Source organism: Acinetobacter sp. WU_MDCI_Abxc222 (assembly GCF_025514755.1).
Lineage (GTDB): Bacteria > Pseudomonadota > Gammaproteobacteria > Pseudomonadales > Moraxellaceae > Acinetobacter > Acinetobacter geminorum.
This window is the reverse complement of record NZ_JAHPVG010000012.1, coordinates 1-57,671: the sequence shown is the minus strand read 5'-3', so window position 1 is coordinate 57,671 and position 57,671 is coordinate 1. Positions and strand designations below refer to the sequence as shown.

Genomic DNA, 57,671 nt, shown 5'->3' with positions numbered 1-57,671 from the left:
TCCTTAATTGAGACCTTAAATGAAGCTCTTAATAAAAGAACAGCGGACTCATAATCCGCTGTTTTATTTTTAAGAGTGATTACCTCGATAAGAGAGTGCTTCTGTAAGATGAGGACTTTGGATCACCTCACTTTGAGCCAAATCGGCAATGGTACGAGCAACTCTTAAAACACGATGATAAGCACGAGCCGACAGATTCAAACGTTGCTGAGCCATTTCAATCATTCGTTGAGAAGTACTATCAAGTACAGCATATTGCTCAAGTTGTTTCGGTGAAAGTGCTTGATTTAAACAATCTTGTCTTTGCATTTGTTGCTCATAAGCATAAATCACACGTTGCCGTACAGTTGTAGAGTCTTCAGCAGGCGTTGGATCTTGCAGTTCCTGAGCTTTTAAAGGAGGTACATCAATATGTAAATCGATACGGTCAAGTAATGGCCCTGATATACGGTTTTGATAGCGCTTAATACTCTCTGGTGAACATTGGCAACGGCTATCTTGATTAAACGCATAACCACATGGGCAAGGGTTCATTGCTGCAATGAGCTGAAAGTTTGCAGGATAGGTAATTTGCCGAGCTGCACGTGAAATAATGATTTCTTTTGATTCAAGTGGCTGACGTAAGACTTCTAGCACTTTTCTGTCAAACTCGGGGAGTTCATCTAAAAACAAAACCCCTAAATGAGATAAGGTAATTTCACCAGGTTTAGGATGTGAACCGCCCCCAACTAGTGCAATGGCTGATGCTGTATGGTGGGGCGCGCGAAATGGACGCTGACCAAAGGTATGCGGTGTATTTGAAATAGAATAAATACTCGCGACTTCAAGCGTTTCCTGATTAGAAAGCGGTGGCAAAATTGAAGGAAGACGTGACGCGAGTAAAGTCTTACCTGTACCTGGTGGCCCTTTAAAGAGCAGCGAGTGCCCGCCTGCAGCGGCTATTTCTAGTGCGCGACGTGGGCGTAGCTGACCCTTTACATCTGCCAGATCAAATTTATAAGGCAGTTGATTCAATGTAGTTGAAGGTTCAATCGAAGATAGTGATTTTATGCCCAAGAAATGATCACAAACTTCTTTTAAATGGCTCACTGGATAACATTCAAGATTCGGTAAATGGCTAATATCCTGACTATTATCGAGAGGTAAAAGCATTTTATGCTTGGCCTGTTGACACGCCATTGCCAAAGTTAACGTGCCTGACACTGGTCTTACATGGCCATCTAAAGCTAATTCACCAATTAATTCAAAATCTTCGGCACAGTTTTCTGGGAGCTGGCCAGATGCAATTAAAATACCTATAGCAATAGGTAAATCTAGACGTGATCCATCTTTGGGCAAATCTGCTGGTGCAAGATTAATGGTCAGCCGTTTTGTTGGAAATTGAAATCCACTATTAATAATGGCTGAGCGAACCCGGTCTTTACTTTCTCTTACCGCCGCCTCTGCTAGGCCGACAATAGTAAGAGAAGGTAAGCCTTGACTCACATGTACCTCAACTTCAATCAGAGGCGCATGTAAACCTAAAAGTCCCCGTGTATAAATTTTAGAAAAAGACATCTTATTGTTCCATTATGGTGCTTCATTTTTAATCGTTGTAAAGTATAAATGCGCTACGTTGGTGCTTATTTTTTATTCTTTAAAGTTTCTTCTAACAAACTTACTTGTCTTTGTAGCTCTTCTAAACGTTGATTGGCTGATTGAAGTGCAGTCTTTTGACGGTCGATCTCTTGTTTGGAAACAAGATCCAACTTTTCGACTGCTTCATTTAATAATGCACGTAAATTTTTTTCCAAATCTTTTTTAGGCTCATCAATTTGTTCCAGAATGGCCTGTAGCAAAGTTTCTAGCATGAAATATCCAAAGTGTTGTATTACCTTATGGTTTACAGTTTAACACTGCTTAAGCGCTGGATATAGGTTTCAATTCTTTTAGTGCAAATAGATCATTAAATCAGCATATAACACTACTGAAAATTCATTTTATTTTTGATAGCTCATCTACATCTTGCTCACTAAATAGGTTATAAAGAAAGTTCATGCAAAAGATTCATTTCCCTCAACCTTTGAAATATTGGCATGAAAATTGAACATAAAACCTTACTGGTGAAAAGAAGCCGAAGGAAACAAACATGAAGCTTGTAACTGCAATTGTAAAACCGTTTAAATTGGATGACGTGCGTGAAGCACTCTCTGACATTGGTGTACAAGGGATTACCGTAACTGAAGTTAAAGGTTTTGGTCGTCAAAAAGGGCATACAGAACTCTACCGTGGTGCAGAGTATGTGGTTGATTTCTTACCTAAAGTAAAAATCGAGATTGCGATTAGTGATGAAATGGTCGACGCAGTAATTGAATCAATTACGCGTGTAGCAAGCACTGGAAAAATCGGCGATGGTAAGATTTTTGTGACTAACCTGGAACAAGTTATCCGTATCCGTACGGGTGAAACTGGACCAGATGCTGTCTAATTGGCACAAAGCTTGCTGAGTAGAAAATAACTCGCAAATGAGGTTGGGGGACACGAATGAAAAAAATGCTTATGGCGCTGAGTCTATCAGGCGCTCTTTTGGGTGGTACTGCCGTTTGGGCAGAAGAAGCTGTAACAACGCCAACATCGGAAGTTGCGGCTGTATCAACATCTTCAGCTACTGCAACTACTGCAGAAGCACCAGTTGCTGAAACTCCAGCAGCTCCAGCACCGACACCTACTCTTGATACGGGTGATACCTCTTGGATTTTAGTTTCAACCGCATTGGTTCTATTAATGACCATTCCGGGATTGGCATTATTCTACGGCGGTATGGTACGTAAAAAAAATGTACTCAGTACGATGATGTTCAGCCTTTCAGCTGCAATCTTGGTAAGTTTGCTGTGGGTGATTGCTGGTTACTCAATCGCGTTCTCTGGCACAGGTGCATTTTTTGGTGATTTGTCTAAAGCAATGCTAAACGGGGTAGCGTTTGATGCATTAAGTGGGACAATTCCTGAAAGTCTCTTTGTTATTTTCCAAATGACTTTTGCCATTATTACAGTTGCGATCCTTAGCGGTTCTATTGCAGACCGTATGAAGTATTCAGCTTTCATGGTGTTTATTGCAGTTTGGGTGCTCGTTGTTTACGCACCAATTACCCACTGGGTGTGGGCCGCAGATGGCTGGTTATTTAAAGCAGGCGCATTAGATTTTGCTGGTGGTACAGTTGTACATATCAACTCAGGTGTTGCAGGTCTAGTTGCTGCTTACATGCTTGGAAAACGTATTGGCCTTGGCCGCGAATCTATGGCTCCGCATAACCTGACTTTAACTGTAGTTGGCGCAAGCTTACTTTGGGTGGGTTGGTTTGGCTTTAACGGTGGTAGTGCTCTAGGCGCTGGTGCTCGTGCAAGTATGGCAATTTTAGTGACTCAAGTTGCTGCTGCCGCTGCTGCATTCTCTTGGTTAGTTGTTGAACGTATGATTCGTGGCAAAGCATCTGTATTAGGCGGTGCTTCTGGTGCGGTAGCTGGTTTAGTTGTGATTACACCAGCAGCAGGTTTTGTTGGGGTAGGCGGTGCTTTAGTGATGGGCCTTATTGGTGGCGTCGTGTGCTTCTGGGGTATTACAGCACTTAAACGCTTACTTAAAGCCGATGATGCTTTGGATGCGTTTGGTTTGCATGCGGTAGGTGGTATTGTCGGTGCGATTTTAACAGGCGTATTCTACAGTGACGAAATTATTAAAGCAGCCAACGTTGCATTAGCGCCAACATTCGCTGGCCAATTATGGGTACAAGTTGAAGGCGTATTGGCAACCATGGTTTACAGTGGTATCGCGACTTTCATTATTCTTAAAGTGATTGATCTTGTGATTGGTATCCGTGTTAACTCTGATGATGAGCGCATGGGTCTGGATTTAAGCCAACATGGCGAACGTATTGAATAATCATTAATATATCTGTCTTAAAAAAACAGTCTTGCGCTGTGATCAAAGCGATGCTTTGATCTTGCTCAGGACTGTTTTTTTGTCTCACAGAATGCTGGTTCTGTAAGTGTGGAAATTTTGCTACACTAGGTCAAAGTAATCGACCCTATAAATCCGCTATGCATTGTCCATTTTGCAACGCCGCAGATAGTAAAGTCATCGATTCACGTTTAGCCGCCGAAGGCTGTCAGATTCGTCGACGTCGTGAGTGTGTAATTTGCGGTGAACGTTTTACCACTTTTGAAAGCTATGAAGTGGTAATGCCCCGTGTGATCAAATCGAATGGAAAAAATGAACCTTTCGATGAGGCCAAATTACGCCGTTCGTTAATGCATGCTTTGCAAAAACGTCCAGTTACACAAGAGCAGATCGAAACAGTTTTAAGTGATATTCAACTGCAGATTCGCCGTTTAGGTGAGCGTGACGTGAAATCTAGAACAATTGGCGAAATCGTCATGCAATCTTTATTTGCCCTTGACCATGTTGCTTACGTCCGATTTGCTTCTGTCTATCAAGATTTTCAGGATGTTGAAGCGTTTCGCCGTCAAATTGAGCAAATGCAACAACGTGAACACTAATCATTTGAGATATTTATGTCTGAGTTGAAACAAGATCAGTATTGGATGCAGCAAGCTATTGAACTTGCCAAACGAGGACTATATTCGACCAAGCCTAATCCAAATGTTGGTTGTGTGATTGTCAAAGATGATCAGTTAATTGGCCAAGGTTTTCATCCTAAAGCAGGTCAGCCACACGCAGAGGTCTTTGCCTTACGCGAGGCAGGTGAACATGCACAAGGTGCAACGGCTTATGTCACGCTTGAACCATGTGCGCATTATGGCCGGACTCCTCCTTGTGCCGAAGCATTGGTGAAAGCCCAAGTTAAAAAAGTAGTGGTTGCTTGTCCTGATCCAAATCCATTGGTTGCGGGCAAAGGTGTTCAGATTCTGGAAAATGCCGGAATTGAAGTAGAAGTTGGCATTTGCGAAGATTTAGCATCAAAACTTAATCAAGGTTTTTTAAAGGCAATGTCTACAGGCATACCTTATGTACGTTTAAAGGTAGCCTCAAGTTTAGATGGACGTACTGCAATGGCATCAGGTGAGTCAAAGTGGATTACAGGCTCTGCTGCTCGTCAAGATGTACAACATTGGCGTGCGATTTCAGGAGCAGTGATTACAGGTATTGAAACTGTGATTGCAGATGACTGTCAACTGAATGTGCGTTCACTCAATAATTTTGATATCGAGACAGTTGCTCAGCCAAAACGTGTTGTTCTAGATCGTCAAGGGCGTTTGCCACTTACAGCTAAAATTTTAGAAAATCCTGAAACCGTGATGGTTATGGGGCCGTATCGCCAAGAACTTGCTGATTTAGGCGTGATACAATTAGAAATTCAGCCTTTAAAAATGCTGTTACAGACCCTATCTAAGCAACATCAAATTTATGATGTATTGGTTGAAGCTGGCGCAACATTGTCTACAGCCTTTTTGCAAGAAGGTTTGGTGGATGAATTGATCAGTTATATTGCCCCGACTTTATTGGGGAAAAGTGCAAGGGCCATGTTCAATGCTGAGTTTGAATATATGGCACAACAACTTCGTTTTACACTTCTTGATGTGACACAAATTGATCAAGATATACGCTTAAGGTTAATCCCTACGCAAGAGAAAGTATGAATTCAGAGCCTTCGGTTTATCACAAACGTCGTCATGCAGCCCGTACGACAGACGAATATCTTTTCCATCAGCTTGTGCCGTACTTGGGTAACAAGCGCCGATTGCTCCATCTAATTTTAGAAGCCCTTGAAATTACAGGGACACTGAATAGCAAGAAAAAGAATCCACCGATTTTTGCCGATTTCTTTGCCGGCAGTGGCGTAGTATCTCGTTTGGCGCGTCAAAATGGTTACCGTGTGATTGCGAATGACTGGGAACCTTATAGTCATGCTTTAAATCATGCGATTTTAGCCTGTGTAGATGCACCTGCTTTTAAAGAACTAGGTGGCTATCAAAAGGCGATCGATTATTTAAATCGCTTACCTGAAGTTAAAGGTTGGGTAACACATAACCTTTGTCCACGTAACGATGATGTATACGATCCAACTCGTGACCGTTTATTCTTTAAACGCCGTAACGGTATGCGTATCGATGCAATTCGTCAGCAGATTGCAACATGGCAGGCACAAGGTGCAATTAATGATGTAGAGATGAGTGCTTTGCTTGCACCATTGCTCTATTCAGCCAGTTTTGTCAGTAATACGAGTGGCGTATTTAAAAGTTTCCACCAAGGGTGGGGCGGACGTACTCAAACTGCATTAGAACGAATTGAGTCATTACTTTGGTTAACACCGAGCCGTTTTTGTGAGATTGGTGATCGCAAACGTCCGGCTGCTGAAATGTGGTGTGTAGATTCACAACATCTAGCAAATCAAATGAGTGGTTTTGAAGTTGATGTTGCCTATCTCGATCCACCATATAACCAACACGCATATAGTAGTAATTACCATGTTTTAAATGCATTAACTTTATGGGATCAGGTGGATTTACCTTCACCGGATACCAAAGGTTATAAGAGTGGTATTGATAGAGCATGGCGTAAAGAACGTCCAAGTCCATATAACTCTTCTAAACATGCAAAAGATGCGTATGAGAAATTACTTTCAACGATCAATGCACGCTATATTCTGACCAGCTATTCAACTGATGGTAATATCGAGCCGAAAGATTTGCTTATGGCTAATCTGGAACGAGGCAAAGTGACCTTGTTAACACAAGATGTTCCGCGTTATCGAGTGAGTAAACAACGACAGTCTGAACGTGCACGCGTGCTTGAGTTTATTGTGATTACTGATACTCATGCTAAGTCAGGACCACCATTACGTCAGTTATTAGGCCAGCTTTACCACTTCGCCGAGCTAGGTGGTGTAGATACCTCAGGTAATAGTACACAGCTCGCACTTTGGTAAGCGCTGCAATTTAAGCAGTGTAAAAAGATTTGGAGATTGAGCCATGTTTACAGGCATTATTGAAAGTTTAGGTAAAGTAGAAAGCCTGCAAAGTGTAGGTGGTGATGTGCGTCTACGTATTCAGACTGATCTGGATATGTCAGACGTACATTTGGGTGACTCAATTGCAACCAATGGTATTTGTCTCACAGTGATTGAATGGGGTGATAACTGGTACGCAGCAGATGTTTCTCGTGAAAGTTTAAATCGAACGACTTTGGGTAACTGGAAAGTTGGACAACGTGTCAATGTTGAAAAGGCAATGTTACCGACAACGCGCTTTGGTGGGCATATTGTAAGTGGTCACGTTGATGGGGTAGGTGAAATTACCGTAGTGCGTGAAGATGCTCGTTCAATCTATTATGAAGTTACAGCACCGGCAGAACTTGCTAAATATTTGGCGGAAAAAGGTTCTGTAACCGTTGACGGAATTAGCTTAACGATTAACCACTTACGTGGAAATATTTTAAGTTTAAATTTGATTCCGCATACCGCAGAACGTACCAATATTGGAACATGGCAAGTAGGCAGTAAGGTCAACCTTGAAGTCGACGTGTTGGCGCGTTATATCGAGCGTTTATTGCTAGGTGATAAAGCAGCTGAGCAAAAAACTGAGTCAAATATTAGTATGGCTTTTTTAGCTGAGAATGGTTTTTTAAAATAAAAGCCAGATCATCAAAAATAAAAAACCGGACATATGTTCCGGTTTTTTATTTTTAAAAATTAATGCTTGGTGAGAGTAACCGAATGTGTGCCGACCCATGGTTTAGTATGCTGAGTGCGTGTAATTGAAAATTTACCTTTTTCCGATGCCCGTGTCAGCAAGATTGAAAGTGAATTGAAGTCGTTATGACTCATATAAAGTTCTTGTGCTGAAAATGTCCATTGTTCACCCTGATTAAGCTGCTCAAGTTGCATTGAAATCTGATGCGGAATGTCCATTTCTTACCCTCATTAATTATCTTAAATCACTACTTTCTATTCTCATAATCAATTGATCTACAAGAATAATATTTATGTCTATTTTGTGACATATAGGTGTCAGTTTTATGACAGAAGAAGTTTTTAAAACTTTACTTTTCTATTTTTTCATCAGAAAACTTAGAATTCTTTAAAATGTATTCAATTTCTTCTTGAGCTGCCGCATGTAGTTTTGCTCGGAAAGCCGTTACAGACTCTTCAATTAAGTTCTCAGCTTCAAGTTCTAAACGAATGCGTAAACTTTCAAGCTCAGATAAGATTTGATCATCGGTAATACTAAGTTTTACGTCAGCAGAATAATTGACTGCTGGTGTTTCTGGATTTTTCTGATAACGTGCAGTTTGTTCTGCAACTTCTTGTTCTAAATGGCTACGTAATGTCTGTAATGTTTCAGTCTGTTCATTAAACTTGCGAATTTCGTCTGCTTGCAATGCCGCAGCATAAGCGGCTTCTGATGCACGTTTATCAGCAAGTGCTTTTTCTAAAGCGAGCTGACGACGGATACGTGCTTGCTCAATAAGCTCTGCTTTAAGGTCCGCGTAAGCTTGTTCAATTTTTTGCTGCGATTCTAACTGCGCTTTTTCGTCATTTAAAACCCAAAGCTGAATAGGGGTTTGGGGTTCTAATAAGTCACAAATACGTGCCAGATCCTGTTGATAGGCATGACGGACAGCTTCAGGCGCATTTAACCATCTTTTTTTAAAATCTTGCCCGACATTTAATGCCACCATGCTTCTCCTTTGTTCAACAGTATTTACATTTTAGCGCGTTATAATTTAAAGGTTCGCGGCTCTATACCCAAACGGCGATACATTTTAAATTTTTCTCGACCAATTTGCTTGGCTGTTTCATTATTTTCAACAATTTCTATAATGTGGCTAAAATGATCAACTTGTTCAAGTGCATGATTGTTAAAATTAAATACTAACAGGCCTTGTTCAAGCGGTTGTTTAGCCGAAATACATACAGCAGCCTCAGCTTGATCAACTCCATGTGCAATGAAACTGACAGGGTCGAAATCCCATAATCTTTCATCAAGAGTTTGTTGTAGCTGCACATCTGGGCAATACCACCAGATTTTAGGATGCTTCTGTAAAATCTTTCGGCATAAACGGCAAGCACTATCGACTTGCCGTTCTTCACTAGTTTCAAACAGATAAAAACTAACTTTAGCCATTCGTATTTACACGATTCGCTAAAAATTGCATGAGTAATGGCACTGGACGACCTGTTGCACCTTTGGCTGGACCAGATAACCACGCTGTTCCTGCTACATCTAAATGAGCCCAACGGTACTCACGTGTAAAGCGCTCAAGGAAACAAGCTGCCGTAATTGCACCGCCGTATGGACCTCCGATGTTCGCAATATCCGCAAATGGTGAATCAAGTAATTCTTGATAATCCTCAATGACTGGCATACGCCATACACGGTCAAATGATTGCTCACCCGCTTGTTGAAGTTCAGCTGCTAAAGCATCATCTGGTGAGAACAAACCACTCAGTACTTTACCTAAAGCGACTACACATGCACCTGTTAATGTTGCGATATCAACCACGACTGCTGGATTGAAGCGTTTGATATAGGTCAATGTGTCACACAGTACCAAACGACCTTCCGCATCGGTATTTAAAATTTCAACAGTTTGTCCGCTCATGGTTGTCACAATATCACCTGGGCGAGTTGCTTTACCTGAAGGCATGTTTTCTGCAGCTGCAATTGCTCCAACGACATGAATAGGGAGTTTCGCTTCACATAGCGCACGAATAGTACCTAGTACAGAGGCTGCACCGCACATATCGAACTTCATTTCATCCATGCCTAGGCCTGGTTTTAAAGAAATACCGCCTGTATCAAAAGTAACGCCTTTCCCGACAAGTACAACAGGTGCTTGGTCAATTCCAGCTTGGTATTCGAGTGTTACGATACGACCCGGGCGCTCAGATCCTTTGCTGACTGCAAGAAAAGCATACATGCCTAAATCAGCCATTTGCTGTTCATTTAAGACAGTCACTTTGAGTAAATCAGGGAATTCTGCGGCTAAAGCTAATGCTTGTTCTGCTAAATATTCAGGGAAGCAAATGTTACCCGGACGATTTCCAAGGTCACGTGCATACGACTGACCAGACTGTACGGCATGCACTAAAGCCAGTTGTTTTTCATCAAGGCTCGTCGTTGAACTAATTAAATCAACCTGTTGTAACACAAATTCATTTTTTTTCGATTTAAACTCATCATAACCATAAGCTGCTTGAGTTAAGCTTAAAGCGAATAAATAATGGTATTCGACAGGTAACGCAGCAATATCAATTGCGATATGCTTAAATTTATTTTGTGTCGATTTGATAATGGTTTGGGCAAGTTTAGCGAGCTTAACCGCCTGAAGTTCGGCTGTTTTTCCTAAGCCAAGTAATTGGCTATGAGGTTGATTTGAAACCTGACCGAATAAAGGCAGAGTTTCATTGAAGTTGCCTTTGAATTGGGTGGCAGTAAGAACGCTTTCTAGGTTATTGATTTGATATGTGTTGATGTTGCTTTGTAGCTGTTCTGAATCAACTAAAACCCACAAAGATTCATTAGATGTCTCTTCGGGAAAAGTTGTATAAGTTGTAAATTTCATGGCTGCCGTGATTGCCTATAGAAAGTTATGATGGATTAAAACATTGAAACACTTTCAAGCATAGCGTTGCAATGTGCGGTTTTATATTTTTAACATTCGGGTAAACTAGCACACGTCCCGATTAGCCTTTTGGAAGTATTACTTTGATTATTCGGCGTTATCTCGTCAAGCAAGTTGTCTCTACCTCATTGGTGGTCATTTCTTTACTGACCCTCATCATGATGGGTGGTCGTCTGATCAAATACTTTGGTGTGGCGGCGCAGGGGCGTTTAGATGCCAGTATCTTGTTTAGCATCATTGGATATCGTTTACCTGAATTTCTAACACTCATTTTACCATTGGGTTTTTTCATTGGTTTAATGTTGGTGTTTGGTCGTTTATATGTTGACCATGAAATGGCTGTATTGAATGGTAGTGGTGTAAGCCGTCATCAATTAGCACGATTACTCATTCCAATGACGCTGGTTTATATTGTGTTTCAGTCGGTACTTATGCTGTGGATGACGCCGTGGGGACTACGTGAGTTTGAAAAACTGACAACCACACAAGCCGTAAGGACAGGTTTCGATTTGGTTCGACCAAGAGAGTTTATTTCTTCTGGGCCATATACGATCTATGCGGGATCATTGTCAGAAGACCGAAAGAATTTGAAGGATATTTTCTTTTATCAGCGCGCTGCTAAAGAAGATAAGCCAGATGTTATGATTTTGGCAAAAGAAGCGACTCGTGTAGAAGTTGCAAATGACACTGCCAATGTCGTTGATCTGGTACAAGGTCGTCGTTATGAAATATTCCCGGGACAACCAAAATATACACAAGCAGAGTTCCAGTCTTATCGTCTACGTTTAGAAAATGACAAAGATGTTAAATTTGAGAGTGGCGATGTAGAAGCGCTATCAACAACAAAACTCTTTTCAAAAACGAATGATCCAGTTATTAGAAGTGAGTTGGGATGGCGTTTATTTGGGCCATTCACCATTGTTATTGCGTTAATGCTATCAGTGGCATTGTCTGAGGTGAGCCCACGACAAGGCCGTTATTACCGTCTTATTCCGGCGATTTTTATTTTTTCCAGTCTGATCGTATTAATGATTGCAATCAAGACTCGTATTAGTAAAGAAGAACTCGATATTTGGGCTTATCCTGCCGTGTTAGTTGTGTATGGTGTTGCTGCAGCCTTATTCTCACGTAAGCAGAAGTTGGGGCCAAAAATCAAGAAACAGATCAAGCGAGTGAAATTATAATGTTAGCACGTCGAATAGTCGCCAAATATGTGACGAAAACCACTGCGCTTGCGATGTTTGGCACCACAGTTGTTTTGTCCATTCTTCAGGTCTTATTTACATATCTTGGCGAGTTGGGTGAGCTCAAGCCAGACTATAACGCATGGCAAGCTCTCGTCTATGTCTTGTGGGGAGCTCCTCGCTATCTCTATGAAATTTTACCTATCTCTGCCTTGATTGGTGCTGTGATTGGACTGGGCTCATTGGCAACGAGTAGTGAACTCATTGTTATGCGTTCAGTCGGTGTTAGCTTATGGCGTATTGTTGGTTGGGTTATGCGCTCAGCTTTACTGCTTATTATTTTGTCGTTTGCTTTAAGTGAATGGGTTATTCCTTATACCAATGAAAAAGCACAAAGTGTTAAAAGCCATCGTTCAGTAGCTGCTTTAGGTGAAGTTAAAGGCTATTGGTCACGTGAAGGGCAGCGATTTATCTATATCGACTACGCTAACTCTCAAGGCAATTTAAGAGACATTCAAGTGGTTGACTTTGACCAGAACTATTACTTGCAATCATTAATTAATGCTCAGCAAGGACAGTTTATTAAAAATGGTCAATGGGCTTTGAAAAAGGCTGAACAAATGGACATTTTGGCGGCAGGAAATGCCATCAAAACTGACCATGAAGAACAATCGCTTGCTTTAGCATTACAGCCTAAATATGTGCACATGGTGACTTTAGATCCTGAAGATTTATCACCAAGCCAACTGATTAGCTTTATGCGTTATATGGATGAATATAGTCAGGTACCAAAGACGTATCAATTGGCTTTCTGGCAAAAAGTTGCTTCGCCATTTTCACTCATTGCATTAGTTCTCGTGGCATGTTCTTTTATTTTTGGACCGTTACGCCAACAATCGATGGGCTTCCGTTTGGTGATCGCATTGTTTATTGGTTTGAGTTTCTATTATTTGCAGGATTTCTTGGGCTATGCGAGCTTGGTTTATTCTCCATCTCCAGCATGGTTCGTACTTGTGCCTATCTTGCTAATGTTTGGTGCCGGAAGTTATTTGCTTTACCGCGCTCGCTAGAAATAAGTGATATTTATGGTTTTCATCAATCGCGGATATTGGTGAAAGCCATAGGAATAAATAGAGTCTTGACCGAAAATTCGGTAAGATATTGTGACGAAATTGTAGACAAAAGAGAAATTGATTATGACGGATGCAACTGCTGGCAAGATCCCTCACGTTCTGGTCATTATGGATGGTGTTGGACACCGTGAAGCGATTGAAGATAATGCTTTTCTTGCAGCAAAAACACCAAATTTGGCGGCAATGAAAGCCAAGCATCCAAATAGTCTAATTTCTGGTTCAGGTGAAGATGTTGGATTGCCTGATGGGCAAATGGGGAACTCTGAAGTTGGCCATATGAATCTTGGCGCTGGCCGTGTGTTATATCAAGACTTTACCCGTATTACTAAAGATATCCGTACTGGTGACTTTTTCAAACACGAAGTGTTGATCGACGCTGTTGAAAAAGCCAAAGCTGCTGGCGGTGCTGTCCATATTATGGGGCTACTTTCAGAAGGTGGCGTTCATTCACATGAAGATCATATTGTGGCGATGTGTGAGCTTGCATTAAAACGCGGTGCAAAAGTTTATTTACACGCTTTCCTTGATGGTCGTGATACACCTCCACGCAGTGCTCAACCATCTTTAGAAAAATTAGATGCATTATTTGCTCAATATCCGGGTCAAGGCCGTATCGCAACCATGATTGGTCGCTACTTTGCAATGGACCGAGACAACCGTTGGGATCGCGTTGAGCAAGCTTATCGCTTGTTAACTGAAGGCGAGGCACTTCGTACTGCGCAAACAGCAATTGAAGGGTTGGAGTTAGCTTATGCAGCCAATGAAAATGATGAGTTTGTAAAAGCGACTCGTATTGGTGATATCGCTAAAGTTCAAGATGGTGATAGCGTTGTATTTATGAATTTCCGTGCTGACCGAGCTCGTGAAATTACTCGCGCATTTGTAGAGAAAGACTTTGCTGGTTTTGAACGTAAAGTTGTACCGAATCTTTCTAAGTTTGTGATGTTAACGCGTTATCAGGCAAGCATTGATGCACCAGTTGCATATATGCCAGAAGCCCTCAAAAACTCATTGGGTGAGTATTTATCTTCTTTAGGTAAAACCCAGTTACGTATTGCCGAAACTGAAAAGTATGCGCATGTAACATTCTTCTTTAGTGGTGGCCGTGAAGATGAATATCCGGGTGAAAAACGTATTTTAATTCCATCTCCAAACGTTGCGACATATGACCTCAAGCCAGAAATGAGTGCTTATGAAGTCACTGATGAGTTGGTTAAAGCAATTAATTCAGGTGAATACGACTTATTGGTTGTGAACTACGCAAATGGTGATATGGTCGGTCATACGGGTGTGTTTGATGCTGCGGTTAAAGCAGTTGAAGCGGTTGATACTTGTTTAGGTCGTGTCTATGAAGCAGTTATGGCGAAAAAAGGCCATATGCTCATTACTGCTGACCATGGTAACGTTGAACAAATGCAAGACTACGAAAGTGGGCAAGTGCATACTCAACATACAACCGAGCTTGTGCCGTTTATCTATGTTGGCCCAACACAAGCAACAATTGCAGAAGGTGGTGTGCTTGCAGATGTAGCACCGACAATTCTCAATTTAATGCAGATTCCTGTTCCTGCCGAAATGCAAGGGCGTAATCTGATTACACTATCTGCATAAGTTAAAGGTGATTGGATGCTGCAACACATTAAATATAAAAAACTTATTGTAAGTATGTTGCTGTGTTGCAGCCAATTTGCTTTTGCAGCGCCAGTTGTAAAAGAAAAATTGTCACCTTTGCACTCTGATTCTGAAGAACCAGAGCATAGTTATGCAGAGGTGCCGATTGAGTCTATTCAACAGTTTGTGCAAATCTATGGAATTGTTCGAGATAACTATGTAGATGTGAAGTCGGACGATGCTTTGTTTCAACAAGCTATAAAAGGTTTGGTGAGTGGGCTAGATCGTTATTCACGTTATTTATCGGCAGAAGAATATCGCCAACTGATTCAATATACTGAAGGTGACCTTGCGTCAGTTGATTTCGGATTAAGCACTGAAGCACATACCCATAAGTGGATGATTCGTGATCTTAAAACGGGTTCAGACTCCTATAAATTAGGTTTGAGAAATGGTCAGACGATTCTAAAGATTGATAATCAAGATTTAAAAAATTTAAACCAAGATCAGGTACTCGGGCTACTTTACGGTTCTATCGGAAGTACACTTCAAGTACAAGCGGAAGAGCTAAACGGAAACATTAACTTAGTCCGTAATAAAAAAATAGAAACCGATATAGAACCTGTAATGCTGCATAATCAGGTGCTTGTACTCAAAATTAGAGTGTTCCAACAAGACACTGCTAATGAAATTAAAAGATTAATTGAAGAAAATAGTTCCCCACGTTTAAAGGCTGTTTTAATCGATTTGCGAAATAATCCGGGTGGATTGTTATCGGCAGCGGTAGAGTCAGCAGATTTGTTTTTAAATAACGGAATTATTGTTTCAACCAAAAGCCGTTCGGAAGGTAACCAGCAGTTTCAGGCACTGCCTGGTAATGAATTTCAGAATATAAAATTAGGTATATTAATTAATCACCGTTCTGCTTCTGCGGCAGAAGTTTTTACTGCGGCCATGAAAGAACACCAGCGTGCTTGGGTGATGGGTGAAAAAAGCTATGGGAAAGGCGTAGTGCAAAAGCTATTTCCTTTGCCAAGTGGTGCGGCTCTACAGATGACGGTCTCACATTACTACACGCCAAATGGCAATATGATTGAAGGGCAGGGTATTCAACCTAATCAGGCTTATCCATTGCCAGCAGAAATGAAAGAAGACGTATATTTAGACCGCGTTGCAGATTTACTCCTAAAGAGGAAGTAACTTTTATACTTCCTCTCCCATTTCGGTATCTAAACCAAATTTTTTAAGTCGATAGCGCAAAGAACGAAATGTCATTCCTAGCTTTTTAGCTGCCAAAGTTCGATTCCAATGCGTCATGTTTAGTGCATTTAGTAAAATGTCTTTTTCGATATTTTCTAAGTAGCGTTCTAAACCTTCTATTGGAAATTTTGGATGAGTTTGAGCAGTTAGCGTTTGATTTACCTGTTTAGTTGCGATTTGCGGACTAACACTATTGCATCTAACAGGAGGTGCCAAGTGTTTCAAATCAATACATTCATCATCACTTAAAGTAATAGCTCGTTCAATCATATTTCTTAATTCACGAACATTACCCGGAAAATCTTGCTGTAATAAGTAAGTTTCAGCGCTCGCCGTTAATTGTTTGCTTGAAATTCCCCATTCCGTACAAACCTTTTGAATAAAATGATTGGCTAAGAGCAAAATATCTCCACCACGTTCACGCAGTGGTGGCAACATGATATCCATAACATGGATACGGAAGAATAAGTCCTGACGGAATTTACCTTGTTGGACTAACAAATCTAAATCTTGGTGGCTGGCGCTAATCACCCGAAAATCTACATCAATTTCCTGATCTGAACCTACAGGACGAATCTTTTTCTCTTGTACTGCCCGAAGCAATTTAACCTGCATACTTAAAGGCAATTCGGCAATTTCATCTAAAAATAAACTGCCGCCATGAGCTGATAAAATCAGGCCTTGTTTGTCTTGGGTTGCTCCAGTAAAGCTCCCTTTTTTATGTCCGAAAAGTTCACTTTCCATGAGCTCAGTTGGGATTGCTCCGCAGTTAATTGCAATAAATGGTCCTTCACTGCGGTTACTTAAGCGGTGCATAAGATTAGCAACAACTTCTTTACCGGTACCAGACTCACCTGTAACAAACACAGGTGCTTGGGAGCGGGCTATTTTTTTAATAGCTGTCCGTAAGTTTTGTATAGGTGGCGAACGCCCAATTAATAAGTCATTCTCTAGAGTTGTTTCACCAAATTCATGCTCTGGTTTTGGCTGGTTAAGCGCTTTTTTTAACAGCTGATCTAAATGAATTTGGTTAATCGGTTTGCTGACAAAATCAAAAGCTCCAGCTTTTAATGCTGCAATTGCAATATCCATATTGCCGTATGCAGTTAAGACTGCAATGGGTGTGTGTGGGTAAGTTTGAGAAACATGTTTAACCAATTCTAAACCACTACCGTCGGGTAAGTTTAAATCGGTCAAGCACGCATCGTAATGAAATTGAGTAAAGAGTTGTTTGGCCTGTTCAACCCGATAAGCAAGATGTGTCTTAATCCCCATTCGTGCAAGAGTCATTTGCATTAAAAGGCACAAATCTTCTTCATCGTCTACAAGCAAAACGAGTGGTTGCTGTTCTGCCATTTCCCCAAAAACCTAATAAAAAATCAATATATTATTGAGCATTCTATTCTGAAGCATGCCCCTTGTTTTTGCTCTACATAAGTGAGCTTTGCATGGTTTGCCTCACAAAAACTATGAGACAAATATAATCCTAAACCAGTTCCATTAATTTCGGTACTAAAAAATGGTTTAAATAATTGAGATATATCACGTTTTGAAACACCTTCGCCGTAATCGATCACATCAATATAAATTTTATTTGTTTGTGAATGGATATTGATCAGAACATAGGGTGAATCGGGTGCATTGTGGCGTAGAGCATTTCTAACAAGGTTAATGAGGACTTGTCTGAGCTGCTTTTCATCAAACAATAGCTTTAAGGATAAATCAGAACTTTTAAGCTGGATCGCATATTTAACATCAGATAAATCCTCATCTAATAACGTTTTTATGAAGCCGTTTAATTCAATCTGGATTGGATACGTTCTTTCACTGCGGGCAAGTCCTAACGTGTCTTGAACAATACTATCAATGCGTTTCGTTTGCTTGCTAATCATATTGCGCAAAGTGTTTTGCTGTTCCGCGTCACTATCTTTGAGTAATTCATTTGCTTGAACAATAGCTGCAAGAGGATTACGGATCTCATGTGCAATACTTGCTGAGAGTTGGCCTAAAGCGGCAAGTTTGAGTTGTTGAGCTTGCTGATTAATCTGCTGTGCATCTTGTAAAATGAGTAGCGTCAATGCTTGCTGTGGCACCAAAAGGTGTTGCACTTTAATATTAATAGAATAAGCCGACAGTCGAGATTCAAAAATAAATCGATCACCTTCTTTTAGGTTATCAAATTTAAGAATTTCAAATAAGTCAGCATGCCATTTTGCTAAGGGATATTTTTCACTGGCAAATTGAGGTGGAATTCCTAAAAGAGAGCAGGCGGCTGGATTACTTAAAACAATGTCGTAGTTTTCATCTAGGACTAAATAGCCCTCTTCAATTTGTTCCAAGATATAGCGGTTAATATTTTGTAGTTGATAGAGTTCTATTGATTGGTGGAAAGTTAGTGCTTCAAGTAGTTTAAAACGCTGGACCGCAATTTGTCCGATTCCGTGTACTACAAAAAATAAGAAGGCCAATAAGGCGCTATTACCAATCGTATTTAAATTATTGTAGTCAAATAAACTGCCAACGAAGCGTTGGTAAATAACCGCAATGACTGCAAGTAATGTAATGAGCAACGACATTCTTGCGCTAAGTAAAATGGCCGAAGTAAATATGGCAATAACATATAGCAAGCTGAGTTGAAGATTTGGTTCACCTACAGAAAATGTAAGTAAACTCAGACAGATAATATCAACTACAAAAAATAAAATGAGCTGCCTTGTTGCCTGAGTGGCAATAAACTTAAAGCATAAAAGTTGAAGAAGGCTTAAGAGCGAATAGCCGAGTAGTGTGTAAGAATATAAAGCAGGTTGTTGTAGACTATTGTCGATTTGAGCATCGGTTAAAACCAAAATAATATTCAGGCTAACCGCAATGATAAGGCGATATAAACCATACCACGTGCCCAAACGAAATATCGTATGGGACAAGGATGAGTTTACGGGAAATTGCATGTAAGTCTGATTAAGGCTTGATCAGACCGTAACGAATCGCGAGATGAGTCAGTTTAACGTCACTATCAATGGCTAGCTTTTCAAAAATACGGTAGCGGTAAGTATTCACTGTTTTGACACTTACAAAAAGTTTGTCTGCAATTTCTTGAGCGCTAATACAATTTACAACCATCATTGCAACTTGCATTTCTCGTTCAGATAGAGAGTCAAAAGGCGATTGCTGTGTATCGGATAAATATGAACTCGCTAATTGCTCGGCAATATCGGCGCTGAAGTATTTGCCACCTTGCATCACTTTATTAATTGCGCGAACCATTTCTGTAATTGGAGCACCTTTGGTAATGTAACCTTTAGCTCCTGCTTTAAGCAACAGAGATGGGTAAGGTTCTTCTGCTAAGCCACTGACTGCAATCACTTTTGTATCTGGTGCGGTTTGTAGTAAACGGCGGGTTGTTTCTACGCCACCGATGCCTGGCATGTTGACATCAAGTAGCACAACTTGAGGATGTTTCTGACGAACAATAGCAATTGCTTCTTCACCCGATTCGGCTTGTCCAATGACCTCTACATCGGCATGATCTTCTAACATACGGCAGATACCTGTACGTACAAGTTCATGGTCATCCACAACTAAAACTGTAATCAAGAAGACCTCCTTTCTTTCAAAAAACAAGTTTTTTGTTACATAAAGCAAAATTAGCTTGCAATGGAATGACAAAATTAGCAATCCTATTCTTATATAGTGAGCGAATAGTTGTGCACAATTGTGTCGGTAAAAGCGTTATACCTTATCCCTCAAATGTAAGGCATAATTATAGTAAGCGCAAATGTGTATCACCCTGAGTCGAGTATTGTGCCGTGAAAAATTCTAAAAAGTCTTTAATGCATGTGCTAAGCATGTCTATTTTGCTTAGTTTGAGTTCAACAAGCTTTGCAGAACTCGTCAATAACCCGTCCTCAGGGAATAGTGGTACTGCAAGCTTAAATTGGTCAGCAGCGGATGCTAGTCAACTTTTAAATGATGAAGATGATGAACCAACTCCGCAAGGTTCAACATCTGTAACTACAACTTTGCGTGGCAGTAATGCGCCAAAAGTTATTAGCTCTACACCTAGAGTTGCTCCAATCCGTGATACGTCTGGTTACAATGCCCAGCCGAGTGTAAGTGCTCGAGCTGCACTTGTGATGGACGCGCAAACTGGTGAAGTGCTCTACAGTAAAAATACCAACGCTTCTGTACCAATTGCATCTATTACAAAAGTGATGACAGCGGTTGTAACGGCGGATGCCCGTTTAAACATGTCTGAAGAAATTACACTTGAGCAAATTGACTTTGCTGGTGCTGGTGGGAAAAATTCTAGCTCTACCTTACGTGTTGGCGACAAGATGAACCGTGCAGAAGTTCTTTTGTTTGCTTTAATGAAATCTGAGAACCCTGCAGCGGCTGCCTTAGCACGTACTTATCCAGGTGGTCGCCCTGCATTCGTAGCTGCAATGAATGCTAAAGCTCGTGCTTTGGGTATGAATTCGACTCATTACTATGAATCAACAGGTCTAGATCCACGTAATGTATCTTCGGCACGTGATTTAGGTATTTTAGTAAGTACCGCATCTCAATATGGTTTGATTCGTCAATTCTCGACTACACCGACTTATGACTTTAATTTGGGTTATCGCGTGTTGAAATCTAACAATACCAATGCTTTAGTGCGCAATGGTGGTTGGAATATTAACTTGTCTAAAACTGGATATATTAATGAAGCAGGTCGCTGTGTTGTGATGCACACGACTGTAAACTCACGTCCAGCAGTCATTGTATTACTTGGTGAACCAAGTACACAGGCACGTAATAATGATGCAACTAACTTATTGGGTTGGTTAAGTAATTTACCAAAACGTATTTAAGTTCAATATCCTAAAAACGCTTCTATCAAGAAGCGTTTTTTTATGGCTATAAAAAAGACATAAAAAAACGGCTGTTTAAGACAGCCGTTTTTGAAAAATCAGATCTTACATATTAGATAAAATCGAATCTTTTACTTGATCCATTGTTGCATCAATTGACAACATAACTGCATCAGCACATTGTTTGATTGCAGTGTCAGGATCTTTCAAGCCATTACCAGTTACTGTACATACAATTACAGAACCTTCAGCAATTTTACCCGCTTTAATATCACGGATCGCACCACCGATAGAAGCAGCAGACGCTGGCTCAACAAATACACCTTCATACATAGAAAGTAAGCGTTGAGCTTCTAAAATTTCGCTATCTTGAAGTTCATCAAACCAGCCTTTAGAGTCGCGTACTACAGCTTTTGCATGGTTCCAGCTTTGTGGATTACCAATACGGATTGCAGTTGCAACAGTTTCAGGGCTTTCAACTGGAGCACCACGTAAGAATGGAGCTGCGCCAGAAGCTTGGTAACCCACCATTGTTGGTAAGCCTTCTGGTTTTGGACCAGTGAATTGATCAGTAGCAGCATCATAAATCACTTGTTCAAACTGATCAGCAGGTTGGTTTGCTACAGCTTCGGTATAACCCATCCAGTGAGCAGTGATGTTACCTGCGTTACCTACAGGTAAGCAGTGGTAATCAGGTGCGCGGCCTAAAGCTTCAACGATTTCATAAGCAATAGTCTTTTGACCTTGCAAACGGTAAGGGTTGATTGAGTTTACAATCGTTACAGGCGCTTGATCAGCGACTTCTTTTACAAGACGCATACCATCATCAAAGTTACCACGAATTTGCATAGTGATCGCACCATACATCATCGCTTGTGCCATTTTACCCATCGCAATTTTGCCTTCTGGAATCAAAACAAATGCTTTGATACCTGCACGTGCAGCATAGGCAGCAGCAGCAGCAGAAGTGTTACCAGTAGATGCACAGATAATCGCTTTAGAGCCTTCTTCAACCGCTTTGGTTACAGCCATGGTCATACCACGGTCTTTAAATGAACCAGTTGGGTTTAAACCCTCGTATTTCACATAAATTTCAACATCTTTGCCAATAATACGTGGAATATTCTCAAGTTTAATGAGTGGGGTGTTGCCTTCACCCAAAGAGATAGCACGAGTAGTTGCCGAAACTGGCAAACGGTCACGATAACGATCTACAAGACCAGTATAACGATTGGCATTAGACATGATGGTGTTCCAATTAGAGATGAAGCGGGAGAGGGAATCTTTCCCTCAACCTGATTAACTATCGAGCGATTCTAAACGAATTCTTACGATTTCGCCACGAATTGCAGGTAATGCTTGAATTTGTGCAAGAGCATCATCCATTTTTGATTCAACGATTGGATCGGTCAGAATCACGATTGGAATAAGGTCTTTTAAACGAGATTGTTGCATGATCGCATCAATACTAATTCCAGCGCGACTTAAGATGGTAGTTACATCTGCAAGTACGCCAGTTTGGTCTTCTGCATTTAAGCGAATGTAATAACCTGTGGTCATTTCTTCACGGCTTAAAATTGGCACATTGGTTAATGCTTCAAAAGCCAACTGAGGAATTGTGCCTGCGCCGTCTTCGGTATAAGAGATGTCACGGACAATATCAATAACATCAGCAACAACCGCAGAAGCTGTAGGACCTGCGCCTGCACCCGCGCCGTAATAGAGTGTTGGACCTACGGCATTTGCCTGAACTAATACAGCGTTTTTAACGCCATTTACATTCGCAATCAGCTGTTCATCTGGAATGAGTGTTGGGTGAACACGTAACTCAATACCTTTTTCAGCACGACGTGCAATACCGAGATGTTTAATGCGGAAACCAAGATCTTCTGCATATTTGACATCTTGTGCAGTGATTTTGCTGATACCTTCGGTATAAACCTTATCAAATTGAAGAGGAATACCAAACGCACAAGACGCTAAAATGGTAAGTTTATGCGCAGCATCAATACCTTCAACGTCAAAAGTTGGGTCTGCTTCTGCATAACCGAGTTCTTGAGCTTCTTTTAATACATCATCAAATGCACGACCTTTCTCACGCATTTCAGTCAGAATAAAGTTACCTGTACCATTAATAATACCTGCCAACCATTCGATATGGTTTGCAGCAAGACCTTCACGGATCACTTTAATAATTGGAATACCGCCAGCAACTGCTGCTTCATAAGCAATTTGCACAGCATTGTCTTCTGCTGCTTTAAATAATTCATTGCCGTGTTCAGCGAGTAACGCTTTGTTTGCAGTCACGACTTGTTTGCCGTGTTTGATCGCTTCCATGATAACTTCGTAAGCAGGGTGGATCCCACCCATAACTTCTACAACTACATCAACGTCTGGTTGACGAACGATGTCAAGTAAATCGGCGCTTTGTTTAATCCCTTCCAATTCAAGATCTGGACGAGGGCGGCGTGTTCCAACGTGGGTAATTTGAATTTCTCGACCGGTGCGACGTTTAATTTCAGCGGCATTTTCTTGTAGTAGTTTAAGGGCTCCTCCACCTACGGTTCCTAGACCGAGTATTGCCAGGCGAACTGGTTTCACGTCACACTCCATTCATCATTTAATCATTTAGTTGAAGCTAGATCATAGCTAAAAAAAACGCCAGACTCTAGCGCTTTTAGTGCTTGTTCAATGAATTAGAGTGCGATGTTTGGAAAAGAAGAGTAGATCAGTCTTTAAACAGAGGTTGTTTAAATATTAATTATTGAAAAAACAAAGCGCTGCAATCAGAGCAGCGCTTTTTAAAAGAGATAGATGATTAATCATTCACCAGTTTAAAGGATGTTATTTATCCAGACGTTTAATTAATTCATCCGGTGTTAGGTATCCACCTAAGTATTCGCCATCAACATTGTAAATAGCGGGTGTTCCATTTACACCCATGTTTAAGCCAAGTTGATATTGTTCACGAACAGGGCTTTTGCATTGAGCAGATGGGATATTAATACCTTGTACTGCTTGATTAAATGCAGCTTTACGGTCTGCACTACACCATACAGCCTCCATAGTCGGCATAAACTGTTCACCGCGTGGCCAAGCGATATAACGTACCTCAATACCTTTTTCATTAATTTCAGGTAAATGCTCATGTAATTTATGGCAATAAGGACAGCTTGCATCGGTAAACACATAAATCACATGTTTAGCCTTACCACCTTTAGCTGGGTAGACAATCAAATCTTCATTTTTTAAAGCAGCAAGATGCTTCTTGTTTTCTGAAGCTTGAAGATTATCGCCAATATTATGCAGTTCTTTACCACCTAAACGAATGACATCACCTTGAATCAGGTATTTACCATCGCTGGTTGTATAAATCGACGTCATCCCTTCGAGATTTACCCAATATAAGTTAGGCACTTCAGTAGGCTTGATATCTAAAATTTTGGCGTTGATGTTTGCATTCTTAAATTGTTTTTGCAAAGTTTCAATTAAACGTTGTTTAGCATTGCGTTCAATGATTGTTGAAGCTTCCCCAGTAGCAGGTGCGGTCGCAGTGAGCGCATCTTCTTTTTGTGGTTTGTTTTCTTTAGAACAAGCACTGAATAACAGGCTAGAAGCCAACGCACAGGCAAGAAAAAGTTGAGATCGGGTAAAAGACATAGATAACCCTTATTTCATCAGTATTTATAGTCAGAAGCTGCTAAGCATAACAAAAAATCTAGTTTGTATTGTTAAAACTTTCTTAACCTTTATGAACGAGATCAATTGATTGTTGGGTGTATTTCAAATAATAAGTTTTAAATTTTTTAACCTCTAGGATGATGTTTTTCATGCAATTGTTGCATTCTTACTTGTGCTACATGTGTATAAATTTGAGTAGTTGATAGGTCACTATGGCCCAGTAACATTTGTACTACGCGTAAATCGGCGCCGTGATTAAGCAGGTGTGTTGCAAAGGCGTGACGTAAGGTGTGAGGTGAGAGTTCAGCTTGAATATTGGCTTGAAGTGCGTAACGCTTAATGGCATACCAGAAGTTCTGACGGCTCATAATCCCGCCATGCTGAGTTAAAAAGAGGTAGTCGGTTGAACTTTTATAAAGTTGAGGTCGAGCATTCTGTAAGTAGCGTTCTACCCATTCACAAGCAAATTGGCCTAGCGGGACCAAACGCTCTTTATTACCTTTACCAGTAATTCTTAAATAGCCTTGTTTTAAGTTAATAAGTTCTAGGCGTAAGTTCAGCAGTTCTGAAACACGTAAACCACATGCGTAAAGGACTTCAAACATGGCCCGATCACGTAAACCAAGTGCTGTATTAATGTCGGGAGCCTGAATCAGTGCTTCGACATCTTCCTCTGATAAATCTTTGGGTAAGGCTCTGCCAATTTTTGGAGAATGATGGGTTGCTACAGGATTATCGCTTCGTAATTTCTGTTCACGTAAAAATTTGTAAAACTGGCGTAGGGCAGATAAGCAGCGGGCAATCGAGCGCGGGCTTTTTCCAACTTTAGTCAACTCAATCAAAACATCAGCGATATCATCACTTGTCCACTCTGGAAGAAGTGATTTTTTATGAAGTTCGCTGCATTGAATAAGGTCGGATAAATAAGCATTACGTGTATGTGGACTTACCGTCTGAGCAACGAGATAGTCACGAAAACCTTGTAAAAAGCTCAAATGTTCAGGAATTTGAACAGGGCTTGGAATACGCGGTTTTTTATTCAACATACACTACATCCTCTAAACCTCTGTACTTTAAAAGAAACTTTAAGGTTTGTCGATTAAACTGAATAAGAAGTGAAATTTAACCTTATTTGGTAATTATTCTCATTTATATGTATACTATTAAAAAAGGTTTAGGATCGGATGCGGTGCGTTTATCAGCTTTAAAAGTGAAGCAAGCGGCGACCATCACCAAAGTGAATCGGATAGAACTAGAGTCCGAGCAGCAAGATTTGGTCGCAATTCGTTTGGAAAGTCTGGGCTTTGTACCGGGCACACGAGTGGAAGTGATTACCAAAGGTGTTTTTGGTGGTGATCCGATCTTGATCCAAATAGGCTTTACTCGTTTCGCTTTACGTAAAGCAGAAGCGGAAAAAATTGAAATTCAAGTAGAAGAAGGAGTACCCGCATGAGTGATGCGTTACGTATTGCCCTTGTGGGAAACCCTAACTGTGGTAAAACCTCTCTTTTTAACCATTTAACTGGAACTCGACAAAAAGTTGCAAACTATGCAGGCGTAACGGTCGAGCGTAAGGTTGGTCATTTTCAGTTGCCTTCAGGTCGAGCTGTGCGTGTACTCGATTTACCGGGGACATATAGTCTTAATGCAACCAGTCCTGATGAAGTGATTACCCGTGATGTTTGCTTGGGTAAAATTGCAGAAGAGGGGCAGCAAGATGCCTTTTTATGTGTGGTTGATGCAACTAACTTAAAATTGCATCTAGGGCTAGTGCTCGAAATGATCGAGCTAGGTCGTCCGATTTTACTTGTACTGAATATGATGGATGAAGCGCGTCGTCGTGGTATCCAAATTAATACTCAAAAGCTGTCCCAGCGTTTGGGCGTACCCGTTGTTGAAACAGTTGCTGTCCGTAATGCGGGTATTGAAAATTTATTACACGCTCTTGATCAAGAAAAATACAGTGTGCCACAAACCGAACTGAGTGGTTTAACTGGGACTCATCATCAGAAAATCGATATGATTTTTAAAGATGTTGTTCATTATGTTGATCAGGGTGATAAGCGGACTGATTTTCTAGATCGGATTTTCTTACATCCAGTTTTAGGCTTACTTAGCCTTGCCATCATGATGTTTATTGTGTTCCAAGCAGTTTTTGCATGGGCAGCTCCTTTTATGGACGGTATTGAGGGCTTCTTCGGCTGGCTGGGTGAAGTAATAGGAAGTGTGATTACGCAGCCACTACTGCATAGTCTGGTTGTCGACGGAATTATTGCGGGTGCAGGTGGCGTAGTTGTGTTCTTGCCACAAATTTTGATCTTGTTCTTCTTCATTTTGGTATTAGAAGAATCGGGCTATTTACCGCGTGCAGCATTCTTACTTGATAAATTAATGTTCCAAGCTGGCTTAAGTGGTCGTGCTTTCATTCCTTTACTTTCGAGCTTTGCTTGTGCAGTGCCAGGAATTATGGCAACGCGTAGTATTAGTGACCCTCGTGATCGTTTTACGACCATAATGGTTGCGCCTTTAATGACCTGTTCGGCACGTTTACCGGTCTATGCCTTGCTGATTGCTGCCTTCATTCCAGAGAAAATGGTCTGGGGTATTTTTAACCTGCAAGGTTTAGTGCTTTTCGGTCTGTATATGGCTGGTATTGTGAGTGCGCTTTGTGTTTCATTTTTAATGAAGTTTTTGCAAAAAGATAAGTCGCAACATGCTTTACTGCTAGAGCTACCAAGTTATCGTTTCCCTGATTTAAAAAGTGTGGGAATCGGTTTATTGGATCGTGCAAAGATCTTCTTGAAACGTGTCGGTGGAATCATTTTTGCGCTCTCTATTTTGCTTTGGTTCTTGTGTACTTTTCCGCAGCCACCAGAAGGGGCGACATTACCTGCCATAGATTATAGTTTTGCAGGTATGCTCGGGCATCTTATACAACCTTTATTTGCTCCAATTGGTTTTAACTGGCAAATCTGTATTGCTTTAATTCCAGCTATGGCAGCTCGTGAAGTGGTAGTTGCGGCATTAGGTACAGTTTATGCCTTGTCTGCAACAGATGATGATGCTGTGGCACAAGGGTTATCACATCTGATTAGTGCAGATGGAACAGGTTGGTCTTTGGCAACAGGTTTATCGCTTTTAGTGTGGTTCATTTATGCTCCACATTGTTTGGCAACATTGGCAACGGTACGCCGTGAAACAGGTTCATGGAAACATGTTGCAGCTATGACTGCATATCTGTTTGGTTTAGCTTATTTTGCATCGTTTGTTACCTATCAAATTGCTTCCCACTATTGGGGCTAAGGCAATAAAGGAGGTTGTATATGGTTCAATATCTGATTATTGCGGTTTTAGTGATTTGGAGTGCTGTAGTTGTTTTTAAGAAAGTATTTCCAAAAACAGCAAATTCAGTCTTTTCTTCACTCTCTGCATTTTGCGAAAAGCAGGGTTGGGTAACTTTAGCAAAATGGCTTAAACCCAAAATGGTCTTTGGTTGTGCTGGCGGTTGTGGTTGTTCAAGCGAAGATAAACCTACGAATACAGTTCAAGAAATTAAGCCGATTAAATGGCAGTAGATTCAGTATTTCTTGTTTCGTTTAAAAAGCCATCATATTGATGGCTTTTTTACGCACTGACACAAAAAAAGATGAATAAAGTTCAAACTGAAAAAGCATTCAAAACAGCAAAGTGCTAACATTTTTGCCATTCTGTCGATTGATAAATTGTGGGGCAAAAATGTTAATACAACGTGGTGGATTAAAAGTTGTAGCAGGCTTGGGAATATCAGGCGTTTCTGCTGTAAATTTCTTGCATGAACAAGGCTACCAAGTTGCAGTAACAGACTCTCGCCCCACGCCACCAGGGCATGATCAGATTCCAGCTGGCGTTAAAACTAGTTTCGGTCAACTTGACCAAGAATTATTATTACAAGCAGAAGAAATTATTTTAAGTCCAGGCCTTGCACCACAATTACCGGAAATTCAGGCAGCTATTGCTAAGGGTATTTCTGTGGTAGGGGATATTCAATTATTACGCCGTGCAACCGATGTGCCTATTGTGGCTATTACTGGCTCTAATGCGAAAAGTACAGTAACGACTTTAATTGGCTTAATGGCTAAAGATGCGGGTAAGAAAGTTGCTGTAGGTGGCAATCTTGGACGCCCAGCTCTAGATTTATTAAAAGATCAACCTGAGTTAATTGTACTTGAGCTATCAAGTTTTCAGCTAGAAACCACGTCTCACTTAAATGCTGAAGTTGCTGTGGTTCTCAATATGAGTGAAGACCACTTAGATCGTCACGGCAATATGTTGGGTTACCATCAAGCAAAACACCGTATTTTCCAAGGCGTTAAAAAAGTAGTATTTAACCGTGATGATGCTTTAAGTCGTCCTCTCGTTCCAGATACCACACCAATGCAAAGCTTTGGTTTAAATGCACCAGATTTAAATCAATATGGTGTTTTAAGAGATGGTGATGGCACGCTTTGGCTTGCGCGTGGTTTACAGCGTTTAATTAAAAGCTCAGATTTATATATTCAAGGCATGCATAATGTAGCAAATGCTTTAGCTTGTCTCGCATTAGGTGAGGCAATAGGCCTGCCTATGGAATCTATGCTTGAAACCTTAAAACAATTTAAAGGCTTAGAGCATCGCTGTGAATATGTAAAGACTGTGCATGATGTACGTTATTACAATGACTCTAAAGGCACTAACGTTGGCGCTACGCTTGCAGCGATTGATGGTTTAGGCGCTGCCATTGAAGTGAAAAAAGGTAAGGTTGCCTTGATTTTAGGTGGCCAAGGTAAAGGTCAGGATTTTGGTCCATTACGTTCTTCTATCGAAAAATATGCCAAAGTTGTGGTATTGATTGGTGAGGATGCTCCGGTTATTGAACAAGCAATTCAAGGTGCAACCAAAATTTTACATGCAGCAACGCTTAAAGAAGCTGTAGAGCTGTCTCAACGTGAAACTCAGGCCGAAGATGTGGTGTTGTTATCACCAGCATGTGCAAGTTTTGATATGTTTAAAAGTTATAATGACCGTGGTCAGCAGTTTGTTGCCTGCGTCAATTCGTTGGTTTAAAGAAAACATGATTAGGAATGTAGTATGGCAGGCTTAGCTCAGACCACAATCCAGAAAATCAATCATTGGTATGAACGGATATTGCCTAAATGGCCAGCGGAAGTGACGCCACGTAATGTCCTGATTTTCTGTGTCGTTGCATTATTGTGTATCGGTTCCGTGATGGTTGCATCTGCTTCGATGCCCTATGCTGAATATATGCATGAAAACCCGTTTCACTATGTGATTCGTCATGGTATTTCGATTGTCGCTGCGGGTGTGGTGGCTTATTTGACCTATCGAATATCACTAAATACGTGGTTTAAAAATACCTTCCCGCTGTGGTTATTAACTATGGTTCTGTTGCTTGCTGCTTTGGTGGTGGGTTCGGAAGTCAACGGTTCTACACGTTGGATTAAGATCGGTGGTTTTACCTTGCAGCCAACCGAGGTTGCCAAAGTCATGATGGCAATCTTTACTGCAGACTACGTTGTGCGCCGAGCCAAAGAGGTTCGTACTCATTGGAAAGGCTTATTGCGTTTAAGTGGGGTAATGGCAATCACGGTCGGTTTAATTATTGCTGAACCTGACTTAGGGGCAACGGTCGTTATTGTCATGATGATGGTTGGTGTGTTCTTTTTAGCGGGCGCGCCGCCAACTCAGTTCTTAATCATGCTTGGCGCGATTGTCACGGGTATCGTGTTTTTGATCTTATTTGAACCATACCGTTTCCAGCGTTTGATCTCGTTTACTGACCCATGGGCAGATCCATTAGGTGTAGGTTATCAGTTATCAAATGCACTAATGGCTTTTGGTCGTGGTGAATGGTTTGGTACAGGTTTAGGCCACAGTGTACAAAAACTATCTTATTTACCTGAAGCGCATACTGACTTTATGTTGGCAGTGCTAGGTGAAGAATTTGGTTTCGTGGGTATTTCTATTGTTATTGGCTTGTCTTTCTTGATGCTGGCATGTTGTATCAAAATTGGTCACCGTGCTTTGAAACATCATTACCTTCGTGCAGGCTATTTAGCTTACGGTATTAGTATTATTTTCTTGCTCCAGATTTTGGTAAATGCGGGCATGAATATGGGTTTAATGCCGACGAAAGGTTTGACTTTGCCATTCATTAGTTATGGTGGTACGTCTTTAATGATGTGTGCGGCGATGATTAGCTTAATCTTAAAGATTGATGCATCAACACAAGAAGTCAACCCAGAACGAGAAGAGTCAAACTTCTAAATTATTAGACATAATAAAAAAGCCCGATATCAAATCGGGCTTTTTTATTATTTATAGATATGTGCCGCTGAGCTCTTGCCCATGGGGAATCAAATCAACATTCCACTGCGCTACAGCCTGCCTTAGCATCGCTCTAGGCTGATCTAAATCAACGTTGGGTTGTCCCAAGGCCAGTATTGCTTTTTGAAGTAATTCAGGCGCTTTTGATAAATCGAGTGCTTGGGCTAGATTTTGTTTAGAGAGCTTTTGCCCTTGGTCATTCATTGCAAGGGGAAGGTGCATATAGCTTAGTTGAGGATAACCTAGAAGCTGACCTAACCAAATCTGACGTTCGGTGTTATCTAATAAGTCCGCGCCTCGAACGACATGGGTAATACCTTGTAGATAATCATCCACAACGACCGCAAGTTGATAGTTAATAATTCCATCACGGCGCTTAAGAACAAAATCTCCAAGATCGTGTTGTAGATTAGAGCAATGACGTCCTTGCAATCGATCATCAAAATAGATCTGCTGATCTTGAACTTTTACCCGAATCGCTTGACCTTGAAAATCAAGATTGAGATCGCGGCAAGTACCTGCATAGATTGCATTTGAACCAAGCATTTTGCGGGTACATTGACATGCATAGATAAGACCTTCTTTTTTGAGTTGGTCTAATACGCTTTCATAAATGTCTAAACGATTTTTTTGAAAGATGATGTCTGTATCGGGTTCGAACTGGAAGGCTTCAAGTGATGTGAGAATATGCTCTTCGCTGCCGGGATAAATACGAGGAATATCTGTATCTTCGACACGAACGAGCCATTTGCCTTGATGGGCTTTTGCATCGCAATAGCTGGCAACAGCAGTAATGAGTGATCCAAAATGCAAAGGGCCGGTTGGCGATGGCGCAAACCGACCTGAGTATGAAAAGCTAGGCTTTTCTTGAGTAGCTACAGCGGTCATATTAACCGTTATTTTGCTTCTCTTTAATTTCTGCCAAAGTTTTGCAGTCAATACATAACGTTGCAGTTGGACGCGCTTCTAAACGACGTAAGCCGATTTCAATACCACACGTTTCACAGAAACCGTAGTCTTCATTCTTAATAGCTTCCATAGATTGTTCGATTTTACGAATTAACTTACGTTCACGGTCACGTGTACGTAATTCAATTGCAAATTCTTCTTCTTGGGTCGCACGGTCGTTTACATCTGGCAGTGCAGTTGATTCGTCTTGCATCGTATTTAAAGTACGATCAACTTCAGACATTAATTCAGCTTTCCATGCTTGCAGAATTTGTCGGAAATGCTCGAGCTGTCCTTCAGACATGTACTCTTCATTTTTCTTAGGTTGATAAGGTGCAATACCAAATAAACTTGCAGTTGTGCCTATGTCAGAAGTTTTAGGTTTCACTTTACGTGCACGTTTTGCAGAAGCTTTGTCACCTTCCACTACAACTTCTGTATGTTCATCCAAAACTTGGTTGTGGTTGTCATTCGCCATAATAGGGCATTCCTCATCATACACGTATTATCTATACGCAAAAAATATGGTGATATGCAAGTGTTTTTATAGAAAACCATCGATGGGATTTTCCCATCGGGTCGTCATCATATAGATTTTTCCTGCAAGATGATAGTCATTCCGACCCGTAAATATTTTCAAAACGTGTTTACCCCAGTCATAATTATATATAAGCATATAAGAAATAGGGCTAATAGCCTGAAATATCAGTATTTATATGGCCTTGAAAATTTTCAAGACGGAAGACTTCTGTTTCAAAACTACCATCGTTTTTTAGACGAATGTAACGGTAGCCGGGAGCATTTTGATCGAGTGCAAAATCATTACTAAAGGGTTTAAACTGAACACTTGTCGAAGGTGTAGAGAAAAATTCGACCCCTTGCCAAATGTTGATTGAGTCTTGATGAACATGCCCGCAGACCAAAGCTTTTACATTTTTAAACGGCGTTAATGCTGTAAGCAAAGCATTAGAATTTTGTAACTTGTGATGATCAATCCATTTTGACTTCATGGCAAAAGGGTGGTGATGACAAGCTAGCAAAATCGGGTTATCTGCATACTCTTCAAGTAAAGCCGTTAAGTTCTCTAGCTGTTCTGCTGATAGATGTCCATCAATATGACCTTTTACCGCACTATTTAATAGAATAATCCGCCAGTTCCCTAAGCAAATGACCACAGGTTCCTGATGATTCTCTTTATGCAATGGAAAATGGTCAACATTGTCATGATTACCTAAGGTCTGAAAAAAGGGCAGACCAAGCGTTTGCATATATTGAATATAACGTTTGTAGGTAATAGGCGTTGGTGCCTGAGCTAGGTCCCCGGTATGGATAATTGCATCAGTTTCAGGATGTTTATTAAGTATCTGTTGAATAATTGCATGAAAGCTTTCTTCAGGATTCATACCCACAAATTCTAAATGCGGATACTCCAATAGGTGGGTATCGGTAATTTGTATAATGACATGGTCTTTTTGTGAAAGTGTTGAGACTTGAAAAGTCACCGTCCTACCTCTTCGGGTTTATTATCGTTTTGCTGTGTTGGGTCAGCCATTGTAATGCTATAATGACAGGAGCATTTCTTAAACGTCCGCTGTCGAGTAGAGTCTGGATTTCACTATAATTAAATAAGTGCAGTTGAATATTTTCCCCCTCATCATCTACGCCAAAAACACCCCCTTCAGCGGGTAATTCAGTTTCGGCAACATAGAGATGAAATAACTCTGAGCAAGCACCAGCTGACGGGTAAAAGCTAAATAGATGCTCTAAATCTTGAACTTCGCAACCTGATTCTTCAAGGCTCTCTCGTCGAATACAACTTTCTGGTGATTCATCACCATCTAGCACGCCTGCAATTATTTCTAACTGCCACGGTGATTGAGCATCATCTAAAGCCCCAACACGGAACTGTTCAATCAGAGCAAACTGTTGTTTTTGATCGTTGTAGAGTAGTACGCCAGCTGCTTCAGGCCGATGAACGAGTTCACGCTGCAATACATGAGTATATTCAGATTGATTAAATAGACGATGTCGAAGGCTGACTTTTTCAACTTGAATAAAACCACGGAATAGAGATTCACGTGATGTTACTTCGACATCTTTAGATGTATAACTTGGACGTTCAACAATACTCATGATTCGGTCAGGACGAAATCTATTTATTTCATCCTAACCGAGAATCAGGGCTAGGCAAGTGTTTTTTTTGAATATTTACACTTTATGATACAGTTTTTGACCTTGCTCCTGATAAACCTCTTTCATCGCTTTGAGGCCTTCTTCAACCTCTGAATCGTTATTGGTGAGGTTGTTGGCATAGTCGCGTACATTCTGAGTGATTTTCATTGAACAGAATTTTGGACCACACATTGAGCAGAAGTGTGCAGATTTATGAGCCTCTTTTGGTAAGGTTTCATCGTGCATACTACGTGCTGTATCAGGGTCTAGACTTAGGTTGAACTGATCATCCCAACGGAATTCAAAACGAGCTTTTGATAAGGCATTATCGCGAACTTGAGCACCCGGATGCCCTTTCGCAAGATCGGCAGCATGTGCTGCAAGCTTGTAGGTAATAATTCCGTCTTTAACATCTTTTTTGTTTGGTAGACCCAAATGCTCTTTCGGTGTGACATAGCAAAGCATCGCTGTGCCGTACCAACCAATCATGGCTGCACCAATTGCAGAGGTAATGTGGTCATACCCCGGAGCGATATCTGTTGTTAATGGTCCAAGCGTATAGAATGGCGCTTCTTTACACACTTCTAGCTGAAGGTCCATATTTTCTTTAATCATGTGCATTGGTACGTGACCAGGGCCTTCAATCATAACTTGAACATCGTGTTCCCATGCACGGTGAGTCAGCTCACCTAGGGTTTTAAGTTCGCTGAACTGTGCTTCGTCATTTGCATCTTGAATACAGCCCGGACGTAAGCCATCACCTAAGCTAAATGAAACGTCATAAGCCTTCATGATTTCACAGATTTCATCGAAATGTGTGTATAAGAAGTTTTCTTCATGATGTGCTAGACACCACTGCGCCATGATTGAACCACCACGAGATACAATACCTGTTAAACGGTTTGCTGTAAGTGGTACATAGCGAAGTAATACACCTGCGTGAATTGTGAAGTAGTCAACACCTTGCTCGGCTTGTTCAATTAGTGTGTCTTTGAAGATTTCCCAAGTCAGATCTTCTGCAACACCATCAACTTTTTCAAGCGCTTGATAAATAGGTACAGTACCGATTGGAACAGGTGAGTTACGAATAATCCATTCACGTGTTTCATGGATATTTTTACCTGTCGACAAGTCCATAATGGTGTCGGCACCCCAACGGGTTGCCCAAGTCATTTTTGCAACTTCTTCGTCAATTGAAGAGCCAAGTGCTGAGTTACCAATATTGGCATTAATTTTAACCAAGAAGTTACGACCAATAATCATTGGTTCAAGTTCTGGGTGATTAATGTTTGCAGGAATGATCGCACGACCTTCAGCAACTTCTTGGCGAACAAATTCAGGTGTAATTTCTTTTAAGTTTTTTGCACCGAAATTTTGTCCAGCATGTTGACGCATATCAACACCTTCACGCTGGCGTTGATTTTCACGAATTGCAATATATTCCATTTCAGGTGTGATAATACCTTGCTTGGCATAGTGCATTTGAGTGACATTTTTGCCTGCTTTGGCACGGCGTGGATTTTGAATGTGCGCAAAACGAATATCAGCGGTACGAATGTCTTTTAAACGTTCTTGACCAAACTTTGAAGTTAAACCAGAAAGTACGTCAGTATCGTTACGCTCTTCAATCCAGTTTTGGCGAACTGAAGGTAAACCTTTGTCTAAATCAATTTGAACATTTGGGTCGGTATAAACACCTGAAGTGTCATATACCATAACAGGAGGGTTATGTTCACCGCCAAGACCAGTAGGGGTGTCGGTTAAAGAAATTTCTCGCATTGGAACCTGAATGTCAGGGCGAGAACCCTCAATATAAACTTTTTTAGAAGCGGGTAAGATGCGGGTTAAATCTTTTGCATCTTGTTCATGTTGTGCTGAAATTTCAGCAGAAGAGAGATTCGTTAACTGGTTCATCACATGATCCTTATGAATAACATCAACGAATCAAGCACGACCAAAAACGATGGCGGATTTATCTTTATTAGATAAATTTAAGGCTTTAAGTTTTCAGATGGCTTGATTCCTACGCAGGTCTTAACCTGATCAGGTTCAACGGTACTTGTGATCAAACTTGTGTTGCGATAACACAGAATTTACACAATCTCAGCGAGCTATTACTCGCGCTCCGTCAAGCGATTTACAGACTAACATGTTTTAGGTTGGCTGGCATTGTCAATTTGTATCTATACAAACTGCATCCATATGGCAGTCACGATAGACTTCCGTGTTCCATGGCGAATCAAATTTTAATAGCTGCTCAAGCTGTTCATGAGTAATCTGATAATTTGATTTTTTATCACCATTTTTATCAGTTAAATCTATTTTAAATTGCTTATTACGCTCCTCTACAGGAGTGGCAATAAACTTAAGAAACAGTTGAGCGGATTTCGCTAAACTCGACTGATTTTGTGTAGACAAAAACCGAATTTGTTGAAGAGCATCTTTATCAAACCACGTATTCGGTGCATATTCATCTGACACTGGCGTGTTATCTAAACCAAAGAAAATAAAATAGCGATATTCATTAAATAGTCGTTTTGCATCACTAATAAAGTGGCTTTTTGGATATTTCTGAATAAATTTTTCCCAAAAAAGTGCTCGTTCAGTAAGTTCTTTCCATGAAACGGCCAACGCACCATCGTTATAGAAAATATCCTGATTATCTTTGGCCATACGAGTTAAGAACTCTTTTTGGTCTGCTGGTAAGGACGTAGAAAAAACCTCAACTAAATAGTTTGGCTGACGTCGATAGGTAAACATACCCTCACCTTGATAGAGAAGTTCAATGTAGGCTTGGCCTTCATATTGAAGTAAATATTGATCACGCGGGCTAAGTTGGTCGAAGAGTTTTTTCTGGGTTTTGATGACCTTTTTAAGGTCTTGTTTCTGTTCTAAAACGGCATAGCCAAATGCTTCAAAAGCTCTCCCTGTTTTTTCAGTGTAGTCTTGTTTAAGAAAACGTTGATACATGGTTGTTGATGCATCAATTAGCTTAAGTTGTTCCTCATTTTTTAACGAAGGAACACAGGTTTTAAGCTTTTCATTAATTTGATTTAAGTCTTCTATTTTACTGTTCTGATTAATCGTGTGCATGGCTACCATAATTTGTAAGCAATTACTTTCTTGTTTTTGAATGGCTTTTTGCTCAGTTGATTTTTGCTTTTTAGATACAGCCTGATCTTGCTCTGGTGTTTTACTACATCCAGCTAAAAGTAGTGCACTGCACATACTCATCATTAGAACTTTTTTCATCATTTTACTTTTATAGAAATTAATATTGCTCAAATTATAACGCTTAAAACGATTGCATCATTGTTAGAAAACTTTATTATTAGGTAGGTCGGTCTACTTAAGTAAAAGTTATGAATGATAAAACAGCAAGACAGAAAATTCTCGATGCAGCAGCAACCTTGTTTTATAACGATGGCATTACTGCAACAGGAATCAATTCAGTTACGGCTAAAGCCGATGTCGCTAAGATGTCGCTTTATAATAATTTTTCTTCAAAAGGCGATCTTGTTGATGCCTATATTGCTGCACGCCATCAAGAGTGGCTCGATCTCTATCAAAAGCGTTTAGCAAAAACAAACACAGCTAAAGAAGCCATTTTGGCTGTGTTTGATGCCTATCAGGACCATGCAGAATTTGCCTACGAAAAAGGGTTTCGAGGCTGTGGGTTATTGAATGCTGCCGCAGAGTTTCCAGCGAATAGTGCAGGGCGTAGTTCTGTAAGGCAGCATAAAGAAGAAGTGGAAGGTATTGTTGCTGAACATTTAAAAAAATTGATATCAGACTCACAGCGGATTAGCTATGTGGCTACGCAACTTTCTTTTCTTTTAGAAGGTTCTATGGCACGAGCAGGTTTAGAAGGGAACAGTCGTCAACTTCTATTAGCAAAACAAATGGCAGAAGATATTTTAAATAGAGAATGCCCACATGATTAGCCTCATTAAAAATAGTAGTTATGGAGGCACAATCGCGATTTTAGTTGCCTCTGTTTTGTGGGGAACAACAGGTACGGCGGCAGCATTTGCACCAACACTTGGCCCACTCGCTATTGGTGCCGTAGCGATGGGCGGAGGTGGTCTTTTACAAGCTTTGGTTGCATCACGAGCGATACGTGAAAACCGACAATTTATAAGAGAAAATCTTTTAATACTGCTTTTAGGGGTAGCGGCGGTTGGTATTTATCCTTTGGCTTTTTATTCATCAATGCATTATGCGGGCATTACGATTGGCACCGTTGTTTCAATTGGTACCGCTCCATTAATAGCAGCAATTTTAGAGCGATTTTTTGACCGCAAAGCTTTATCGGCTATCTGGTTTCTAAGTTTTGTGTGCGGTGTGCTTGGTGTAAGTATGTTATCGATGGGGGAAAGTCATGCGATCCAAGAGAGTACAAATCAATGGAATAAATTCTTCGGTATTTTTCTTGGGCTTGTCGCAGCTACAACTTATTCACTTTATTCATGGGCCGCAAAAAGATTAATAGATCGGGGTGTTGCCTCTAAAGCTGCAATGGGCATGATTATGGGGGGTGGGGCAGTTATTTTGCTTCCTACTTTGTTGGTTACAGGTGGAGGGTTATTGCATAGCTCAACCAATTTACTTGTGGCTGGTTATATGATGCTGATTCCTATGTTTTTGGGTTATTTACTTTTCGGTTTTGGATTAAAAACAGTAAATGCTAGCAAAGCGACGACCTTAACTTTATTTGAACCTTTAGTGGCTGCGATTTTTGCCATCGTTTTGGTGGGTGAGCATGTTTCATGGCTGGGTTGGATAGGCATGTTGCTGATTTTTATTTGTATTTTAATCTTGTCAAAAACTAAGAACGCTTAAAAAACTAAAACTTTTAATGGCTTGAGTTTGATTTGAATTTTTCTTAGTCTTAAAGGCAAGTTTTATCGTTGATTTGAACAATGAAAATAAAATTAATGGTCGCTGTTGGCCTTTGGAGTTTTGCATCTTCGAGTTTTGCTCTAGATTTAGTTGAAGCTTATGAGCGTGCAAAACAAAATGACCCAACGTGGCAAGCCAATCAACAACAATATGAAGCAGATCAACTGAACTTAGGCTTAGCAACGGGGGCGTTATTACCTACTGTCACATTGTCTGGAAACATTACCCGTAATCGACAAACTGTAAAACGTTCAAACTTTCCGGGTGTTGATCAAGAAGGCCTGTCAGATGCTTTGGTAAGTAGTACGTCAACGACTCGACAAGCGACTCTCACTGCACGTCAGCCATTATTTCGAATGGATGCTTGGGAAGGTTATAAACAAGTTAAAACTTCGGTTGCCTTAAGTGAAATCACTTTAAGATTACAAAAACAAGATCATGTTTTAAATGTAGCAGAAGCCTATTTTAATGTACTGCGTCAGCAGGCATTGAGTGTTGCATACCTACAAGAAGAAAAAGCTTTGCTTGAACAACTCAATATGATGAATGCCAAACTCAAAGAAGGTTTAGTGGCACGTAGTGATGTGAGTGAAGCAAATGCTCAATATCAAAATGCTAGAGCCAATCGTATTTCAACCAATGTTCAATTACTTTTAGCCCAAGAGCAGCTTTCTGAATATATCGGTTCTTATCAAGATAAACTCGCTGTACTGCGAAGTGATTTTAATTTTCAAAAGCCTTATCCAGCAGAGCTTAATGACTGGCTTTCTTTGGCACAGCAAAAAAACTTAAAGATCCAGCAAGCCCGTTTACAGCAAAAATATAGTGAAGACCAGCGCCGTGTCGAAAAGGCAGCACTTTATCCTCAAATAGATGCTGTGGCGAGCTATGGCTATACTAAACAAACACCAGAGACACTCATTTCGACTGACGGAAAATTTGATCAGGTCGGTGTAGAAATGAACTGGAATTTATTTAATGGTGGACGGACCCGAACATCAATTAAAAAAGCCACTGTAGAAGCCAGTAAAGCGCAGGCTCAACTTGATGCAGCCATTCGCCGTGCCAATGTCGATGTGAAAAGTGCGTTTATGCAGGTAGACACAGATCAAGCCAAACTTGAAGCAAGAAAGGCTGCAATGGATTCATCTTCTTTGGTTTCTCAAGCTTCAAAAGCGAGTTATAACGAAGGCTTGAAAAGTATGGTTGATGTTTTATTGGCGCAGCGTAATGCTTTTTCTGCAAAACAGGATTATCTTAATGCTCAGTATGACTATTTATTGAATGTGCTTCGTTTAAAAGCTGCGGTAGGCCAGTTAGGCGAAAAAGATCTAGTCGAGCTTAATAGCTGGTTAACTTATCAGTAATTAAATGCTTTTATCTGAAATTTAATTTTGTCATAAAAACTTAATGATTGCTGTGTTTTAATGCTCAATCATTTTATTCCCGCGCCATCATGTTGGAGGCTTCCCTTGAGTCCGAGTAATCCGGTGTTAAGCCATCATATTTCTTCTCAATTTAATGAAGATTTGCAAGATGTAAACACAAAGTTTATGACCATGGGTGGCTTGGTCGAACAGCAGGTTGCAAATGCAATTCATTCTTTACTTGATACCGACGCAAATTTAGCGATTGATGTTCAATTTAAAGATAATGCAGTCAATCAATATGAACGTGATATTGATGAAGGCTTGACGTTGATTTTGGCGCGTCGTCATCCGGCAGCGATTGACTTACGTATGGTGATTGCCATGAGCAAAGCCAATACTGACCTTGAACGCATTGGTGATGAAGCAGCGAAAATTGCCCGTATTGCACAAAATCTGTGTGAAGAAGGTGGATCACCACGTGGCTACATGGAAACACGTCATATTGGTAATCAAGTTCGTGTCATGATTCATGATGCACTTGATGCTTTTGCACGTTTAGATGCAGATCAAGCTTTACGTGTACTTTTAGCTGATGCTGACATTGACCGTGAATATCAATCAGCAACACGTACATTAATGACTTATATGATTGAAGACCCGCGTCATATTGCTCGTGTAATTAATGTCATGTGGGTTTTACGTTCATTAGAGCGTATTGGCGATCATGCTCGTAACATTGCTGAGCAAGTGATTTATATGGCCAAAGGCTTTGATGCTCGTCATACCAAAATTGAAGAAATTGAAGCCAAAGTCCACGAAAAGTAATCTTGAGCTGAAATATTTAAAGGCCTTGTTTGAAACAAGGCCTTTTTATTTTTAAAATTAATAGATAAAAAAATGTCCCGAACTTTGGGGGGAAGTTCAGGACAGAAAATCAAGTGCATAAACACGACAGGGATCGTGTTCTTCTTGCTATAGAGTGATATTAAGTTCTTCGCTTTTTGATGTCATGTAGAGTCCTGTGCGCTCTATGTAAGGCTTTTTATGTTTGTGTAAGTTTCACGTAAAAAAAGGCGGATCTATGTATATAGACCCGCCTTTTTAATGATGAATAAGCTAAAACAAACCGATTATTCTGGTTTCCAGCCTTCAGCTTTTTCTACACTTTCATCATTGTTAAAGAACTTCTCACGTTGTTCTTCCAGAAACTTTTTAGCTTCTGGTTCAAACACGTTTAAACGCTTTTCATTAATTAGCGTAGTTTGGTGTTGTAACCATTCTTGCCATGCTTGCTTAGAAACATTTTCAAAAAAATCTTGGCCTTTAGCACCCGGGAAAGGAGCGAAGTCTAAACCTTCCATTTCCTTTTGATATTTACGGCAAAAAACTTGTCGACTCATGGTTTATCCTTAAGCGTATAACTGTTCTAAACGTGTATGGGCACGCGCAATTGCAGCTTCAACCTGTTTTGGTGAAGTTCCGCCAATATGATCACGTGCATTTACAGAAGCTTCTAGAGTTAAGGCTTTATCAAATACATCTGCTGTAATTAAGTCAGAGAATTGCTGTAACTGCTCAAGTGTGAGCTCAGATAAATCTTTTTCTTCCGCAACACCTAATGCTACTGCTTTACCTACAATTTCATGCGCATCACGGAACGCAACGCCTTTTTTTACTAAGTAGTCAGCAAGGTCAGTTGCAGTTGAGAATCCACGAAGAGCAGCTTCACGCATGATTTCAATATTTGGAACCAATGCAGGAATCATGTCTGCAAATGCCATGAGTGAACCACGAACCGTATCGATTGCATCAAATAAAGGTTCTTTATCTTCTTGGTTATCTTTATTGTATGCCAATGGTTGACCTTTCATGAGCGTAAGTAAGCTAATTAAGTCACCAAATACACGGCCAGATTTACCGCGAATAAGTTCTGGAACATCCGGATTTTTCTTCTGTGGCATGATTGAAGAACCGGTACAGAAGCGATCAGGAATATTCACAAATTTGAATTGTGCAGAAGTCCAAAGAATGAGCTCTTCTGACATACGTGATAAATGCATCATGATAAGTGCAGCAGCTGCATTAAATTCGATGGCAAAGTCACGGTCAGATACAGCATCAAGAGAGTTTTCAGATACAGCTTCAAACCCTAAAAGCTCTGCTGTATATGCGCGGTCAATTGGATAAGTTGTACCCGCAAGAGCAGCAGATCCAAGCGGCATACGGTTAACACGTTTACGGCAGTCTTGGAGACGTTCAGTGTCACGTACCAACATTTCAAACCACGCTAACAAGTGATGACCAAAAGTTACTGGTTGAGCGGTTTGTAGGTGTGTAAAGCCTGGCATAATCGTATTTACATTTTTGGCAGCCAAGCCTAACAAGCCTTTTTGTAAACGTTCTAATAATTTTAAAATATCATCAATTTCGTCGCGTAGGTAAAGACGAATATCAGTTGCAACCTGATCGTTACGGCTACGACCTGTATGTAATTTTTTGCCTGTAATGCCAATACGTTGAGTCAAACGTGATTCAATGTTCATGTGAACATCTTCAAGATCGATGCGCCACTCAAAGTTTCCAGCCTCAATTTCTGAGCGAATGGTGCTTAAACCTTCAATAATGTCATCGCGTTCTGCTTCTGTGAGTACGCCAACTTTCGCAAGCATGGTAGCATGCGCAATCGAACCAGCGATGTCTTGCTTATAAAAACGTTGGTCAAACTGAACAGAGGCGGTAAATTCGGCTACAAAAGCGTCCGTCGCTTCAGAAAAACGACCACCCCACATACCTGAGGTTTGGTCTGGGGTTACTGAATTAGGGGGATTTGAAGATGTGGTCATGGTGGCTCAGTAAAATAAAAAAGAGTATATCACTTGCCGAAGCTCAACAAACAAAGTTGTTTTCTACAGCATACCGAAATCAAAATTCCTCCTATTTTTTTACGAAAAGTGGGCGTTGGCAACACTTATTCGAATTAATTATCGCAAGTAATGTTTTGGCATTGGTTCTGGCATTGGCTGAAGCGCAGTCTTGGCAAGCCTTAAGCGGGGGAAGGCTTTTTCAATACATCGTTTTTATTAACTGGGTAATATTGTCCTTTTTTGCATTGGTTGAACGCTTTCAGGGTTTTTTTAGCAGCTTACGTCAAGAATTTGCTTTGGTCATTGGTTTTGTCATGCTGCAAAGTATTGTTGTTTTGACCACTTTAATGAGTAATTTTTTTCAGTTTGGTCTTTTACATAAACATGCGTCATTAACGCAGGGCTGGGGTGTTTATTTTACCAATGTACCTTTATATCTAAGCTATGGAATATTACTCGGGGCCTTCTGCTTACGTTATTTATATGTCAGGGAACAATGGTTGCATCAGCAATATGCCGAATTAAATGCACGTATTCAGGCCATGCAAGCACGAATTCACCCTCACTTCTTATTTAATAGTTTAAATAATGTGGTGAGTTTAATTGCGATAGATCCAGATAAAGCAGAAAGCATGCTAATTAGTTTGTCGCGTTTATTTCGAGCGAGCTTCCAAGAATTAAAATTGGTGAGTCTGCATGAAGAAATCGAGCTGAGTAAACAATATTTAATGATTGAGCAGGTTCGTTTAGGTGAGCGTTTAAAAGTTGATTGGAAGATCGAGCTTTCACCTGTGCAACTAAAACAGATCACTATTCCTTTATTGACATTACAACCTTTGTTAGAGAATAGTATTTTTCATGGGGTAGAACCAATGATGGGCAAAGCAACCATAGGGGTATTGGTTGAAATATTGCAAAATCAGGTCAGTATAGTCATTACCAACCCATATACAGACGATACAATAAATTCACGGAAAGGGCATGGAATCGCTCTTGAAAATGTTAAGCAACGCCTGAAAGCGTATTATGGGAACACCGTTAGATTTCAGGTTTATAAAGGTGAAGCTTTATATACCACTATTATGAGCTATCAATATCAAACAAAATAATAAGTCAGTCAGAGTTAACCATAAAAAAATGGACCAAGTTAACGGTGACAAGGAGGATGAATGAAGGTGCTAATTTGTGATGATGAACCACTTGCAGTGGAGCGTTTATCACGTTTAGTTTCAAAGATGGGACATGAGGTTGTATCAACGGCTCATCATGGACAGGAGGCCTTGGAACAGGCACGGCTTCATCAACCGGATGTAATCTTACTTGATATTCAAATGCCAGGTATGAATGGGCTTGTCTGTGCAGAACAGTTAAGTCAGCTCAATCCTCGACCTGCGATTGTATTTTGTACCGCCTACGATCAGCATGCATTGGAAGCTTTTAAAGCTCAGGCTCAAGCATATCTTCTTAAACCGATTGATGCAGTTGAACTTGAGCAAGCTTTAAGTCAGCTAACTCAACTTACTCAAGCACAGCTCAATGCATTACCGAATTCTGAGCTTTTACAAGATTTAAAGACACAGCGTCATCAAATTGCCGCAAAAACCTATCGTGGTGTTGAACTGATTCCTGTTGAAAATATCTATTACTTTTTAGCAGATCAGAAATATGTCACTGTGAGACATAAAAATGGCAGTGTATTAATAGATGAAACATTAAAAGAGCTTGAAACCGAATTCGCAGATCAGTTTATTCGTATTCATCGAAATGCGTTGGTTTCGGTTGCATATCTAGATGGATTGGAGCTAGTCAGTTCGGGGCAATATCAGGTTAGATTACGTGGTCTTGATGAAAGACTTTCAGTGAGCCGTCGGCATTTATCTACGCTTAGAGAGCGAATTCATCAGCTTTAAATTTAAAAGAGTTATCTGGGACTTGCGAGATTTTACTTGCAATTTTAAGGGATCAAGTTAAGTTTAGGGTGTATTGTTTGACCAGCCCATGCTTGAATTTATGAAAACCTTGAAAATTGCTACACGACAAAGCCCACTTGCTCTTTGGCAGGCAGAACATATTCGTGCCCGTTTAGAGGAGCTTCACCCTGATTTAACGGTGGAACTGGTTAAATTTGTCACGCAGGGCGATAAAATTTTAGATACGCCTTTAGCAAAAATTGGGGGCAAAGGGCTGTTTGTTAAAGAATTAGAAGCAGCACTTTTAGATGGGCGTGCAGACTTAGCTGTACATTCAATGAAAGATGTCCCAATGGCTTTGCCAGAGGGTTTAACTTTAGCAGTGATTTGTGAGCGTGAAGATCCGTTAGATGCTTTTGTTTCTAATCAGTTTGAAAAATTCGCTGATTTACCACAAGGTGCAAAAGTCGGTACATCAAGCTTGCGTCGAAAATCTCAGATTTTAAAACAACGTCCTGATTTGCAAATTATTGACTTGCGTGGAAATGTTGGCACACGTTTGGCGAAGCTAGATGAAGGTCAATACGATGCAATTATTCTGGCCAGTGCCGGTTTGAAGCGTTTAGGTTTGTCAGAACGTATCCGTCATTGTTTAACACCAGATCTTAGTTTGCCTGCTGTGGGACAAGGTGCATTGGGTTTAGAGTGCCGTGCAGCTGACCAAGATGTATTGGCTTTAATTCAACCTTTATTACACACAGAAACAGATGTTTGTGTGCGTGCTGAACGTGCATTTAATGCCTACCTTGAAGGTGGTTGCCAGGTCCCAATTGCAGGTTATGCCACACTACAAAATGGTCAAATCCATATCGAAGGTCGTGTTGGAAGCCCAGATGGCCAAACATTATTACGTGCTGAACTGACAGACGAAGCCAATAATGCTCAGCAATTGGGTGAGAACCTTGCTCGAAACTTACTTGATCAAGGTGCTGGCGAGCTATTAAAGGCCCTCTACTAAACCATGTTGTTTATTAATACTCGACCTGATTCGCGTGCAGCTGAATTAACAGAAGCTTTGCAAAATGAAGGTTATCAGGTTGAGTCTTTACCCCTTTTAGAGCTCGTTGCTAAGCCCTTTTCCGAACACTTACTCCAGCTTTATCAACAATTAATTAGGGCGCAAGCTATTGTGGTCGTCAGCCCAACCGCTGTTGAAGTGGGTGTGGAATATTTAGTAAAAAGCGGTTTAAAAATTAGCGATTTAAAACATATTCAGTGGATTGCGGTAGGGCAAGCAACAGCCAATTGTCTAAACGAATATGGAATACAAGCACATATCCCCGATGTTGAAACTTCTGAGGGGATGTTGAACCTACCTATTCTGCATAATATGCAACAGACGGGTAGCGTGGCTTTTTGGCGGGGAGAAGGTGGACGCCAATTTATGATGGAGACCTTGCAACAACAAGGAATTCAAATTTTAAATTTTGTTCTATATCATCGGCAGTGCCCAGAAGCTTCATATTCTACATTCAAACATCTGACACAGAATTCAAATTATAATTTAAATAAATGGCTCGTCTTAATTACCAGTGAAGCGAGCTGGAAGTATTGGTTAGAGCTTTGCTTAAAAAATAATGTACAACCTGATGGTGTATATCTGGTTTTGGGACCTCGTCTTTTTCAAATTGTTAAAGAGTATCGCGATCAGCAACAGGCTCATTTTCACATTATTCAACTTGAAAATTTATCGCCTTCGGGGATGATTCATCACATTCAGGCATTATAAGGATTCATATGAGAAAACTTGTTTCTATCATCATTTTGCTGGGCATAGCTTGGTTGGCTAAGCTCAGCTACGATATGTGGCAAATTTCTCGTACTGTTCCCGAGCTTAAACAAAGCCTGCTGCAATCCGAACAGCACTATGCCAATTTAAATGATCAATTGGTTGCTTTACAGCGACAGTTGCAGAATCAACCTGTGAATACAGGGAGTAAAACCAGTTCAGTCACTCAACCAGATGCACCGCCGACAGGTATTGCTCCTACAGTTCTAATTAAACAAAAGTTAGATTTAATTCAATTTGCAATTGATCAGCAGCAGTTGATTTATGCAGTTGATCAATTAAACCAGTTACAGCAATCGCTTGTGCACTATGAAATTGCTCCAGCATTGCAACATAGCTTGAATCAATCGCTCGAGCAGGATAAACAGGCAGTTCAACAGTTTACTTTGGCTCAAAATCAACGCCATCAACTAATCGATGATTTATTACAGAACATTGATAAGAATATTCAACAAGCCTTAGCCCAGCCTAAACTTGAAATGGATCAATCCGAGACTGTGTCTTGGTGGAAAAAGTGGTTCCGAATAGAAAAAGTAGAAACGCCGTCTATTAATTTAATGAGTCGAAGTGTCGTGCTTAAAGAAGTGCAATTAAGATTGTTAATTGCCGAACAAGCACTCAATCAAGGGAAAATGACTGAGTATCAAAATGAGTTGCAATCTGTGATGCAAAAGTTAGATGAAATGCCTGATACAACAAGTCAGCAGTTAAAAAAACGTATTGCTAAAGTGGCACATTTATCAGTCGTGCCAGTTCCTAAACTCTCTACACTTGGGCTAATTGGCTCATAAGGAGGATATATGAAGCACCTCCTGTGGGTTTATGTCGTCATCAGCTTAATACTCTTTGCAGCCTTAGCTTTATTTAGCTATGGCTATGGAATGGGATATGTCTATATTTACTGGCGACAATTGCAGCTGCAAACAAATGTCTGGGGATTAACTCTTACTTTTGTAGTGATGAGTTTTATTGCTCAACTCGTATGGCTGTGGATTAAACGTTATTCCTCTCGTGAACAAAGAAAAAGTGAAAACATCTTCCAGTTTAAAAACCTTCATCCTTATGAACAATTAGGTATTGTTTGGTTATTAGAAGCCGCCGAAGATCAACGTGTATTTATTGAACGTGTTTTTACTCAATCAGGGCTTTTAAAAAATATTATTGATGCCAGGTTTCTGGTTTTAAGTGGGGATTATCCAAAAGCATTGGCTGCTCTCGATCAATCACCACCTATGGCATTTGAATTGGCAGAGTTACAGCGAATTGAAATATTTTTGGCCGAAAATGAAGCCGACCGTGCATTAACTCATCTTGAATTTTTATACCAGCATCAGTTATCGCCTTGGTTACAAGAAATAGAAACTGCTTACCAGCAAAAATTAACTGCGTTATGGGGGCAATTAGCGCTGCAACATCCATGGGTGTATTTATGTTCCATGAAATATGGTTTGCTAGATGCTGAGCACCGTGATTTGTGGTTGCAACAACTTCTTCAGCAATTTGACCAAGCCTCTATTGATGACTTACATGCCTTGCAGCAACGTTATTTGGATTTAGAGTCTGAGATTCAAACTCGACCTTATAGCAGTAAGTTGTTATGGCTAAAACTGTTAGCACGCATGCCAGATATGAGCATGCAACATGCGGCGCTAACACTCCACTTATTAAAAGAGCAATTTGACCCAGAAGTATTTTATCTATGGTTTCAGCAACAATTGCTTAAACAAGTTCCAGACTATGCCGATGTTGAAGAAAAAATTATTGAGTTCGAAAATCAATATATGAGTTTACCAGTTTTAACCTTTGCAAAATGGCATGTCTATATGGCAACTGGGCGTCAAGCAGAAGCTGAAACATTATTATCATTATATCCAGATAATATTTTAATGAGCTATTTGCGTATTAAGTCAACGCTTAAAGAAGATGATGTGTTAATCAAACAGTTAAATCTAATCTTTGAAAATGATGCAAATTTTTTAAAGTTTAAAATATGAGGTAAAAATGAAAGAACTGTCTGTCTACCCGATAATATATGAACAGAAAGTAGCGTGGGGAGATATGGACGCTTTTGGTCATGTCAATAATGTACAATATTATCGATATATTGAAAGCTCACGTATTTTATATATGGAAGCAATCAATATATTAACCCCACATTTATATACCGTGGTAGCTTCAAGTCAGTGTAAATATTTAAAGCCTGTTTTTTATCCCGATTTATTGAAAATTGGTGTTCGCGTGGAAGAGCTCCGTAATAGCGCATTCCGTATGGCTTATATATTGTGGAGTGAAACCCAACAACAAATAGTCGCTACTGGTGAAGCTGTTATGGTATGCGTTGATAAATTAACAGAACGAAAATGCGAAATACCGCAGGAAATAAAACAAAAAATTATTGAGCTAGAAAAATCAGTTGGGCATGACTTAATACATTTATCTTAAATAAATATTAATAAAATATATTTCATTTATAATTGGTAATGTAATTAAAAGGTAATTTTTTTGGTTATTCTGATGAACACGGCTTTCAAACTATTGCTTATTGAATAGATTATAAATAATATTGGTCTTGATTTTATGTTTTTAAATTTTGTCTGTATTATTTTGAATTGTCTGTAAGACTGGAGTATTTATTAATGAAACCGGATATCAGTGAATTATCTGTTGAAGAGTTAAAACGCTTACAAGAAGAAGCAGAAGCTTTAATTGCAAGTAAAAAAGATCAAGCAATCGAAGATGCTTATAATCAAATTATCGAGATTGCTGAAAATGTAGGTTTTAGTGTTGAACAACTTCTTGAGTTCGGTGCTCAAAAACGTAAGAAAACAACTCGTAAATCTGTTGAGCCTCGTTACCGCAACAAAAACAATGCTGAAGAGACTTGGACTGGTCGTGGTAAACAACCACGCTGGTTAGTTGCTGAAATTGAAAAAGGCGCAAAACTTGAAGATTTCTTAATCTAATCAAATTGCCGTTTTTAAAAGCCAAGCAAATTTGCTTGGCTTTTTTATTGATAAAAATATCTCAAAATTTTGCTATAAATATTATTTAAAAAATTGAGTGTTTAAATTGCTCTTTACATGAATTGTTGAGATCAAATGTGCATTTACTTCATTGAGCGCCAAGTTTTCATGATTTTGTCATACGTTCAACTTATAGTCTCAATACCGAAGCCAAGCCCGATTGCTTGGTTTTTTTATATGAAGTGAATTGGCGATGTTGAAAAAGTATGCATAATGTCAGACTAGGGAGCTACTCTCAAAATAAGGACGATAATTTGCATGTTGGTAAGGCTGAATGAAGAAAAAGTCTAAGCAATGGAAGTGGTGGTTTTTTGCCCTCATTGCATTTTTAATTTTTATTATTTTACAGATCCCGGCGACTTGGCTTATTTCTAAATTTTCAAAGAATAATCAAACTCTACACAATGTAAGTGGAAATATCTGGCAAGGCCAAGCAGATTGGCGGCGTGGTACTTTGAGAGGTTCGATTCATTGGAAAACTAGACCTCTTGACCTGTTTTTATTAAGGTTCGCTGCTGATGTAGATATCCATAGTGGTAATACCCAATTAGCTGGGGTAATGGGCTATGGTGTGGGGAAAAAAGTAATTGTAAAGGCTATGAATGGTCAAATTGCGCCTGAAACATTAAAACAAATTGTGAATTGGCAATGGCCTACGAACAGCATTCAACTGAAAGATATTGAGTTTAATTATAAGAAAGAGCAGGGTTTCGCCGCAGTTGATGGTCAATTACATTGGGGTGGCGGTGCTTTAATTTATAATATTGGTGATCGTCAAGACCGTATGAATATGCCTTCTTTAAATGGCCAATTAACGGATCAAAATGGTCAATTACAAGTTGATATACGTGATCAACGCAGTCAAAAAATGGCGAATCTCTTATTAGATGCCAACATGATGCTTGATGTGCAGCTCACCCAAAGATTATTACTTAATATTCCATCTTATGATGGAAAAGCTGGTTTAGATACGTTTGTCATTAGTTCTCGTCAACCCTTAATACAAGGGGGTAACTAATGAAAGTATGGATTGAGAAATTACAGCAATTACAGTGGCAAAAATTAGATCGGTTAAGTGTAGTTGTATTTGCCTTTTTAATTTTATGGTTGTGTTGGAAATTAGCTTCATTATTTTGGTGGGTAATTGCGCCTCCTCAAATGATGCAATTTGATCGGGTCGAGTTAGGATCACAGCAGCCACAAATTCCTAACATTAGTACTTTTTCACTTTTTAATGAACCTTCAGCCAATGCAGCACAGGAAAATGTCAACCTAGAATTACAAGGTGTAATGCTGGGTTATCCGAATCGTTTTTCCTCGGCTGTGATTAAGCTAGATAATACTGCCGACCGATATCGGGTAGGAGAAACAATAGGTTCTACCTCTTATCAGTTGGCAGAAGTTTATTGGGATCACGTGATATTACGTCAAGGTAATGGAAGTACTCGTGAACTCCAATTTAAAGGTTTGCCAAACGGTTTATATCAACCTATGACGCCAGATGCATCACAACCAACTGCTACTGCACCTCAGTCGTCAGCACCTGTTAATACTGCTCAAGAGGCGTTAGGGCAAGCTATTCAGCAAATGCAAGGCAACCGTGAACAATATCTGCGTGACATGGGTGTTAGTGGGAACTCCAGTGAGGGTTTTGAAGTTACAGAACGTACACCCACTGCGCTTCGAAATAAGTTAGGTTTAAGGCCGGGCGATCGGATTGTTTCATTAAACGGTCAAACGGTTGGGCAGGGACAAACGGATGTGCAGTTACTTGAACAGGCTCGACGAGCTGGGCAAGTGAAAATAGAAATAAAACGTGGTGATCAAGTGATGACCATACAACAAAATTTTTAGTGATAACACGTCACCATAAGAGTTAGGAATTATCGCAAGTTATGGCTTTATTGAATCATCAACGTCCACTTTGGGCATTACTTGCAGCAGCCCCATTGATTGCGACAGTGAGCAGCAGTGTCTATGCCCAAACATGGAAGATCAATTTACGTGATGCTGACTTAACTGCATTTATTAATGAAGTGGCAGATATTACGGGTAAAAACTTTGCAGTAGATCCACGAGTACGTGGTAACGTCACAGTTATATCGAATAAGCCTCTGAATAAGAATGAAGTTTACGACCTGTTTCTTGGGGTCTTAAACGTAAATGGAGTGGTGGCAATTCCTTCGGGTAACACCATTAAGCTGGTTCCAGATAGCAATGTTAAAAATTCGGGAATTCCTTACGACTCGCGAAATAAATTGCGTGGTGATCAGATTGTTACCCGCGTCATTTGGCTTGAAAATACCAATCCTAATGATTTAATTCCAGCACTTCGTCCTTTAATGCCACAATTTGCGCATATGGCTGCGATTGCAGGGACTAATGCGCTGATTGTTTCGGACCGTGCAGCAAATATTTACCAACTTGAAAATATTATTCGTAATCTAGATGGTACTGGCCAGAATGATATTGAGGCAATAGGCCTCCAATCGAGCCAAGCGGAAGAAATCATTACTCAACTTGAGGCGATGAGTGCTACGGGAGCATCTAAAGATTTTAACGGTGCACGTATCCGTATTATTGCAGACAACCGAACCAATCGTATTTTAGTTAAGGGCGATCCTGAAACGCGTAAGCGTATTCGCCATATGATTGAAATGCTGGATGTGCCTTCGGCCGACCGTTTAGGTGGTTTAAAAGTTTTTCGATTGAAATATGCAAGTGCAAAAAATTTATCAGAGATTTTGCAAGGCCTTGTAACAGGACAAGCTGTTTCTTCGTCAAATAGTAATAACAGTTCTTCTAATTCATCGAATCCGATCAATAATTTGATGGGTAATAACCAGAATTCTAGTTCAAATACCTCTGGTTCAAATGGTAGCTCAATTTCTACACCATCTATTAATTTAAACGGTAATTCGAACAATAATAATCAGAACAATATCTCTAGCTTTAGCCAAAATGGGGTGAGTATTATTGCGGATAATGCCCAAAACTCTTTAGTGGTTAAGGCAGATCCTCAATTAATGCGCGAAATTGAATCTGCTATTCAGCAGCTTGATGTTCGTCGTCAGCAAGTTCTGATTGAAGCTGCAATTATCGAAGTGTCAGGAGATGATGCGGATCAACTTGGCATTCAATGGGCGCTTGGTGATTTATCTAGTGGGATTGGTTTACTTAGCTTTAGTAATGTAGGTGCTAGTTTATCTTCTATTGCTGCTGGTTATTTATCGGGTGGTTCCGCTGGGGCTGCAGCCGCTATCGCTGGAGGTGCTAATAAAGGTAATGGGGCAACTTTGGCTCTGGGTAATTTTGAGAATTCCCGTAAGGCTTATGGTGCATTAATTCAAGCGCTTAAAACTAATACCAAATCAAATTTGCTTTCGACACCATCCATTGTGACGATGGATAATGAAGAGGCTTATATTGTTGTCGGTCAGAACGTTCCCTTTGTAACAGGATCGGTCACTACAAACAGTACGGGTATCAACCCATACACCACGGTTGAGCGTAAAGATGTCGGTGTGACATTAAAAGTCGTTCCACATATCGGTGAGGGTGGTACAGTTCGTCTGGAAGTAGAGCAAGAAGTCTCTGCTGTTCAAGACAGTCGTGGACAAGCAGCTGACTTAGTAACAAGTAAACGTGCCATTAAAACTGCTGTTTTGGCTGAACATGGGCAGACAGTAGTGCTTGGTGGTTTGGTGTCGGATGACACGTCACTTTCAAGACAAGGTATACCTGGGTTAAGTAGTATTCCCTATGTTGGGCGTTTGTTCCGCTCAGATAATAGAAGCAATGTAAAACGTAACCTTCTTGTTTTTATCCACCCAACAATTGTGGGTGATGCAAATGATGTGCGCCGTTTGTCTCAGCAGCGCTATAGCCAGCTTTATAGCTTGCAATTGGCTATGGATAAAAATGGCAACTTTGCAAAACTGCCTGAGCAAGTTGATGATGTCTACAATCAAAAGATGACACCACCGAGTATTGCCTCTCAGCCAAAAAACTATCAACAGGTTCCATCAGGTGGAAAAACCTCGACGGTAACTACACCTGTAGCGGTGGAGCCGGCAGTGCAAAAGCAAACCTTACAGTTACCTGATCCTGAAGTTAATCGTACTAAAAATACAGTAACAACAACGACACTGCGCCCAAGCACAGCACAGTAGTAGCATGTTATGATTGATAAAAAATGAATAGGACATACGCATGACTTGGAAACTACAAGCAATTACTGGTGAAATTACTGGCCAAGAAATTAATGTTGATCGTGATATGTTAGTAGGGCGTCATCAAGATGCTGATGTGTTGTTACAAGCTGCTGAAATTTCACGTCGCCATGCTGCATTGCTTCTAAAAGATCAAGCGCTATGGGTGCAAGACCTTAATTCTTCTAATGGCACATTTGTAAACGATATTCGTATTGAGCAAGACAAGCAGCTACATGATGGTGATATTGTTCAGTTTGCTAGTTTTAAATTTTCTGTATTGGCTCCTGCGCAGAAAATCACGGAATTACCTAAAATTGAAGCCGAACCTGTAAATACAACATCCTCTCCAGATTTAAGCGATCAAGGAATGCCGAGTCTTGCGGAGCGTGCCGCAGAAGTAGAAGTTCGTCGCGATGGTATGCCGCAGAATATTTCTATTCCAAAACCTGCACCTATTCCAGAGGGTGTGGATATTAATGCACAACAGCAAACACCTATCGCTTTTGATGAACCGGTTTCTCGTGTTGCTGAAGAAAGAGAGCAACAGAAGAATGCCTCAGTTGGTTTAATCACTATTATTATTTTAGTAATTTTAGCGGTATTGGCATGGTTATTCTTTAAATAATCCTTTGCTGCTTTTACAATCAAGGCATGCTAAACGCATGCCTTTTTAATTTTGAGTAGAAAAAAGATGTCTGTTGCACAACTAAGTAAGCGCGATTTAATTTTATTTGATCTAGATGGAACGTTGGTTGATTCTGCTGCTGATTTGTATCGGTCTATGAATTTAAGTTTAGAGGCGCTAAGTTGGCCATTGGTAACAGAAGTCCAAATACGAGAATGGGTGGGTAAGGGAGCTTCAAAACTCTGTGAAAGTGTTCTACTCCATATTTTTGGAAAATTAGATCCTGAACAACATAAAGTCTTATTAGAAAAATTTATTGATATATATAGTGTAGAACTCTGTGTAAATACTCAAATTTATCCTGGTGTAACCGAGTTTTTAAAACATTGTAAAACTTTGAACATACAAATGGCATGCGTTACCAATAAGCCTGTACAACTTGCCCAAGGTTTGCTTGATGCTTTACAGCTTTCTTCATATTTTCAAGTCGTACTTGGTGGGGATAGCTTACCTGAGAGAAAGCCTCATCCATTGCCATTATTGCATTGCATGCAAAGCCTAAAAATATCTGCTTCACAATCATTAATGATTGGCGATTCAAGTAATGATATTGAGGCTGCGCGTCGTGCTGGAATTGATTGTATTGTGGTTAGCTATGGCTATAATCATGGAGAAAATATCTATGATTGCCAACCTCAGCAAGTTGTTGATAGTCTTGCTGAGTTAATTATCTAATGAATGAAATGGAGATCAGAATGAATAAGCGTATGGTTTTTCGATGGCGTGTCTAAACCGAATCTAGAAAAACACACTTTTAAATCGAAACCATATTAGAGAAAATTCATGACAACATTAGCGCAATTCGAGCAACTTAAGGCTGCTGGTTACAACACAATTCCAGTCTATCGCCAACGCTTAGCAGACACAGAAACACCTTTATCTGTTTTCGCTCGTTTTAAAGACCACACGCAAGCTTATTTATTTGAGTCAGTCGAAGGTGGCGAAAATTGGGCACGCTACTCTATGATTGGTTTAGGAGAGTCGACGGTTTTCTCATGTAATGCAGGTGTTCTGTCTATACAACATGCTGATGGCTCAATTACACAACAAGATTGCCAAGATCCATTTCAATATATTCGGGAATTTCAGAAGCAATTTAAAGTGCCATCTGCTGAGCTTTTGCCAAACTTACCGAGTTTTACGGGCGGATTAGTGGGTTATTTGGGCTATGATGCTGTTCGTTACATAGAACCACGTTTAAAGAATGTTCCTACAGCTGACCCAATTACATTGCCGGATTTGTGGTTGATGCTCTCAAAGACAGTCATTGTATTTGATAACCTTAAAGATACTTTATTTTTAATTGTTCATGCGGATACAGAGCAGAGTAATGCTTATGAAGACGCTCAGCAAAAATTAGATCAATTAGAGCAATTGTTAGCTACACCAGTAAGTCTGCAAGCTAAGCCACATACACCTCCACATTTTGAATCAATTACTGGTAAAGCAAAATTCTTAGAAACAGTCGAAAAAGTTAAAGAATATATACGTGCTGGTGATGTGATGCAGGTTGTTCCGGGGCAGCGTATGGTTTCTGATTTCGATGGAGAGGCTTTACAAGTTTATCGTGCTTTACGTCATTTGAACCCATCACCTTATTTATTTCTGGTACAAGGGCAAACGATTACAGATAAAAAGCCATTCCATATTGTAGGGTCATCGCCAGAAATTCTTTCTCGTTTAGAAAATGGTATTGCGACAGTGCGTCCTCTTGCAGGTACCAGACCACGTGGAAAAACTAAAGAAGAAGATCTTGCTTTAGAAAAAGATTTGCTTTCTGATGAAAAAGAAATCGCTGAGCATTTAATGCTGATTGACCTTGGTCGAAATGACGTTGGGCGAGTTTCTAAAATTGGCAAGGTGCAAGTGACAGATCAAATGGTGATTGAGCGCTATTCACATGTCATGCACATTGTCTCAAATGTACAAGGCGAAGTTCGTGATGATATCGATGCGCTAGATGTATTTAAAGCAACTTTCCCAGCCGGTACTTTATCGGGTGCACCAAAAATTCGTGCAATGGAAATTATTGATGAAGTCGAGCCTGTGAAAAGAGGTGTGTTTGGCGGGGCAGTAGGATATTTGGGATGGCACGGCGAAATGGATATGTCGATTGCAATCCGTACTTGTGTTATTCGAGATAAAAAGGTCTATGTACAGGCTGGAGCAGGGCTAGTTGCAGACTCAAATCCTGAATCTGAATGGAATGAAACGCAAATAAAAGCTCGCGCAGTGATCAAAGCGGTTGAATTATCATCAAACGGATTGATTTTATGAGTTTTTAGCGGTTTTTTTTAAAAAACCGCTTGCATCGTTTGGAAGTTTTGCTAAACTGCACACCGTTCCGATACGAAACGTACGAAACACTAAGAAGAGCCGGCATAGCTCAGTTGGTAGAGCAACTGACTTGTAATCAGTAGGTCCACAGTTCGAATCCGTGTGCCGGCACCATCTTAAAGGTGTGTAGTTGTGAAGTAAAGAACAACACTGAAATAAGTGTGATATGGTGAGATTCCCGAGCGGTCAAAGGGGGCGGACTGTAACTCCGCTACGAAAGTTTCGAAGGTTCGAATCCTTCTCTCACCACCATTAACTTCGATTGAAGTGGTATATATACCAACACAGTGCGGGAGTAGCTCAGTTGGTAGAGCGGCAGCCTTCCAAGCTGCATGTCGCGAGTTCGATCCTCGTCTCCCGCTCCATCGAAGGATAATCGCTCTTATAGCTCAGTGGTAGAGCACTCCCTTGGTAAGGGAGAGGTCTCGAGTTCAAATCTCGATAAGAGCTCCAGATACAGTTTAGTAGATTTTCTACAAAGATTTAAAAAGCAGGCTTATTAGTCTGCTTTTCAAGTATTGGGTGTTTGATTTTTTAGGCGATATGTCGATGCTGAGTTTTTGCTCAGAATTGTGTTCGACGTAAACGAGGACTATAAACATGGCTAAGGCTAAGTTTGAACGTAATAAGCCACACGTAAACGTGGGCACAATCGGTCACGTTGACCATGGTAAAACAACTTTAACTGC

General features: G+C 40.3%; 57 protein-coding genes, 4 tRNA genes and 1 riboswitch (1 of these 62 running past the window's edge). Of the genes, 40 read left to right on the top strand and 21 right to left on the bottom strand.

The window, feature by feature from the left end:
- Positions 1–54 carry the final stretch of a PLP-dependent aminotransferase family protein gene (locus KTJ10_RS15580; protein WP_130174253.1) on the top strand. 1,380 nt of this gene lie to the left of the window's left edge, so only the last 54 of its 1,434 coding nucleotides appear in the window; its start codon lies beyond the left edge, outside the window; it ends in the stop codon at positions 52–54.
- 15 nt (positions 55–69) lie between these two features.
- Here KTJ10_RS15580 and KTJ10_RS15575 read toward each other — a convergent pair whose 3' ends face one another.
- Positions 70–1,557: a YifB family Mg chelatase-like AAA ATPase gene (locus KTJ10_RS15575; protein WP_202724769.1), complete on the bottom strand. Its 1,488-nt coding sequence runs from the start codon at positions 1,555–1,557 to the stop codon at positions 70–72.
- A 65-nt stretch (positions 1,558–1,622) separates the two neighbouring features.
- Positions 1,623–1,850, bottom strand: coding sequence for an accessory factor UbiK family protein (locus KTJ10_RS15570; protein WP_046812233.1), 228 nt, complete (start codon positions 1,848–1,850; stop codon positions 1,623–1,625).
- Between the two features lie 278 nt (positions 1,851–2,128).
- Here KTJ10_RS15570 and glnK point away from each other — a divergent pair, with 278 nt between their 5' ends.
- The 6 genes from glnK to KTJ10_RS15540 all read left to right on the top strand — a co-directional run bounded on the left by glnK (position 2,129) and on the right by KTJ10_RS15540 (position 7,628).
- Positions 2,129–2,467, top strand: coding sequence for a P-II family nitrogen regulator (gene glnK, locus KTJ10_RS15565; RefSeq protein WP_000780326.1), 339 nt, complete (start codon positions 2,129–2,131; stop codon positions 2,465–2,467).
- A 56-nt stretch (positions 2,468–2,523) separates the two neighbouring features.
- Entirely contained in the window at positions 2,524–3,918 is a 1,395-nt protein-coding gene (locus tag KTJ10_RS15560) for an ammonium transporter (RefSeq protein WP_170249514.1), read from the top strand.
- 158 nt (positions 3,919–4,076) lie between these two features.
- Positions 4,077–4,535, top strand: coding sequence for a transcriptional regulator NrdR (gene nrdR / locus KTJ10_RS15555; protein WP_086265360.1), 459 nt, complete (start codon positions 4,077–4,079; stop codon positions 4,533–4,535).
- Between the two features lie 15 nt (positions 4,536–4,550).
- The gene (gene ribD / locus KTJ10_RS15550) at positions 4,551–5,636 is read left to right on the top strand and encodes a bifunctional diaminohydroxyphosphoribosylaminopyrimidine deaminase/5-amino-6-(5-phosphoribosylamino)uracil reductase RibD (RefSeq protein WP_199978405.1); all 1,086 of its coding nucleotides are present in this window, start codon (positions 4,551–4,553) and stop codon (positions 5,634–5,636) included.
- Positions 5,633–6,925 carry a DNA adenine methylase gene (locus KTJ10_RS15545; RefSeq protein ID WP_002121221.1) on the top strand — a complete coding sequence of 431 codons (1,293 nt, stop codon included), beginning with the start codon at positions 5,633–5,635 and terminating at the stop codon, positions 6,923–6,925. The genes ribD and KTJ10_RS15545 overlap by 4 nt, the downstream gene beginning before the upstream one ends.
- Positions 6,926–6,968: 43 nt before the next feature.
- The gene (locus tag KTJ10_RS15540) at positions 6,969–7,628 is read left to right on the top strand and encodes a riboflavin synthase (protein WP_005301612.1); all 660 of its coding nucleotides are present in this window, start codon (positions 6,969–6,971) and stop codon (positions 7,626–7,628) included.
- Positions 7,629–7,687: 59 nt separating this feature from the next.
- On the opposite strand, the gene KTJ10_RS15535 is transcribed toward KTJ10_RS15540, so the two are convergent.
- The 4 genes from KTJ10_RS15535 to KTJ10_RS15520 form a co-directional block, all read right to left on the bottom strand.
- Positions 7,688–7,906 (bottom strand): hypothetical protein, encoded by a 219-nt coding sequence (locus KTJ10_RS15535; protein WP_046812232.1) that lies wholly within the window; start codon positions 7,904–7,906, stop codon positions 7,688–7,690.
- A 131-nt stretch (positions 7,907–8,037) separates the two neighbouring features.
- Positions 8,038–8,676 carry a hypothetical protein gene (locus tag KTJ10_RS15530; protein ID WP_262442385.1) on the bottom strand — a complete coding sequence of 213 codons (639 nt, stop codon included), beginning with the start codon at positions 8,674–8,676 and terminating at the stop codon, positions 8,038–8,040.
- 38 nt (positions 8,677–8,714) lie between these two features.
- Entirely contained in the window at positions 8,715–9,122 is a 408-nt protein-coding gene (locus KTJ10_RS15525; RefSeq protein WP_032006852.1) for a DNA polymerase III subunit chi, read from the bottom strand.
- Positions 9,115–10,563: a leucyl aminopeptidase gene (locus tag KTJ10_RS15520; RefSeq protein ID WP_262442384.1), complete on the bottom strand. Its 1,449-nt coding sequence runs from the start codon at positions 10,561–10,563 to the stop codon at positions 9,115–9,117. Before KTJ10_RS15520 ends, KTJ10_RS15525 begins: the two co-directional genes overlap by 8 nt.
- A 143-nt stretch (positions 10,564–10,706) precedes the next feature.
- On the opposite strand from KTJ10_RS15520, the gene lptF reads away from it, so the two are divergent.
- From lptF to KTJ10_RS15500, 4 genes are all read left to right on the top strand, one after another.
- Positions 10,707–11,807 carry an LPS export ABC transporter permease LptF gene (gene lptF, locus KTJ10_RS15515; protein ID WP_262442383.1) on the top strand — a complete coding sequence of 367 codons (1,101 nt, stop codon included), beginning with the start codon at positions 10,707–10,709 and terminating at the stop codon, positions 11,805–11,807.
- The gene (gene lptG / locus KTJ10_RS15510) at positions 11,807–12,877 is read left to right on the top strand and encodes an LPS export ABC transporter permease LptG (protein WP_002121203.1); all 1,071 of its coding nucleotides are present in this window, start codon (positions 11,807–11,809) and stop codon (positions 12,875–12,877) included. Before lptF ends, lptG begins: the two co-directional genes overlap by 1 nt.
- A 126-nt stretch (positions 12,878–13,003) precedes the next feature.
- Complete coding sequence (gene gpmI / locus KTJ10_RS15505) at positions 13,004–14,551, top strand: 2,3-bisphosphoglycerate-independent phosphoglycerate mutase (RefSeq protein WP_068564748.1); 1,548 nt, start codon at positions 13,004–13,006, stop codon at positions 14,549–14,551.
- Positions 14,552–14,566: 15 nt separating this feature from the next.
- Positions 14,567–15,751 (top strand): S41 family peptidase, encoded by a 1,185-nt coding sequence (locus KTJ10_RS15500; protein ID WP_032006850.1) that lies wholly within the window; start codon positions 14,567–14,569, stop codon positions 15,749–15,751.
- Positions 15,752–15,754: 3 nt separating this feature from the next.
- On the opposite strand, the gene KTJ10_RS15495 is transcribed toward KTJ10_RS15500, so the two are convergent.
- The 3 genes from KTJ10_RS15495 to KTJ10_RS15485 are packed head-to-tail and all read right to left on the bottom strand — an operon-like array spanning position 15,755 to position 19,405.
- Positions 15,755–17,167 (bottom strand): sigma-54-dependent transcriptional regulator, encoded by a 1,413-nt coding sequence (locus KTJ10_RS15495; protein WP_057085007.1) that lies wholly within the window; start codon positions 17,165–17,167, stop codon positions 15,755–15,757.
- Between the two features lie 23 nt (positions 17,168–17,190).
- Positions 17,191–18,759 (bottom strand): sensor histidine kinase, encoded by a 1,569-nt coding sequence (locus KTJ10_RS15490; protein ID WP_262442382.1) that lies wholly within the window; start codon positions 18,757–18,759, stop codon positions 17,191–17,193.
- A gap of 10 nt (positions 18,760–18,769) precedes the next feature.
- Positions 18,770–19,405: a response regulator gene (locus KTJ10_RS15485; RefSeq protein WP_002121174.1), complete on the bottom strand. Its 636-nt coding sequence runs from the start codon at positions 19,403–19,405 to the stop codon at positions 18,770–18,772.
- A gap of 212 nt (positions 19,406–19,617) precedes the next feature.
- Between KTJ10_RS15485 and pbpG the strand changes: the two genes are divergently transcribed.
- A complete protein-coding gene (gene pbpG, locus KTJ10_RS15480) occupies positions 19,618–20,664 on the top strand; it encodes a D-alanyl-D-alanine endopeptidase PBP7/8 (RefSeq protein ID WP_005804058.1) in 1,047 nt (348 codons plus the stop codon).
- A gap of 105 nt (positions 20,665–20,769) precedes the next feature.
- On the opposite strand, the gene thrC is transcribed toward pbpG, so the two are convergent.
- From thrC to xerD, 4 genes are all read right to left on the bottom strand, one after another.
- A complete protein-coding gene (gene thrC, locus KTJ10_RS15475; protein ID WP_002048893.1) occupies positions 20,770–21,909 on the bottom strand; it encodes a threonine synthase in 1,140 nt (379 codons plus the stop codon).
- 54 nt (positions 21,910–21,963) lie between these two features.
- Positions 21,964–23,265, bottom strand: a complete 1,302-nt coding sequence (locus tag KTJ10_RS15470; RefSeq protein ID WP_002121263.1) for a homoserine dehydrogenase — start codon at positions 23,263–23,265, stop codon at positions 21,964–21,966.
- A 243-nt stretch (positions 23,266–23,508) separates the two neighbouring features.
- Positions 23,509–24,324, bottom strand: coding sequence for a DsbC family protein (locus KTJ10_RS15465; protein WP_039763866.1), 816 nt, complete (start codon positions 24,322–24,324; stop codon positions 23,509–23,511).
- 146 nt (positions 24,325–24,470) lie between these two features.
- Positions 24,471–25,391, bottom strand: a complete 921-nt coding sequence (gene xerD, locus KTJ10_RS15460) for a site-specific tyrosine recombinase XerD (protein WP_262442381.1) — start codon at positions 25,389–25,391, stop codon at positions 24,471–24,473.
- Between the two features lie 143 nt (positions 25,392–25,534).
- Between xerD and KTJ10_RS15455 the strand changes: the two genes are divergently transcribed.
- The 5 genes from KTJ10_RS15455 (at position 25,535) to ftsW (ending at position 30,648) form a co-directional block, all read left to right on the top strand.
- Positions 25,535–25,798: a ferrous iron transport protein A gene (locus tag KTJ10_RS15455; RefSeq protein WP_081032098.1), complete on the top strand. Its 264-nt coding sequence runs from the start codon at positions 25,535–25,537 to the stop codon at positions 25,796–25,798.
- Positions 25,795–27,648, top strand: a complete 1,854-nt coding sequence (gene feoB / locus KTJ10_RS15450) for a ferrous iron transporter B (RefSeq protein ID WP_033851232.1) — start codon at positions 25,795–25,797, stop codon at positions 27,646–27,648. Before KTJ10_RS15455 ends, feoB begins: the two co-directional genes overlap by 4 nt.
- A 20-nt stretch (positions 27,649–27,668) precedes the next feature.
- Positions 27,669–27,920: a DUF6587 family protein gene (locus tag KTJ10_RS15445; RefSeq protein WP_262442380.1), complete on the top strand. Its 252-nt coding sequence runs from the start codon at positions 27,669–27,671 to the stop codon at positions 27,918–27,920.
- Between the two features lie 160 nt (positions 27,921–28,080).
- The gene (gene murD, locus KTJ10_RS15440) at positions 28,081–29,427 is read left to right on the top strand and encodes a UDP-N-acetylmuramoyl-L-alanine--D-glutamate ligase (RefSeq protein ID WP_014208179.1); all 1,347 of its coding nucleotides are present in this window, start codon (positions 28,081–28,083) and stop codon (positions 29,425–29,427) included.
- Positions 29,428–29,451: 24 nt separating this feature from the next.
- On the top strand, positions 29,452–30,648 hold the full coding sequence (gene ftsW / locus KTJ10_RS15435) for a putative lipid II flippase FtsW (RefSeq protein ID WP_005079447.1): 1,197 nt from the start codon (positions 29,452–29,454) through the stop codon (positions 30,646–30,648).
- 51 nt (positions 30,649–30,699) lie between these two features.
- On the opposite strand, the gene gluQRS is transcribed toward ftsW, so the two are convergent.
- The 6 genes from gluQRS to KTJ10_RS15405 form a co-directional block, all read right to left on the bottom strand.
- The gene (gene gluQRS, locus KTJ10_RS15430) at positions 30,700–31,596 is read right to left on the bottom strand and encodes a tRNA glutamyl-Q(34) synthetase GluQRS (protein WP_262442379.1); all 897 of its coding nucleotides are present in this window, start codon (positions 31,594–31,596) and stop codon (positions 30,700–30,702) included.
- 1 nt (position 31,597) lies between these two features.
- The gene (dksA, locus tag KTJ10_RS15425) at positions 31,598–32,134 is read right to left on the bottom strand and encodes an RNA polymerase-binding protein DksA (protein WP_002121205.1); all 537 of its coding nucleotides are present in this window, start codon (positions 32,132–32,134) and stop codon (positions 31,598–31,600) included.
- Between the two features lie 211 nt (positions 32,135–32,345).
- Positions 32,346–33,158, bottom strand: a complete 813-nt coding sequence (cpdA, locus tag KTJ10_RS15420) for a 3',5'-cyclic-AMP phosphodiesterase (RefSeq protein WP_086265349.1) — start codon at positions 33,156–33,158, stop codon at positions 32,346–32,348.
- 4 nt (positions 33,159–33,162) lie between these two features.
- Complete coding sequence (locus tag KTJ10_RS15415; RefSeq protein ID WP_262442378.1) at positions 33,163–33,789, bottom strand: NUDIX domain-containing protein; 627 nt, start codon at positions 33,787–33,789, stop codon at positions 33,163–33,165.
- 75 nt (positions 33,790–33,864) lie between these two features.
- Positions 33,865–35,742 carry a phosphomethylpyrimidine synthase ThiC gene (gene thiC, locus KTJ10_RS15410; protein WP_002121180.1) on the bottom strand — a complete coding sequence of 626 codons (1,878 nt, stop codon included), beginning with the start codon at positions 35,740–35,742 and terminating at the stop codon, positions 33,865–33,867.
- 89 nt (positions 35,743–35,831) lie between these two features.
- Positions 35,832–35,966, bottom strand: a riboswitch (TPP riboswitch).
- A gap of 34 nt (positions 35,967–36,000) precedes the next feature.
- Positions 36,001–37,083, bottom strand: coding sequence for a hypothetical protein (locus KTJ10_RS15405; RefSeq protein ID WP_262442377.1), 1,083 nt, complete (start codon positions 37,081–37,083; stop codon positions 36,001–36,003).
- 107 nt (positions 37,084–37,190) lie between these two features.
- Here KTJ10_RS15405 and KTJ10_RS15400 point away from each other — a divergent pair, with 107 nt between their 5' ends.
- From KTJ10_RS15400 to phoU, 4 genes are all read left to right on the top strand, one after another.
- The gene (locus KTJ10_RS15400) at positions 37,191–37,772 is read left to right on the top strand and encodes a TetR/AcrR family transcriptional regulator (protein WP_262442376.1); all 582 of its coding nucleotides are present in this window, start codon (positions 37,191–37,193) and stop codon (positions 37,770–37,772) included.
- Positions 37,765–38,670 (top strand): DMT family transporter, encoded by a 906-nt coding sequence (locus KTJ10_RS15395; protein ID WP_161283118.1) that lies wholly within the window; start codon positions 37,765–37,767, stop codon positions 38,668–38,670. The genes KTJ10_RS15400 and KTJ10_RS15395 overlap by 8 nt, the downstream gene beginning before the upstream one ends.
- A 95-nt stretch (positions 38,671–38,765) precedes the next feature.
- Positions 38,766–40,097: a TolC family outer membrane protein gene (locus tag KTJ10_RS15385; RefSeq protein ID WP_025464141.1), complete on the top strand. Its 1,332-nt coding sequence runs from the start codon at positions 38,766–38,768 to the stop codon at positions 40,095–40,097.
- A gap of 105 nt (positions 40,098–40,202) precedes the next feature.
- Positions 40,203–40,925 (top strand): phosphate signaling complex protein PhoU, encoded by a 723-nt coding sequence (gene phoU / locus KTJ10_RS15380; RefSeq protein WP_000075183.1) that lies wholly within the window; start codon positions 40,203–40,205, stop codon positions 40,923–40,925.
- A gap of 305 nt (positions 40,926–41,230) precedes the next feature.
- Here the strand turns inward: phoU and KTJ10_RS15375 are convergent, their stop codons facing one another.
- Both KTJ10_RS15375 and argH read right to left on the bottom strand, forming a co-directional pair.
- Entirely contained in the window at positions 41,231–41,500 is a 270-nt protein-coding gene (locus KTJ10_RS15375) for an oxidative damage protection protein (RefSeq protein WP_000089995.1), read from the bottom strand.
- Between the two features lie 9 nt (positions 41,501–41,509).
- Complete coding sequence (gene argH, locus KTJ10_RS15370) at positions 41,510–42,943, bottom strand: argininosuccinate lyase (RefSeq protein ID WP_002121138.1); 1,434 nt, start codon at positions 42,941–42,943, stop codon at positions 41,510–41,512.
- On the opposite strand from argH, the gene KTJ10_RS15365 reads away from it, so the two are divergent.
- From KTJ10_RS15365 to KTJ10_RS15275, 19 genes are all read left to right on the top strand, one after another.
- Positions 42,934–44,073: a sensor histidine kinase gene (locus KTJ10_RS15365; protein WP_213688976.1), complete on the top strand. Its 1,140-nt coding sequence runs from the start codon at positions 42,934–42,936 to the stop codon at positions 44,071–44,073. The genes argH and KTJ10_RS15365 overlap by 10 nt on opposite strands.
- Before the next feature lie 60 nt (positions 44,074–44,133).
- Positions 44,134–44,874: a LytR/AlgR family response regulator transcription factor gene (locus tag KTJ10_RS15360; RefSeq protein WP_032006829.1), complete on the top strand. Its 741-nt coding sequence runs from the start codon at positions 44,134–44,136 to the stop codon at positions 44,872–44,874.
- A 100-nt stretch (positions 44,875–44,974) separates the two neighbouring features.
- Positions 44,975–45,892, top strand: a complete 918-nt coding sequence (gene hemC, locus KTJ10_RS15355; RefSeq protein ID WP_262442375.1) for a hydroxymethylbilane synthase — start codon at positions 44,975–44,977, stop codon at positions 45,890–45,892.
- 3 nt (positions 45,893–45,895) lie between these two features.
- Positions 45,896–46,663, top strand: coding sequence for a uroporphyrinogen-III synthase (locus tag KTJ10_RS15350; RefSeq protein ID WP_057070665.1), 768 nt, complete (start codon positions 45,896–45,898; stop codon positions 46,661–46,663).
- 8 nt (positions 46,664–46,671) lie between these two features.
- Positions 46,672–47,514 (top strand): hypothetical protein, encoded by an 843-nt coding sequence (locus KTJ10_RS15345; protein WP_057070666.1) that lies wholly within the window; start codon positions 46,672–46,674, stop codon positions 47,512–47,514.
- A 9-nt stretch (positions 47,515–47,523) separates the two neighbouring features.
- On the top strand, positions 47,524–48,717 hold the full coding sequence (locus tag KTJ10_RS15340; RefSeq protein ID WP_262442374.1) for a heme biosynthesis protein HemY: 1,194 nt from the start codon (positions 47,524–47,526) through the stop codon (positions 48,715–48,717).
- A gap of 7 nt (positions 48,718–48,724) precedes the next feature.
- A complete protein-coding gene (locus KTJ10_RS15335) occupies positions 48,725–49,165 on the top strand; it encodes an acyl-CoA thioesterase (RefSeq protein ID WP_199993249.1) in 441 nt (146 codons plus the stop codon).
- Between the two features lie 194 nt (positions 49,166–49,359).
- The gene (locus KTJ10_RS15330) at positions 49,360–49,686 is read left to right on the top strand and encodes an H-NS family nucleoid-associated regulatory protein (RefSeq protein ID WP_000801427.1); all 327 of its coding nucleotides are present in this window, start codon (positions 49,360–49,362) and stop codon (positions 49,684–49,686) included.
- A gap of 334 nt (positions 49,687–50,020) precedes the next feature.
- Positions 50,021–50,764, top strand: coding sequence for a type II secretion system protein N (gene gspN / locus KTJ10_RS15325; protein WP_032005861.1), 744 nt, complete (start codon positions 50,021–50,023; stop codon positions 50,762–50,764).
- On the top strand, positions 50,764–51,600 hold the full coding sequence (locus tag KTJ10_RS15320) for a type II secretion system protein N (protein ID WP_057076022.1): 837 nt from the start codon (positions 50,764–50,766) through the stop codon (positions 51,598–51,600). Before gspN ends, KTJ10_RS15320 begins: the two co-directional genes overlap by 1 nt.
- 41 nt (positions 51,601–51,641) lie before the next feature.
- Positions 51,642–53,918, top strand: coding sequence for a type II secretion system secretin GspD (gene gspD / locus KTJ10_RS15315; protein WP_262442373.1), 2,277 nt, complete (start codon positions 51,642–51,644; stop codon positions 53,916–53,918).
- Between the two features lie 40 nt (positions 53,919–53,958).
- Positions 53,959–54,585, top strand: a complete 627-nt coding sequence (locus tag KTJ10_RS15310) for an FHA domain-containing protein (protein WP_262442372.1) — start codon at positions 53,959–53,961, stop codon at positions 54,583–54,585.
- Positions 54,586–54,651: 66 nt separating this feature from the next.
- Entirely contained in the window at positions 54,652–55,320 is a 669-nt protein-coding gene (locus KTJ10_RS15305; protein ID WP_262442371.1) for a phosphoglycolate phosphatase, read from the top strand.
- A 108-nt stretch (positions 55,321–55,428) separates the two neighbouring features.
- Positions 55,429–56,922 (top strand): anthranilate synthase component I, encoded by a 1,494-nt coding sequence (gene trpE / locus KTJ10_RS15300; protein WP_032005869.1) that lies wholly within the window; start codon positions 55,429–55,431, stop codon positions 56,920–56,922.
- Positions 56,923–57,020: 98 nt separating this feature from the next.
- Positions 57,021–57,096 (top strand) — tRNA-Thr (locus tag KTJ10_RS15295).
- 54 nt (positions 57,097–57,150) lie between these two features.
- Positions 57,151–57,234: transfer RNA gene (locus KTJ10_RS15290), tRNA-Tyr, on the top strand.
- Positions 57,235–57,271: 37 nt separating this feature from the next.
- A tRNA-Gly gene (locus KTJ10_RS15285) sits at positions 57,272–57,347 on the top strand.
- Between the two features lie 13 nt (positions 57,348–57,360).
- A tRNA-Thr gene (locus KTJ10_RS15280) sits at positions 57,361–57,435 on the top strand.
- A 147-nt stretch (positions 57,436–57,582) separates the two neighbouring features.
- Positions 57,583–57,671 (top strand): GTP-binding protein (locus KTJ10_RS15275; RefSeq protein ID WP_072292276.1); only part of this gene is annotated, 89 nt, incomplete at its 3' end.

Coding starts and splice junctions, on each gene's coding strand:
- KTJ10_RS15575 (WP_202724769.1), bottom strand. CDS start 1,557: ATGTCTTTTTCTAAAATTTATACACGGGGACTTTTAGGTTTACATGCG.
- KTJ10_RS15570 (WP_046812233.1), bottom strand. CDS start 1,850: ATGCTAGAAACTTTGCTACAGGCCATTCTGGAACAAATTGATGAGCCT.
- glnK (WP_000780326.1), top strand. CDS start 2,129: ATGAAGCTTGTAACTGCAATTGTAAAACCGTTTAAATTGGATGACGTG.
- KTJ10_RS15560 (WP_170249514.1), top strand. CDS start 2,524: ATGAAAAAAATGCTTATGGCGCTGAGTCTATCAGGCGCTCTTTTGGGT.
- nrdR (WP_086265360.1), top strand. CDS start 4,077: ATGCATTGTCCATTTTGCAACGCCGCAGATAGTAAAGTCATCGATTCA.
- ribD (WP_199978405.1), top strand. CDS start 4,551: ATGTCTGAGTTGAAACAAGATCAGTATTGGATGCAGCAAGCTATTGAA.
- KTJ10_RS15545 (WP_002121221.1), top strand. CDS start 5,633: ATGAATTCAGAGCCTTCGGTTTATCACAAACGTCGTCATGCAGCCCGT.
- KTJ10_RS15540 (WP_005301612.1), top strand. CDS start 6,969: ATGTTTACAGGCATTATTGAAAGTTTAGGTAAAGTAGAAAGCCTGCAA.
- KTJ10_RS15535 (WP_046812232.1), bottom strand. CDS start 7,906: ATGGACATTCCGCATCAGATTTCAATGCAACTTGAGCAGCTTAATCAG.
- KTJ10_RS15530 (WP_262442385.1), bottom strand. CDS start 8,676: ATGGTGGCATTAAATGTCGGGCAAGATTTTAAAAAAAGATGGTTAAAT.
- KTJ10_RS15525 (WP_032006852.1), bottom strand. CDS start 9,122: ATGGCTAAAGTTAGTTTTTATCTGTTTGAAACTAGTGAAGAACGGCAA.
- KTJ10_RS15520 (WP_262442384.1), bottom strand. CDS start 10,563: ATGAAATTTACAACTTATACAACTTTTCCCGAAGAGACATCTAATGAA.
- lptG (WP_002121203.1), top strand. CDS start 11,807: ATGTTAGCACGTCGAATAGTCGCCAAATATGTGACGAAAACCACTGCG.
- gpmI (WP_068564748.1), top strand. CDS start 13,004: ATGACGGATGCAACTGCTGGCAAGATCCCTCACGTTCTGGTCATTATG.
- KTJ10_RS15500 (WP_032006850.1), top strand. CDS start 14,567: ATGCTGCAACACATTAAATATAAAAAACTTATTGTAAGTATGTTGCTG.
- KTJ10_RS15495 (WP_057085007.1), bottom strand. CDS start 17,167: ATGGCAGAACAGCAACCACTCGTTTTGCTTGTAGACGATGAAGAAGAT.
- KTJ10_RS15490 (WP_262442382.1), bottom strand. CDS start 18,759: ATGCAATTTCCCGTAAACTCATCCTTGTCCCATACGATATTTCGTTTG.
- thrC (WP_002048893.1), bottom strand. CDS start 21,909: ATGTCTAATGCCAATCGTTATACTGGTCTTGTAGATCGTTATCGTGAC.
- KTJ10_RS15465 (WP_039763866.1), bottom strand. CDS start 24,324: ATGTCTTTTACCCGATCTCAACTTTTTCTTGCCTGTGCGTTGGCTTCT.
- xerD (WP_262442381.1), bottom strand. CDS start 25,391: ATGTTGAATAAAAAACCGCGTATTCCAAGCCCTGTTCAAATTCCTGAA.
- feoB (WP_033851232.1), top strand. CDS start 25,795: ATGAGTGATGCGTTACGTATTGCCCTTGTGGGAAACCCTAACTGTGGT.
- KTJ10_RS15445 (WP_262442380.1), top strand. CDS start 27,669: ATGGTTCAATATCTGATTATTGCGGTTTTAGTGATTTGGAGTGCTGTA.
- murD (WP_014208179.1), top strand. CDS start 28,081: ATGTTAATACAACGTGGTGGATTAAAAGTTGTAGCAGGCTTGGGAATA.
- ftsW (WP_005079447.1), top strand. CDS start 29,452: ATGGCAGGCTTAGCTCAGACCACAATCCAGAAAATCAATCATTGGTAT.
- gluQRS (WP_262442379.1), bottom strand. CDS start 31,596: ATGACCGCTGTAGCTACTCAAGAAAAGCCTAGCTTTTCATACTCAGGT.
- dksA (WP_002121205.1), bottom strand. CDS start 32,134: ATGGCGAATGACAACCACAACCAAGTTTTGGATGAACATACAGAAGTT.
- KTJ10_RS15415 (WP_262442378.1), bottom strand. CDS start 33,789: ATGAGTATTGTTGAACGTCCAAGTTATACATCTAAAGATGTCGAAGTA.
- thiC (WP_002121180.1), bottom strand. CDS start 35,742: ATGAACCAGTTAACGAATCTCTCTTCTGCTGAAATTTCAGCACAACAT.
- KTJ10_RS15405 (WP_262442377.1), bottom strand. CDS start 37,083: ATGATGAAAAAAGTTCTAATGATGAGTATGTGCAGTGCACTACTTTTA.
- KTJ10_RS15400 (WP_262442376.1), top strand. CDS start 37,191: ATGAATGATAAAACAGCAAGACAGAAAATTCTCGATGCAGCAGCAACC.
- KTJ10_RS15395 (WP_161283118.1), top strand. CDS start 37,765: ATGATTAGCCTCATTAAAAATAGTAGTTATGGAGGCACAATCGCGATT.
- KTJ10_RS15385 (WP_025464141.1), top strand. CDS start 38,766: ATGGTCGCTGTTGGCCTTTGGAGTTTTGCATCTTCGAGTTTTGCTCTA.
- KTJ10_RS15375 (WP_000089995.1), bottom strand. CDS start 41,500: ATGAGTCGACAAGTTTTTTGCCGTAAATATCAAAAGGAAATGGAAGGT.
- KTJ10_RS15365 (WP_213688976.1), top strand. CDS start 42,934: ATGTGGTCATGGTGGCTCAGTAAAATAAAAAAGAGTATATCACTTGCC.
- argH (WP_002121138.1), bottom strand. CDS start 42,943: ATGACCACATCTTCAAATCCCCCTAATTCAGTAACCCCAGACCAAACC.
- KTJ10_RS15360 (WP_032006829.1), top strand. CDS start 44,134: ATGAAGGTGCTAATTTGTGATGATGAACCACTTGCAGTGGAGCGTTTA.
- hemC (WP_262442375.1), top strand. CDS start 44,975: ATGAAAACCTTGAAAATTGCTACACGACAAAGCCCACTTGCTCTTTGG.
- KTJ10_RS15350 (WP_057070665.1), top strand. CDS start 45,896: ATGTTGTTTATTAATACTCGACCTGATTCGCGTGCAGCTGAATTAACA.
- KTJ10_RS15345 (WP_057070666.1), top strand. CDS start 46,672: ATGAGAAAACTTGTTTCTATCATCATTTTGCTGGGCATAGCTTGGTTG.
- KTJ10_RS15340 (WP_262442374.1), top strand. CDS start 47,524: ATGAAGCACCTCCTGTGGGTTTATGTCGTCATCAGCTTAATACTCTTT.
- KTJ10_RS15335 (WP_199993249.1), top strand. CDS start 48,725: ATGAAAGAACTGTCTGTCTACCCGATAATATATGAACAGAAAGTAGCG.
- KTJ10_RS15330 (WP_000801427.1), top strand. CDS start 49,360: ATGAAACCGGATATCAGTGAATTATCTGTTGAAGAGTTAAAACGCTTA.
- gspN (WP_032005861.1), top strand. CDS start 50,021: ATGAAGAAAAAGTCTAAGCAATGGAAGTGGTGGTTTTTTGCCCTCATT.
- KTJ10_RS15320 (WP_057076022.1), top strand. CDS start 50,764: ATGAAAGTATGGATTGAGAAATTACAGCAATTACAGTGGCAAAAATTA.
- gspD (WP_262442373.1), top strand. CDS start 51,642: ATGGCTTTATTGAATCATCAACGTCCACTTTGGGCATTACTTGCAGCA.
- KTJ10_RS15310 (WP_262442372.1), top strand. CDS start 53,959: ATGACTTGGAAACTACAAGCAATTACTGGTGAAATTACTGGCCAAGAA.
- KTJ10_RS15305 (WP_262442371.1), top strand. CDS start 54,652: ATGTCTGTTGCACAACTAAGTAAGCGCGATTTAATTTTATTTGATCTA.
- trpE (WP_032005869.1), top strand. CDS start 55,429: ATGACAACATTAGCGCAATTCGAGCAACTTAAGGCTGCTGGTTACAAC.